The sequence below is a fragment of the Photobacterium sagamiensis genome (assembly GCF_050337085.1).
Taxonomy (GTDB): domain Bacteria; phylum Pseudomonadota; class Gammaproteobacteria; order Enterobacterales; family Vibrionaceae; genus Photobacterium; species Photobacterium sagamiensis.
Genome location: NZ_JAKJSP010000049.1, coordinates 1 through 52,637 on the forward strand (window position 1 = coordinate 1; position 52,637 = coordinate 52,637).

Annotated in this window: 49 protein-coding genes and 1 pseudogene; 32 read left to right on the forward strand and 18 right to left on the reverse strand. The window is 46.9% G+C overall.

Annotated elements, in window-relative coordinates; genetic code table 11:
• Both L4D76_RS21200 and L4D76_RS21205 read left to right on the forward strand, forming a co-directional pair.
• Positions 1 to 190: pseudogene (locus L4D76_RS21200) on the forward strand (IS4 family transposase); the annotation flags it as partial.
• A 410-nt stretch (positions 191 to 600) separates the two neighbouring features.
• On the forward strand, positions 601 to 2,160 hold the full coding sequence (locus L4D76_RS21205) for an AbgT family transporter (RefSeq protein WP_428442866.1): 1,560 nt from the start codon (positions 601 to 603) through the stop codon (positions 2,158 to 2,160).
• A gap of 72 nt (positions 2,161 to 2,232) precedes the next feature.
• Here L4D76_RS21205 and fghA read toward each other — a convergent pair whose 3' ends face one another.
• Together fghA and L4D76_RS21215 are read right to left on the reverse strand one after the other, a co-directional pair.
• On the reverse strand, positions 2,233 to 3,078 hold the full coding sequence (fghA, locus tag L4D76_RS21210) for an S-formylglutathione hydrolase (protein WP_428442867.1): 846 nt from the start codon (positions 3,076 to 3,078) through the stop codon (positions 2,233 to 2,235).
• An 85-nt stretch (positions 3,079 to 3,163) separates the two neighbouring features.
• Positions 3,164 to 4,294: an S-(hydroxymethyl)glutathione dehydrogenase/class III alcohol dehydrogenase gene (locus L4D76_RS21215; protein ID WP_428442868.1), complete on the reverse strand. Its 1,131-nt coding sequence runs from the start codon at positions 4,292 to 4,294 to the stop codon at positions 3,164 to 3,166.
• A gap of 221 nt (positions 4,295 to 4,515) precedes the next feature.
• Between L4D76_RS21215 and L4D76_RS21220 the strand changes: the two genes are divergently transcribed.
• The gene (locus L4D76_RS21220; RefSeq protein WP_428442869.1) at positions 4,516 to 5,385 is read left to right on the forward strand and encodes a LysR family transcriptional regulator; all 870 of its coding nucleotides are present in this window, start codon (positions 4,516 to 4,518) and stop codon (positions 5,383 to 5,385) included.
• Positions 5,386 to 5,489: 104 nt separating this feature from the next.
• On the forward strand, positions 5,490 to 6,050 hold the full coding sequence (gene tadA, locus L4D76_RS21225; protein ID WP_428442870.1) for a tRNA adenosine(34) deaminase TadA: 561 nt from the start codon (positions 5,490 to 5,492) through the stop codon (positions 6,048 to 6,050).
• 65 nt (positions 6,051 to 6,115) lie between these two features.
• On the opposite strand, the gene L4D76_RS21230 is transcribed toward tadA, so the two are convergent.
• Together L4D76_RS21230 and mltF are read right to left on the reverse strand one after the other, a co-directional pair.
• Entirely contained in the window at positions 6,116 to 6,268 is a 153-nt protein-coding gene (locus L4D76_RS21230) for a hypothetical protein (RefSeq protein ID WP_428442871.1), read from the reverse strand.
• Positions 6,269 to 6,482: 214 nt separating this feature from the next.
• Entirely contained in the window at positions 6,483 to 7,997 is a 1,515-nt protein-coding gene (gene mltF, locus L4D76_RS21235) for a membrane-bound lytic murein transglycosylase MltF (protein WP_428442872.1), read from the reverse strand.
• 350 nt (positions 7,998 to 8,347) lie between these two features.
• On the opposite strand from mltF, the gene purL reads away from it, so the two are divergent.
• The 4 genes from purL (at position 8,348) to glnB (ending at position 14,222) form a co-directional block, all read left to right on the forward strand.
• Positions 8,348 to 12,283 carry a phosphoribosylformylglycinamidine synthase gene (gene purL, locus L4D76_RS21240; protein WP_428442873.1) on the forward strand — a complete coding sequence of 1,312 codons (3,936 nt, stop codon included), beginning with the start codon at positions 8,348 to 8,350 and terminating at the stop codon, positions 12,281 to 12,283.
• 194 nt (positions 12,284 to 12,477) lie between these two features.
• Positions 12,478 to 13,167, forward strand: a complete 690-nt coding sequence (locus L4D76_RS21245; RefSeq protein ID WP_428442874.1) for an HAD family hydrolase — start codon at positions 12,478 to 12,480, stop codon at positions 13,165 to 13,167.
• A 143-nt stretch (positions 13,168 to 13,310) separates the two neighbouring features.
• Complete coding sequence (locus L4D76_RS21250) at positions 13,311 to 13,751, forward strand: hypothetical protein (RefSeq protein ID WP_428442875.1); 441 nt, start codon at positions 13,311 to 13,313, stop codon at positions 13,749 to 13,751.
• A 132-nt stretch (positions 13,752 to 13,883) separates the two neighbouring features.
• Entirely contained in the window at positions 13,884 to 14,222 is a 339-nt protein-coding gene (glnB, locus tag L4D76_RS21255) for a nitrogen regulatory protein P-II (protein WP_428442876.1), read from the forward strand.
• Positions 14,223 to 14,411: 189 nt separating this feature from the next.
• On the opposite strand, the gene L4D76_RS21260 is transcribed toward glnB, so the two are convergent.
• Positions 14,412 to 15,026 (reverse strand): YitT family protein, encoded by a 615-nt coding sequence (locus L4D76_RS21260; RefSeq protein ID WP_428442877.1) that lies wholly within the window; start codon positions 15,024 to 15,026, stop codon positions 14,412 to 14,414.
• Between the two features lie 389 nt (positions 15,027 to 15,415).
• On the opposite strand from L4D76_RS21260, the gene glyA reads away from it, so the two are divergent.
• Entirely contained in the window at positions 15,416 to 16,666 is a 1,251-nt protein-coding gene (gene glyA / locus L4D76_RS21265; protein WP_428442878.1) for a serine hydroxymethyltransferase, read from the forward strand.
• Positions 16,667 to 16,888: 222 nt separating this feature from the next.
• Here glyA and L4D76_RS21270 read toward each other — a convergent pair whose 3' ends face one another.
• The gene (locus L4D76_RS21270) at positions 16,889 to 17,635 is read right to left on the reverse strand and encodes a MipA/OmpV family protein (RefSeq protein ID WP_428442879.1); all 747 of its coding nucleotides are present in this window, start codon (positions 17,633 to 17,635) and stop codon (positions 16,889 to 16,891) included.
• A 230-nt stretch (positions 17,636 to 17,865) separates the two neighbouring features.
• Between L4D76_RS21270 and nrdR the strand changes: the two genes are divergently transcribed.
• From nrdR to L4D76_RS21315, 9 genes are all read left to right on the forward strand, one after another.
• Positions 17,866 to 18,315 carry a transcriptional regulator NrdR gene (gene nrdR / locus L4D76_RS21275; RefSeq protein WP_428442913.1) on the forward strand — a complete coding sequence of 150 codons (450 nt, stop codon included), beginning with the start codon at positions 17,866 to 17,868 and terminating at the stop codon, positions 18,313 to 18,315.
• Positions 18,316 to 18,394: 79 nt separating this feature from the next.
• Positions 18,395 to 19,510: a bifunctional diaminohydroxyphosphoribosylaminopyrimidine deaminase/5-amino-6-(5-phosphoribosylamino)uracil reductase RibD gene (gene ribD / locus L4D76_RS21280; RefSeq protein WP_428442914.1), complete on the forward strand. Its 1,116-nt coding sequence runs from the start codon at positions 18,395 to 18,397 to the stop codon at positions 19,508 to 19,510.
• Between the two features lie 30 nt (positions 19,511 to 19,540).
• Complete coding sequence (locus L4D76_RS21285; RefSeq protein ID WP_428442880.1) at positions 19,541 to 20,197, forward strand: riboflavin synthase; 657 nt, start codon at positions 19,541 to 19,543, stop codon at positions 20,195 to 20,197.
• Positions 20,198 to 20,219: 22 nt separating this feature from the next.
• The gene (ribBA, locus tag L4D76_RS21290) at positions 20,220 to 21,323 is read left to right on the forward strand and encodes a bifunctional 3,4-dihydroxy-2-butanone-4-phosphate synthase/GTP cyclohydrolase II (protein WP_428442881.1); all 1,104 of its coding nucleotides are present in this window, start codon (positions 20,220 to 20,222) and stop codon (positions 21,321 to 21,323) included.
• 195 nt (positions 21,324 to 21,518) lie between these two features.
• Entirely contained in the window at positions 21,519 to 21,989 is a 471-nt protein-coding gene (gene ribH / locus L4D76_RS21295) for a 6,7-dimethyl-8-ribityllumazine synthase (protein ID WP_428442882.1), read from the forward strand.
• Complete coding sequence (gene nusB / locus L4D76_RS21300) at positions 21,989 to 22,459, forward strand: transcription antitermination factor NusB (RefSeq protein ID WP_428442883.1); 471 nt, start codon at positions 21,989 to 21,991, stop codon at positions 22,457 to 22,459. The genes ribH and nusB overlap by 1 nt, the downstream gene beginning before the upstream one ends.
• 80 nt (positions 22,460 to 22,539) lie before the next feature.
• Positions 22,540 to 23,514 carry a thiamine-phosphate kinase gene (gene thiL / locus L4D76_RS21305; RefSeq protein WP_428442884.1) on the forward strand — a complete coding sequence of 325 codons (975 nt, stop codon included), beginning with the start codon at positions 22,540 to 22,542 and terminating at the stop codon, positions 23,512 to 23,514.
• A gap of 3 nt (positions 23,515 to 23,517) precedes the next feature.
• Positions 23,518 to 24,003: a phosphatidylglycerophosphatase A gene (gene pgpA / locus L4D76_RS21310; RefSeq protein ID WP_428442885.1), complete on the forward strand. Its 486-nt coding sequence runs from the start codon at positions 23,518 to 23,520 to the stop codon at positions 24,001 to 24,003.
• A 172-nt stretch (positions 24,004 to 24,175) separates the two neighbouring features.
• Positions 24,176 to 26,218 (forward strand): hypothetical protein, encoded by a 2,043-nt coding sequence (locus L4D76_RS21315; RefSeq protein WP_428442886.1) that lies wholly within the window; start codon positions 24,176 to 24,178, stop codon positions 26,216 to 26,218.
• 226 nt (positions 26,219 to 26,444) lie between these two features.
• On the opposite strand, the gene dxs is transcribed toward L4D76_RS21315, so the two are convergent.
• From dxs to xseB, 3 genes are read right to left on the reverse strand one after another with little or no spacing between them, the layout of a single operon-like run.
• Positions 26,445 to 28,307: a 1-deoxy-D-xylulose-5-phosphate synthase gene (dxs, locus tag L4D76_RS21320; protein ID WP_428442887.1), complete on the reverse strand. Its 1,863-nt coding sequence runs from the start codon at positions 28,305 to 28,307 to the stop codon at positions 26,445 to 26,447.
• Between the two features lie 24 nt (positions 28,308 to 28,331).
• Positions 28,332 to 29,234, reverse strand: a complete 903-nt coding sequence (gene ispA / locus L4D76_RS21325; protein WP_428442888.1) for a (2E,6E)-farnesyl diphosphate synthase — start codon at positions 29,232 to 29,234, stop codon at positions 28,332 to 28,334.
• Positions 29,227 to 29,469 (reverse strand): exodeoxyribonuclease VII small subunit, encoded by a 243-nt coding sequence (gene xseB / locus L4D76_RS21330; protein WP_428442889.1) that lies wholly within the window; start codon positions 29,467 to 29,469, stop codon positions 29,227 to 29,229. Before xseB ends, ispA begins: the two co-directional genes overlap by 8 nt.
• A gap of 222 nt (positions 29,470 to 29,691) precedes the next feature.
• Here xseB and pomA point away from each other — a divergent pair, with 222 nt between their 5' ends.
• The 3 genes from pomA (at position 29,692) to thiI (ending at position 33,019) form a co-directional block, all read left to right on the forward strand.
• Positions 29,692 to 30,456 carry a flagellar motor protein PomA gene (gene pomA / locus L4D76_RS21335; protein WP_428442890.1) on the forward strand — a complete coding sequence of 255 codons (765 nt, stop codon included), beginning with the start codon at positions 29,692 to 29,694 and terminating at the stop codon, positions 30,454 to 30,456.
• Between the two features lie 10 nt (positions 30,457 to 30,466).
• On the forward strand, positions 30,467 to 31,405 hold the full coding sequence (locus L4D76_RS21340) for a flagellar motor protein MotB (protein WP_428442891.1): 939 nt from the start codon (positions 30,467 to 30,469) through the stop codon (positions 31,403 to 31,405).
• Positions 31,406 to 31,570: 165 nt separating this feature from the next.
• Positions 31,571 to 33,019 (forward strand): tRNA uracil 4-sulfurtransferase ThiI, encoded by a 1,449-nt coding sequence (gene thiI, locus L4D76_RS21345; RefSeq protein ID WP_428442892.1) that lies wholly within the window; start codon positions 31,571 to 31,573, stop codon positions 33,017 to 33,019.
• Between the two features lie 106 nt (positions 33,020 to 33,125).
• Here thiI and yajL read toward each other — a convergent pair whose 3' ends face one another.
• The 9 genes from yajL to L4D76_RS21390 all read right to left on the reverse strand — a co-directional run bounded on the left by yajL (position 33,126) and on the right by L4D76_RS21390 (position 41,559).
• Positions 33,126 to 33,737 carry a protein deglycase YajL gene (gene yajL, locus L4D76_RS21350; protein ID WP_428442893.1) on the reverse strand — a complete coding sequence of 204 codons (612 nt, stop codon included), beginning with the start codon at positions 33,735 to 33,737 and terminating at the stop codon, positions 33,126 to 33,128.
• The gene (panE, locus tag L4D76_RS21355) at positions 33,727 to 34,632 is read right to left on the reverse strand and encodes a 2-dehydropantoate 2-reductase (protein ID WP_428442894.1); all 906 of its coding nucleotides are present in this window, start codon (positions 34,630 to 34,632) and stop codon (positions 33,727 to 33,729) included. The genes yajL and panE overlap by 11 nt, the downstream gene beginning before the upstream one ends.
• A gap of 135 nt (positions 34,633 to 34,767) precedes the next feature.
• Entirely contained in the window at positions 34,768 to 35,586 is an 819-nt protein-coding gene (locus tag L4D76_RS21360) for a nucleoside-specific channel-forming Tsx family protein (RefSeq protein WP_428442895.1), read from the reverse strand.
• Positions 35,587 to 35,966: 380 nt separating this feature from the next.
• Entirely contained in the window at positions 35,967 to 36,803 is an 837-nt protein-coding gene (locus L4D76_RS21365; protein WP_428442896.1) for a nucleoside-specific channel-forming Tsx family protein, read from the reverse strand.
• Between the two features lie 360 nt (positions 36,804 to 37,163).
• The gene (locus tag L4D76_RS21370; protein WP_428442897.1) at positions 37,164 to 38,552 is read right to left on the reverse strand and encodes an AmpG family muropeptide MFS transporter; all 1,389 of its coding nucleotides are present in this window, start codon (positions 38,550 to 38,552) and stop codon (positions 37,164 to 37,166) included.
• A 327-nt stretch (positions 38,553 to 38,879) separates the two neighbouring features.
• On the reverse strand, positions 38,880 to 39,242 hold the full coding sequence (locus L4D76_RS21375; RefSeq protein ID WP_428442898.1) for a hypothetical protein: 363 nt from the start codon (positions 39,240 to 39,242) through the stop codon (positions 38,880 to 38,882).
• Between the two features lie 42 nt (positions 39,243 to 39,284).
• Positions 39,285 to 39,839 (reverse strand): peptidylprolyl isomerase, encoded by a 555-nt coding sequence (locus L4D76_RS21380; protein ID WP_428442899.1) that lies wholly within the window; start codon positions 39,837 to 39,839, stop codon positions 39,285 to 39,287.
• Positions 39,839 to 40,408, reverse strand: coding sequence for a YajG family lipoprotein (locus L4D76_RS21385; RefSeq protein ID WP_428442900.1), 570 nt, complete (start codon positions 40,406 to 40,408; stop codon positions 39,839 to 39,841). The genes L4D76_RS21380 and L4D76_RS21385 overlap by 1 nt, the downstream gene beginning before the upstream one ends.
• 26 nt (positions 40,409 to 40,434) lie before the next feature.
• Positions 40,435 to 41,559 carry a methyltransferase gene (locus L4D76_RS21390; RefSeq protein ID WP_428442901.1) on the reverse strand — a complete coding sequence of 375 codons (1,125 nt, stop codon included), beginning with the start codon at positions 41,557 to 41,559 and terminating at the stop codon, positions 40,435 to 40,437.
• 196 nt (positions 41,560 to 41,755) lie between these two features.
• Here L4D76_RS21390 and bolA point away from each other — a divergent pair, with 196 nt between their 5' ends.
• From bolA to dinB, 11 genes are all read left to right on the forward strand, one after another.
• Positions 41,756 to 42,070, forward strand: a complete 315-nt coding sequence (gene bolA / locus L4D76_RS21395) for a transcriptional regulator BolA (RefSeq protein WP_428442902.1) — start codon at positions 41,756 to 41,758, stop codon at positions 42,068 to 42,070.
• Between the two features lie 249 nt (positions 42,071 to 42,319).
• Positions 42,320 to 43,405 carry a TRAP transporter substrate-binding protein gene (locus L4D76_RS21400; RefSeq protein ID WP_428442903.1) on the forward strand — a complete coding sequence of 362 codons (1,086 nt, stop codon included), beginning with the start codon at positions 42,320 to 42,322 and terminating at the stop codon, positions 43,403 to 43,405.
• 410 nt (positions 43,406 to 43,815) lie between these two features.
• On the forward strand, positions 43,816 to 45,156 hold the full coding sequence (locus tag L4D76_RS21405) for a Na(+)-translocating NADH-quinone reductase subunit A (protein ID WP_428442904.1): 1,341 nt from the start codon (positions 43,816 to 43,818) through the stop codon (positions 45,154 to 45,156).
• A 3-nt stretch (positions 45,157 to 45,159) separates the two neighbouring features.
• Positions 45,160 to 46,404, forward strand: coding sequence for an NADH:ubiquinone reductase (Na(+)-transporting) subunit B (locus L4D76_RS21410; RefSeq protein WP_428442905.1), 1,245 nt, complete (start codon positions 45,160 to 45,162; stop codon positions 46,402 to 46,404).
• Positions 46,394 to 47,188 (forward strand): Na(+)-translocating NADH-quinone reductase subunit C, encoded by a 795-nt coding sequence (locus tag L4D76_RS21415; protein WP_428442906.1) that lies wholly within the window; start codon positions 46,394 to 46,396, stop codon positions 47,186 to 47,188. Before L4D76_RS21410 ends, L4D76_RS21415 begins: the two co-directional genes overlap by 11 nt.
• Entirely contained in the window at positions 47,181 to 47,813 is a 633-nt protein-coding gene (locus L4D76_RS21420) for an NADH:ubiquinone reductase (Na(+)-transporting) subunit D (RefSeq protein ID WP_428442907.1), read from the forward strand. The genes L4D76_RS21415 and L4D76_RS21420 overlap by 8 nt, the downstream gene beginning before the upstream one ends.
• Positions 47,814 to 47,820: 7 nt before the next feature.
• A complete protein-coding gene (gene nqrE, locus L4D76_RS21425; protein ID WP_428442908.1) occupies positions 47,821 to 48,417 on the forward strand; it encodes an NADH:ubiquinone reductase (Na(+)-transporting) subunit E in 597 nt (198 codons plus the stop codon).
• Positions 48,418 to 48,439: 22 nt separating this feature from the next.
• On the forward strand, positions 48,440 to 49,663 hold the full coding sequence (gene nqrF, locus L4D76_RS21430; protein WP_428442909.1) for an NADH:ubiquinone reductase (Na(+)-transporting) subunit F: 1,224 nt from the start codon (positions 48,440 to 48,442) through the stop codon (positions 49,661 to 49,663).
• A gap of 157 nt (positions 49,664 to 49,820) precedes the next feature.
• Positions 49,821 to 50,843 (forward strand): FAD:protein FMN transferase, encoded by a 1,023-nt coding sequence (locus tag L4D76_RS21435; RefSeq protein WP_428442910.1) that lies wholly within the window; start codon positions 49,821 to 49,823, stop codon positions 50,841 to 50,843.
• Positions 50,844 to 50,852: 9 nt separating this feature from the next.
• A complete protein-coding gene (gene nqrM, locus L4D76_RS21440) occupies positions 50,853 to 51,074 on the forward strand; it encodes a (Na+)-NQR maturation NqrM (protein WP_428442911.1) in 222 nt (73 codons plus the stop codon).
• 206 nt (positions 51,075 to 51,280) lie between these two features.
• A complete protein-coding gene (dinB, locus tag L4D76_RS21445) occupies positions 51,281 to 52,408 on the forward strand; it encodes a DNA polymerase IV (RefSeq protein ID WP_428442912.1) in 1,128 nt (375 codons plus the stop codon).
• Positions 52,409 to 52,637 lie beyond the last annotated feature (229 nt).

A 52,637-nucleotide genomic window follows, 5' to 3' on the forward strand; every position in this document is an offset into this window, starting at 1 on the left:
TATTGTTCATGAGTTAACGCAGTTGCCATTTGTGACACCAGGGAACATACCGAAACAAGTAATGGTACTAGAAGAGATCGCGAAGCAGTTTATTTTACCTGCTAGAAGAGAACGAAGTTACCCTAGAGTATTGAAGTGCTCAAAAAACCGATATCCCGTTAGAAAAAACAATGCCGCTCACGTTAAGTGAACGGCATTACACCTTCGGGTGCCTTTTTTGGTTTCGGCTCTGCGATAAGACGACTTCAACCTGCGAAATTCAAAGCTCCCACTGAGAATATTGTTTAAGCGAATTATACCTTAGTCAGCCATTCAGCGATTTTATTGTAACGTCTATTGTTGTGTCTGTGAGGTGCTGTTGTTTGAGAGTTGTTAGGGTTATGTGTGGTGTTAATATTTATTTACAATATAACCTGGCTGGTTTTGATGATTAGTTAGTTTAACGTGCTTTTTTTGTTGTCGTTTTTATTACAATCTGTGAGGGCTTTCTCATACTAAGAAAGCATCAGATTGACTGGCGATAAGAAAAAATACCGGTTGAACCCGATTGGTAAATACACCGCCGCAAATTAACAACATCATCAATAGCATGGAGCTCCCATGAGTAACGAAGCCGTACAAAAAGCACCGGATATGCCTTCCAGTGCAATGGATAAATTTTTAAACGTAATTGAACGAACAGGAAACAGAATTCCGGATCCTGCACTGCTGTTTTTTTGGGGATTAATCATTGTCTGGGTGCTGTCTGCAATATTGTCCCAATTTGATTTTGGTTTTGTTCACCCTGTAACCGGACAGGCTGTTGAAGTGAAAAACCTGTTAACGGGTGAATCATTTGCAAGTTTCTTGGCGAATATGGTGAAGAACTTCACCGGTTTTGCTCCTCTGGGGATTGTATTGGTAGCGATGCTGGGTGTCGGTGTGGCAGAAGCGTCTGGCTTTATCAATACCGGCCTGAAGAAAATGCTTAACTTCACCCCGGCGAAACTGCTAACACCGATGCTGATCCTGGTGGCGATTGTATCGCACACTGCGGCGGATGCGGGTTATGTATTGGTTATCCCGCTAGGTGGTATTATATTCCATGCGGCAGGTCGTCACCCTCTTGCGGGTATCGCTGCGGCATTCGCGGGTGTATCTGGCGGTTTTTCAGCGAACTTTATTCCTTCAGGTATCGATCCTCTTCTTGCTGGTTTTACGCAGTCTGCGGCACAAATTCTCGATCCGGCATACATTGTTAACCCGTTATCTAATTTGCTATTTACTGGTTTATCTTCAGTTTTAGTTGTGGGTATTGGCTGGTATGTTACAGAGAAAATCATTGAACCACGCCTAGCGAATACCGCTATTGATGACGATGCGGAAGAAGCGCCGGATATGGGCTCTTTCACCGAAATCGAAAGCAAAGCATTCACGCGTGCCGGTTGGGCAATGGTTGCAGGTATTGTGGTACTTGTTGCGTCTGTCTACCCGGAAACCTCACCACTGCGTTCACCGGAAGGGCAGATCACCGCGTTCACTGCACCACTGATGCAGTCTATCGTGCCGTTGATCTTCATTCTGTTTGTGATCCCTGGTGTGGTTTATGGCAAAGTGGCTGGTACGTTCAAATCGAGCGACGATGTCATTAAGTCAATGTCAGCGACAATGAGCAGCATGGGCAGCTTCATGGTAATGGCATTCTTCATTGCCCAGTTCCTGGTTGCCTTTACCCAGTCTAACCTGGGTACGCTACTAGCACTTTCTGGTGCAGAGATGCTTCATGCGATGAACCTGCCTGGTCAGATTACGATTGTGGGTATGATTTTGCTTACCGCGGTTGTTAACCTATTGGTAGGTTCTGCATCGGCGAAGTGGGCACTGATTGGTCCAATCCTGGTGCCGATGCTAATGGCGGTGGGTATTTCTCCTGAACTGACTCAGGCAGCTTACCGTGTCGGTGACTCGGTATCGAACATCATCTCACCGATGATGGTCTTCTTCCCATTGGTTGTTGTTTACATGCAGCGCTACGTGAAGAGCTCCGGTATTGGTTCTCTTGCATCGATGATGATGCCTTACTCCATTGCGATGATGGTTGGCTGGACTCTCTTCCTGCTGGCCTACTGGGCACTCGGTATTCCTCTGGGTATCCAGGCTCCGTACACCTACAGCATGTAATATTTACTGAGATATTTTCAGTGAAAAACTTTAAAGCCCGGCATCTTGTCGGGCTTTTTAATGGACGTTGTATTAAGCCCCGAAGTGGCTGGCATGAAAACGCAGGTGATCTTCGATAAAACTCGCCATGAAAAAGTAGCTGTGATCATAACCTTCCTGCATGCGCAGCTCTAACGGGTATTGGCTGGCTTGCGCTGCTGCGATTAACGCTTCAGGTTTTAACTGTTCAGCGAGGAAGCTGTCCTGATCACCCTGATCAACCAAAGCCGGAAGCTTGGTTTCAGCCTGCTTCATTAATTCTGATGCGTCATATTGCTTCCAGCTTTCACTGTCTTGGCCTAAGTACCCCGTAAACGCTTTCTGTCCCCAAGGGCAGTTAATCGGATTCGAGATAGGGCTAAATGCGGATACAGAGCTGTAACGCTGCGGATTGCGCAGGGCGATAGTCAGTGCACCGTGGCCGCCCATCGAGTGACCGCTGATCGCCCGTTGTTGCGTGACCGGAAAGTGCGCTTCAATCAGATCAGGCAGCTCGTTGACCACGTAATCATACATCTGGTAATGGCGGTTCCATGGTGCCTGGGTTGCATTGACGTAGAAGCCAGCCCCTAAACCGAAGTCATAACCGGCATCGGGATCATCCGCGACCCCTTCACCGCGCGGGCTGGTATCTGGTGCGACGATGGCAATGCCAAGCTCTGCGGCAATGCGCTGTGCGCCGGCTTTTTGCATAAAGTTTTCATCGGTGCAGGTCAGCCCCGATAACCAGTAAAGCACGGGTACTTTTTGCCCTTTGCTGATCTGTGGCGGCAGGAAAATGGCAAAGCGCATTTCACAATTTAATACTGCTGAACGATGGGTGTATTGCTTATTCCAGCCACCAAAACTTTTATTGGCGCTGATGTTGTCTAGGATCATGAGGGGCTCTTAATGGCGATCAAAGGTAAACGGCAATGTAAACAACTAGCGCTGCATATGCAGCGCTAAATGGTTGTGGTTACGATTATTTGTCGTAGTGGATCACTGAACGGATGCTCTTACCTTCATGCATCAGATCAAACGCATCATTAATCGCCTCAAGACCCATGGTATGAGTGATGAAGTCATCCAGTTTAAATTCACCCGCCATGTAGCGTTCAACGATTTCAGGCAGTTCAGAGCGGCCTTTAACACCACCGAAAGCAGAACCACGCCATACTCGCCCCGTCACTAGCTGGAATGGGCGGGTTGAAATTTCCTGGCCGGCCCCAGCAACACCAATGATGACCGATTCGCCCCAGCCTTTATGGCAGCACTCAAGTGCAGATCGCATAACATCAACATTACCGATGCACTCGAACGAGAAGTCTACGCCGCCATCAGTCATCTCAACGATCACTTCCTGAATCGGCTTATCAAAGTCTTTCGGATTGATGCAATCTGTTGCGCCCAGTTTTTTCGCCAGTTCGTATTTGCTTTCATTGATATCAACACCGATGATGCGGCTGGCACCTGCCATGGTTGCACCAATGATGGCAGACAGGCCGATACCACCTAAACCAAAGATAGCAACGGTATCGCCTTTTTGAACTTTGGCGGTTTTCAGTACTGCACCCATGCCCGTGGTTACCCCGCAGCCTAACAGGCAAACTTCTTCAAGAGGGGCTTCTTTGCTGACTTTCGCCAGTGAAATTTCAGGCAGTACCGTGTACTCAGAGAATGTCGAACAACCCATGTAATGGAAGATAGGCTGGCCATCTTTATAGAAGCGGGTAGTGCCATCTGGCATTAGACCTTTACCTTGAGTCTCACGAATTTTCTGACACAGGTTGGTTTTACCTGATTTACAGAATTTACACTCACCACATTCTGGCGTGTAAAGTGGGATAACGTGGTCGCCAACTTGTACGCTCGTCACGCCTTCGCCGATTTGCTCAACAATACCGCCACCTTCGTGACCTAAGATTGCAGGGAAGATCCCTTCAGGATCGTCGCCAGAAAGAGTGAAGGCATCAGTATGGCAAACACCTGTAGCGACAATACGTACTAATACTTCACCCGCTTTAGGTAGCATCACATCGACTTCTTCAACCGATAGTGGTTGATTCGGGCCCCAGGCGATGGCGGCTTTGGATTTAATAAATTGTTCAGACATTTTTGTTCTCTCTGTTCAGGCTCTGAGCCTTTGATTGTTATTCCTACCCATACACAGTAGGAGAGAATTCTGGTAACAACGAATAACTTTGCAGTGTTGCGTTGTGTGTTTCGATGGGAGCTATTGTATTTGTTTCCAATTAAATGATAATTAGGTTAAAACGTAAATTACTTTTACCAGTGTGTAATAAAGGCTGAATAACTCAGCAGGCAGGTCGTGCAATGTTTCTATGGGAAGGGGTAACCGAATTTGTGGCCGTGGCGGAGACCGATAGCTTTACGGCGGCATCGAAGCGGCTTGGTATTTCCACCGCACAAGTAAGCCGGCAAATCAGTGCGCTGGAGAACAGGCTAAGTACTAAGCTGTTTTACCGCACGACCCGCAAGGTGTCATTGACCGAAGAGGGAACGGTGTATTACCGCCACTGCCGTCAGATCATGGATGGACTGGAAGAGGCAGAGAGGGCTATCAGTAATCTGCGTGATACTCCGCAAGGAATCGTGAAGCTGACAGCCCCAGTGACGTATGGCGAAAAGTACATTATGCCGTTAGTGAGTAATTTTATGCTGAGTTATCCTGAGGTTGAGGTGGTCGTCGATCTCACCAACCGGCAAGTTGATTTGGTTGAAGGCGGGTTTGATCTAGCAATTCGTTTGGGTAAGTTATCCAGCTCTACCATGATGGCGAAACGTCTCACCAACCGGACTCAATTTGTCTGCGCCGCGCCTGAATATCTGGAAAAGTATGGCGTTCCTCACTCTTTATCCGAGCTTCGCCACCATAATTGTTTATTAGGTAATCACGATTACTGGCGTTTTCAGGAAGCGGGCAAAGAAAAGAGTGTGCGGGTTTGTGGAACGTTGATCTGTAATAGCGGCTATGGCTTACTCGATGCGGCGTTAAAAGGGATCGGGCTGGTGCAGCTACCTGATTACTATGTTGACCAGGAACTTAAAGCCGGCAACCTGGTATCGGTGCTGGATAATTATCAGGAGCCGAAAGAAGGGATATGGGCCCTCTACCCCCATAACCGCCACTTATCTCCTAAAGTGCGGATGCTGGTGGATTATCTGGCGGAACAATTGCCATAGAGGTTAACGTAATCGTCAGCGCGATAGTGATGCATGGGTTGGAGTGGAGGGTGGCTTGGCTTATAATCGGCCGCCCAGGTAAATGACCGTATTTGAGAAAGCTCGTGACAGATCAGAACACCGACGTAAACCAAGATGAACTGTATATGCGCCGTGCGATTGAGCTGGCGTCTCTGGCAGAAGCGGAAGGGGAAGTGCCGGTTGGCGCAGTGGTCGTGTATAACGGTCAGGTTGTTGGTGAAGGCTGGAACCGTTCGATTGGTCAGCATGATGCGACAGCGCATGCAGAAATAATGGCGTTGCGTCAGGCCGGGAAAGTGGTGCAGAACTACCGCTTGATTGATGCCACACTGTACGTGACGTTAGAGCCGTGCCCGATGTGTGCGGCGGCGATGGTGCACAGCCGGATAGGCAAAGTGGTATTTGGTGCCCATGATCTGAAAACCGGTGCCGCAGGCAGTCTGATGAACTTGCTGAGTTATGATCAGGTGAATCACCATGTCGGTTGCCAGTCGGGAATATTGGCCGAGGAATGCCGCGTACAACTACAGGCCTTTTTTAAGCGTCGCCGGGCTGAAAAAAAAGCGGAGAAAAAAGACAGGCAGCGCAAGCTAAGCTGTAGGATAGAAATAAAAAGCTCGGAAATACCTGTAAACAGGAAATGACCGAGCTCTATTCTTTAGTATCTGAAACCAGTAGTCTCTGAAAGCAGTTCTGTCAGTCAGCGGTATTAGCTGGCAATGTTAGCGGCAACAATATAAGTACGCTGGCGCCAGAGTGTTTTACGATGAGTATTGATACTTAAGCGTTTACGGCGGGTTGCTGCCGATGTGAGGCGTTGCCTTAAACGCTTAATTGCCGAATGTTGTTTCGAGAATCTCATTGTTTTCTCTTCCGAAAAGATGTGACAGCCAAACACTGATCACAGTAAGCATCATTGCTTGGATTGTGACTTAATTATATAAAATTGAGAATGATCCAGGTCTCATCTTGATCCTAATCTCTGTAAAATCAGCCCGTCTATTTGTGATCTCAAAAAAACACAGCCCTACATCAAGTAGGGCTGTGAGTATTAGCTTGAACCAATCGGGATAAGGCTACCGGCTGATTTCGTTCGTCGCTTCTGCGTTACTGTTCACAGTCTGATTACTGACCTGTTTGGCCGGTAAGATTGAGGTGATGGTTTTTAAACCATCAATCACCTGAATTTCTTCGCTCTGCGGCTCACGGTTATGCGCTTGTTCGTAACCAATAATGCTCTGGTAGTAACGGCGGATATTTTCTACATAGTTGAGCGCTTCATCCCCCCGGGCATAACCGTAGCGAGTCTGTTTGTAGTACTTCTGCTGACGTAACAATGGCAGACGTTGTTTAACATCACTCCAGGCATCAGGGTTTCCGCCTTGTTGTTTGGTTAATCGGCGAGCGTCCATCAGATGGCCGAAGCCGACGTTATACGATGCCAGGGCGAACCAGACTTTTTCGTGATCTTCGATACTGTCAGGAACACGGCTGATCATCTTGCGCAAGTAATCGCTACCGCCGCGGATACTTTGCTCAGGATCGAGCCGGTTTTTAACACCAACCGATTTTGCGGTGGGTAACGTCAGCATCATCATGCCCCTTACACCGGTTGGTGAAACCGCACGTGGGTTCCAGTGTGACTCCTGATATGACAATGCGGCGATCAGACGCCAGTCAAGTTCATTGGAATACTTCTTAAACAGAGACTCCCACTGAGGTAACTTGCTCTCGATCGCACGTAAAAATGCACGGGTATCAACATAATCAAACTTGTCGACGTGACCAAAGTACTTTTCTTCCAGCTGGGCTAATTCACCGCTCTGCTGCAATTCGCCGAAGAATTCAATTAACAGTGCATAAAGGCTGTCATCGGCTGTGCTATTGACAAACCAGCTGATCGCTTCATCTTCGGTCAGCTCCATCGCCAGCGCAATATCAGGGTGAATACGCTGGATCAGTGCGACATCAACTGAATCTGCAACGGTAAAATCCAGCTTACCCGCGGCAACCATGCGCAGCAGTTCTTCGCTGTCTATATCTTCGACCGATTCCCAGGTAAGTTTCGGATACACAGCTTTCAGCTCTAGCAAGCGTTTTTCATGGCTGGAGCCTTTGACGACGGTTAAGCTACCTTTATTCTTGGCAAGATCGGCCGGAGTACGAGGGCGCCATTGTCCTTTTTTATACACGACTAGCTGGCTGGCATAATAATAAGCCGGTGCCGGATGGAATGAGACTAAGCGATCAGGGATTATCGTCAATCCTGCGGCAATGATATCGACATCGCCACGTTGTAAAGCGGGAAACAGGCCTGACAGGGTAAACATTGGCTGCATTTCCAGTTTGACACCTAATTTACTGGCAAAACGCTGGGCGAGTTCATAATCGAGCCCCGTCGGGCCATCAGTGCCAATGTAATAAGACAGCTGGTTGTTCAGCGTACCAATCCGAAGAACGCCGCTTTCGCGGATCTGCTTAAGATCGCTTTGCGTGCTCTCCTGCCACTTACACCCGGAAAGTAGCATAAACGTCAGGAAGATAATAAAGAGGTATCGAACCTTCGTGATTAACAGATCATTGCTCAACAAAAAATGCTCATCGTTATAATTTGGTGTTCTTTATACCAAAGGTAGGCAATTGAGCAAAGTGACTCTGCCTTGTTCTCGGGAAGAATTACTCTTTTAGACATCTACAGTGGTAAAACGTTGTCTTTTTCCTCATATTTTGCCACGAGCGAAAAAAAACACGCAAACGGTTGCGTCAGGAGTTACGTCACAAAAAAAATTCCTTTATACTACGCTCCATCGTGAGTTACTCGCCTCGATTGATCGGGTCAATTCGGTGAAAAAGGTGGCATTGACGTAATTAGCCCAGTGACTGAACTGGGTGTTAGGCCAATATCACCTTCATTCAACTGCTAATCGAGAGACGTACGCACATGGAAATTTTGCGTGGTTCACCCGCACTGTCTGAGTTTCGCGTTAATAAGCTATTAGAGCGTTGCCGCGAGTTAGATCTGCCTGTGTCAGGCATTTACGCTGAGTTTATGCATTTTGCTGATGTATCGGCTCCCCTGAATGCTGATGAGCAAAGCAAGCTGGCAAGCCTGCTAACCTACGGTCCGACGATTGCTGAGCATGAGCCGACAGGCACAATGCTTCTGGTTATCCCTCGTCCGGGAACAATCTCTCCATGGTCTTCCAAATCGACGGATATCGCCCATAACTGTGCACTACATAACGTCAAGCGCTTAGAGCGTGGTACGGCTTATTATGTCGACACAACGGCTGATCTGACGGATGTACAACTGACTGAGCTCAAAGGTCTGATCCACGACCGTATGATGGAAGTTGTTTTCACTGATTTAAATGCCGCGACTGCACTCTTTACCCAAGCGGAGCCGGCACCGGTTCAGAGCGTTGATATTTTAGCTGACGGCCGAAAAGCGCTGGAAGAGGCGAACCTGAAGCTAGGCCTGGCACTGGCTGAAGATGAAATCGACTACTTAGTTGAAAACTTCACTAAGTTAGGACGCAACCCTAACGACATCGAACTGATGATGTTTGCGCAGGCAAACTCAGAGCACTGTCGTCATAAGATCTTTAACGCTGACTGGACTATCGACGGTGTCGATCAGGAAAAGTCATTGTTCAAAATGATCAAGAACACCTACGAAAAGAACCATGAGCACGTTCTGTCTGCGTACAAAGATAATGCCGCAGTCATGGAAGGCTCTGAAGTCGGCCGTTTCTTCCCCAACCCAGAGTCTCGCCAATATAACTACCATCAGGAAGCGGCACATATCCTGATGAAGGTAGAAACTCATAACCACCCAACTGCAATTTCTCCTTGGCCTGGTGCTTCTACCGGCTCTGGTGGTGAAATTCGTGATGAAGGCGCGACCGGTATCGGCGGTAAGCCAAAAGCAGGTCTGGTGGGCTTCACTGTGTCTAACTTGCGTGTTCCTGGGTTCGAACAGCCATGGGAAACCGACTTCGGTAAGCCGGGCCGTATTGTTAACGCATTAGATATCATGCTCGAAGGCCCGCTAGGTGGCGCTGCATTTAACAACGAATTCGGACGTCCTAACCTGTTAGGTTACTTCCGTACCTACGAAGAAAAAGTGACCTCACACAACGGTGAAGAAATCCGTGGTTACCACAAGCCAATCATGATTGCTGGTGGTATGGGTAACATTCGCGCAGAACACGTACAGAAAAAAGAAATCCCAGTCGGTGCGAAGCTTATCGTACTTGGTGGCCCTGCGATGAACATTGGTTTGGGCGGTGGCGCTGCTTCATCCATGGCATCGGGTCAGTCTGCGGAAGATTTAGATTTTGCGTCGGTACAGCGTGAAAATCCAGAGATGGAACGTCGTTGCCAGGAAGTGATCGACGGTTGCTGGCAGATGGGAGAAAACAACCCAATCGCCTTTATCCACGATGTGGGTGCGGGCGGTATTTCTAATGCATTACCTGAGCTTGTTGATGACGGCGAACGTGGCGGTAAATTCCAGCTGCGTGATGTACCTAATGATGAACCTGGCATGAGCCCGCTGGAGATCTGGTGTAACGAATCGCAAGAACGTTATGTTATGGCAGTTGCGCCAGAAAATATGGCGGCATTTGATGCAATCTGTAAGCGTGAGCGTGCGCCGTACGCAGTCGTGGGTGAAGCAACTGAAGAACGTCACCTAACGCTGGAAGACAGCCATTTTGACAACACGCCAATTGATATGCCGATGGACATCTTGTTGGGCAAAGCGCCGAAGATGCATCGCGATGTTAAGACGCAAAAAGCAGAAGGTCAGGCCATTGATCGCAGCGCGATCAAGTTAGAAGAAGCAACACACCGTGTACTTCGTCTGCCCGCGGTTGCTGAGAAAACCTTCCTGATCACCATTGGTGACCGTACGGTAACAGGTTTGGTTGCGCGTGATCAGATGGTGGGTCCATGGCAGGTTCCGGTTGCTAACTGTGCCGTAACAGCAGCGAGCTATGACACGTATCACGGTGAAGCGATGTCTATGGGTGAGCGTACACCTGTTGCATTGCTTGATTTCGGTGCGTCTGCACGTTTAGCCGTCGGTGAAGCCATCACCAACATCGCAAGTGCTGATATCGGCGACATGAAGCGTATCAATCTGTCAGCGAACTGGATGTCTCCTGCTGGCCACCCAGGCGAAGATGCGGGTCTGTACGAAGCCGTTAAAGCGGTTGGTGAAGAGCTGTGTCCGGCGCTTGGCCTGACCATTCCCGTTGGTAAAGACTCGATGTCGATGAAGACCAAGTGGGAACAAGACGGTGAACAGAAAGAAGTTACCTCTCCGCTATCATTGGTTATTACCGCATTTGGCCGTGTTGAAGACGTACGTAAAACAGTAACGCCTCAGCTACGTACAGATAAAGGCGAATCCAGTCTGGTCTTGATTGATCTCGGCTGTGGTCAAAATCGCCTCGGTGCAACGGCACTGGCACAGGTTTATAAGCAACTGGGGGACAAGCCTGCTGATGTTGATAGCCCTGAGCTACTAAAAGGTTTCTTCTACGCAGTTCAAGCACTGGTTCGTGATGAGAAAGTACTGGCTTACCATGACCGTGGTGATGGTGGTCTGTATGTAACGCTGGCTGAAATGGCATTTGCAGGTCACACCGGTGTTGAAGTGGATATCAACACCACTGAATTTGACGAGTGTGAAGATGTACTGGCAACGCTATTTAACGAAGAGTTAGGTGCGGTATTGCAAGTTCGCACTGAAGATCTCGATACTGTTCAATCGGTACTGGCAGCAAACGGTCTGGAAGCATGTAGCCATATTATCGGTACTGTGATTGATGAAGATGTGGTTCGTATCTGGAATGGTAACGACCGCGTTTTAGAACAGAGCCGTACAGAGCTTCGTACTATCTGGGCTGAAACCACGTATCAGATGCAGGCGATGCGTGATAACCCGGCAGGTGCATTGCAAGAGTTTGAAGCGAAGAAAGACAACAGCGATCCTGGTTTGAACACCAAACTAAGCTTTGATCTTAATAAAGATATTGCCGCACCCTTTATCTCTTCACGAAAAGCAGGGGCTCCTGCTATAAACAAGGGCGCCAAACCGCAAATGGCTATCCTGCGAGAGCAGGGCGTAAACTCCCACGTGGAAATGGCAGCAGCCTTTGATCGTGCAGGGTTTGAAGCGAGAGACGTTCACATGAGTGATATTCTTTCTGGCAACGTGAAGCTGGACGGTTTCAATGGTCTGGTTGCTTGTGGCGGCTTCTCTTACGGTGACGTATTAGGTGCCGGTGAAGGCTGGGCGAAGTCAGTGTTGTTCAACAACATGGCACGTGATCAATTCGAAGCCTTCTTCCATCGCAACGATACACTGGCACTTGGTGTCTGTAACGGTTGTCAGATGATGTCGAACTTGCATGACCTAATTCCCGGCGCCGATCTGTGGCCACGTTTCGTACGTAACGAATCAGAACGTTTTGAAGCACGCTTCAGCCTGGTTGAAGTTCAGAAGAGTGACTCTTTGTTCTTTAATGAGATGACGGGATCTCGTATGCCTATCGCGGTTTCCCACGGTGAAGGTCGTGTGGAAGTGCGTAACGGTGAGCACCTCAATGCGATTGAGCAATCCGGTACGGTGGCTCTGCGTTACCTGGATAACTTCGGTAATGTCACCCAGAATTACCCGGCTAACCCGAACGGTTCGCCAAACGGTATTACGGGCCTGACAACAACGGATGGTCGTGTGACTATCATGATGCCTCACCCTGAGCGAGTGTTCCGCACCGTGGCCAACTCATGGCACCCGGATGACTGGAGCGAAAATAGCCCGTGGATGCGTATGTTCCGTAACGCGCGCGTTAATATCGGTTGATGTAGACCCAAGTGTTTAAGTAGCAAAAAAGCCGCGACCTGATCAGGTCGCGGCTTTTTTAATCACAAAACGCAGAAAAACGGCCAAAAAACAGGCTAAATTAGTCTTTATCAGCACCGATGTTCGATTTTTCTCGCCTTGTAGATAATTTGTTATTAATTTGGGAGAATGGTTGGTGATTGTGAGGAGGCTGTATGATTTTCTTCGATCTTGATAATACGTTACTCGATCATGATGGTGCGGAGCAGGATGCAATCCGTACCTTCGTCTCACGATATCATGACAATGTTATTGCACTGACAGACACGCCAGAAGTGATATGGCGGCAGATTACAGATAAACACCGTGCCCGCTGGCGAGCTGGCGAGCTGAATTTTGAACAGCAGCGCCGGGCTCGTATCAGTGAATTATTTAAGCGCCCGTTAACCTGTAAACAAGCCGATCAACTCTTCACCGAGTATTTTAATATCTATCAACAACACTGGCGTTTGTTTCCGGATGTTGAACCGGCATTGCAACGGTTAAAAGATACCGCACCTCTTGCTGTGATCAGTAATGGTTTTACCTATCAGCAAGAAGCCAAATTGGAGCAAACCGGTATTCGTCACTATTTTCGTTTTGTGATGACATCGGAGCAGGCTGGCGTAGCAAAGCCGGATTTGGGGATTTTTAAGGCGGCATGTCAAAGAGGTAAGGTCAGCCCGGAGCAATGCTGGTATATCGGTAACCACCCCCTGCGCGATGCTCAGGCCGGCCAGTTAGCAGGCATGAAATCGGTATGGTTAAACCGCAAAGCGTTACAGGCTAATCCGAACACCCGGGTTGTTCGTTCATTAGATGGATTTGTTGATCTGGTCCAGTTGACTGCGAATTCATTAATATAATGGTTATACCAATCGGGATAATTGTCCCGATTGGTATTATTTGATTTAGAGATACTAACGCTTTCAGGAAGAAGAGAAGGACTACTATCACGGATTGAATGGATGATCCGACGATTTTTAAAGTGCCATATCAAGGATGAAATATGGAAATGAATATTCCCAAGATGAAGGGAACGGTCTGTGCTGCAAAAGTATTAGCTGTTCTCGTTGTGAGTTGTTTGATCAGACATATCGATACTTTTACCGTCATATTTGACGATAATCCGGTAAGTATCGTCCCCAGTTTTATTGCCGCGCTGGTGTTGTTTTCTGGGCTTGGCGCCTTTGCCGGGTTACTTCAAGGCTACAAGTGGGGGTTTATCCCACTCTATTTTTTCATTCCGGCGGCAACCCTGTTTTTTGATATGAGCCTGCTCCCGTTTTTACCCGATCTGATCCTACCGGCATTTCGTAGTCTTGTTGTTTTAGCCATTAATAGTACGGTGTTGCTGTATGCCGTGTTTTTACTACTGAAAATGATGGACTCTAATGTGATTCTATATCCGGCAGATCAACTCTCTTTGAACCGCTACTCAAAGTTATAAAGACTGAAAAGTCTTAATAGCGCTTAATTTAATCGGTCAGATCGGTGATAATAAAAAAACAGTAAATCAGGTGGCTAGAATAGTATCGAGGTACTAACTGGCAAACCTCTGCTCAGCAAAGGACGATGAAAAATGAAAAAAATTGAAGCCATTATAAAGCCATTTAAGCTTGATGATGTTCGCGAAGCTTTGGCTGAAGTCGGTATCACAGGTATGACGGTATCTGAAGTGAAAGGATTTGGTCGCCAAAAAGGCCACACTGAATTGTACCGTGGTGCTGAATACATGGTCGACTTTCTGCCAAAAGTTAAAATTGAAATCGTAGTGACAGATGAAGTTGCCGAACAATGTATCGATACGATTATCGAAACCGCCCAAACAGGTAAGATTGGTGACGGTAAAATCTTCATGTTTGATGTTGAGCGTGTAGTTCGCATACGAACAGGCGAAGAAGACGAAGACGCTATCTAAATCACTTTAATCTCTTCGTTATTTCGCTCAATAGCTGTATCGGAAGTGCTCACTTATGCTTATAAGCTCCGCGCTTCCTCTTTGCTCTTGAGCTAAATTCCTTCGAGCTAAAATCGATTGTGCTTCGTTTATGGAAACCGAATACAAAAAAGGAAGTGCATTGCACTTCCTTTTTTAATGGGGTTATTGCTACTGGCTGGTTACAGCGTTGGCTTTATAACGACTGGGTTTATGGTTCATAGCCAGAACCAGGTTCAGTACGATGGCACCCAGTACAGATAAGATCAAAATCTCCGGTGTCACGAAGAAGAAAGAACAAATCAGAATACCAATGTCGATGCACATCTGCATTTTGCCCGCCGCGATGCCAAATTTCTCCTGGCAATAGAGAACCAGTACGTTGAATCCACCGAGGCTGGTGCGGTGACGAAAGAGAATTAGCATCCCAAGGCCCATCAGTAACCCACCGATGACAGCACAGTAAATGGGATCAAGTCGGCTAATTTCCAGCACATGGTGGAGATTGTCGGTGATGATCGAGACTAACCCTCCGGAAATAATGCTTGTGATAGCAAATGATCTGCCCATGCGGAACCAGGCCATCAGGTAAAACGGGGTATTCATCAGAAAGTACAGCTTACCGAAAGACACATCAACAAATTGGCTGAGTAATAGCGCCAGTCCCGTTGTTCCTCCGGTCAGCAAGTCAGCTTGCTGGAGAAAAAAAACGCCCTGCGCGACGATAAAGGCGCCGGTAAGGATGGCAATGATATTTTCATTCAAAGAATGCTTGTTACCGCTCAAAAGAAAACTCCTTATGTTTATGAATGCAATGATAATAGCGTTCAGGTTTATAAAGAAGCTCGGGCGGTAAAGGTATAAAACGCACATGTAAATATAATTGTACGGCTTTGTAAAACGTTTTTTTTGAGTTTTTCTTGATATTGCTCTGTTAGAGTGACTAACGGTAAGCTGGTATTGAATAAAGATGAAAAATATTCATATCTGCATCGAAAATAAACATGAAGAAATTGTAATAAAAAGTTATTTTAGGGGTATCTGATTTAGATCAATTTCTGTAAAATACAGCGTTAATTACGGGTAGGACGAGAACGTTTGCGTCCCCGTGGGGCCTAGCTTTGCGAATTTCGTTTTTACCAACAACTTGTGGTTATTTTAGTCAGGAGAGACAGATGCTAAAGCGCGATATGAATATTGCCGACTATGACGCGGAACTTTTTGCAGCAATTCAGGAAGAAACTGCACGTCAGGAAGAGCACATCGAGTTGATTGCTTCTGAAAACTACACGAGCCCACGTGTAATGGAAGCACAAGGCTCTCAGTTGACTAACAAATATGCTGAAGGCTACCCAGGCAAACGCTATTACGGCGGTTGTGAATATGTCGATAAAGCCGAGCAACTGGCCATTGACCGCGCATGTCAGCTGTTTGGTGCTGAGTATGCTAACGTTCAGCCTCACTCGGGCTCTCAGGCGAACAACGCCGTTTACATGGCATTACTAAATCCAGGTGATACCGTTCTAGGTATGAGCCTGGCACACGGCGGTCACTTAACTCACGGTTCTCCGGTAAACTTCTCAGGAAAGCTTTACAACATTATTCCTTACGGTATCGATGAGAATGGTCAGATTGATTACGAAGAGATGGAAGCTCTTGCTTTAGAGCACAAGCCGAAGATGATCATCGGTGGTTTTTCTGCGTATTCTCAAGTTGTTGACTGGAAACGCATGCGTGAAATCGCAGATAAAGTTGACGCCTACTTCTTCGTTGATATGGCCCACGTTGCAGGCCTTATCGCTGCCGGTGTTTATCCTAACCCGGTGCCACATGCACATGTGGTAACAACGACGACGCATAAAACACTGGCCGGCCCACGTGGCGGTCTGATCCTTTCTAATGAAGGTGAAGATCTTTATAAGAAACTGAATTCAGCAGTATTCCCAGGTGGTCAGGGTGGCCCTCTGATGCACGTTATCGCAGCAAAAGCCGTCGCGTTTAAAGAAGCGATGGAACCTGAATTTAAGGTTTACCAGCAGCACGTTGTTGAGAATGCAAAAGTCATGGTGGGTGAGTTCCTTGAGCGTGGCTATAACATCGTTTCTGGCGGTACTGAAAACCACCTGTTCCTTGTTGATCTCATCGACAAAGGCATAACAGGTAAAGAGGCGGATGCAGCATTAGGTGCGGCGAATATTACGGTGAACAAAAACAGTGTACCGAATGATCCTCGCAGCCCGTTTGTTACTTCTGGTATCCGTATTGGTACGCCATCAATCACGCGTCGTGGTTTTACCGCAGAAGACACCAAGCAGCTTGCTGGCTGGATCTGTGATGTACTGGATAACATTGATAAGCCTGAAGTGATTGAAGCGACGAAAGCGAAAGTACTAGAAATCTGTAAGCGTCTGCCCGTCTACTCTTAATCGTGTGGCGAGGACGCTTTGCTCCTAGAATCTAGTACCTAGTACCTAGTACCTAGAACCTAGAACCTAGAACCTAGTACCTAGTACCTAGTACCTAGTACCTAGTACCTAGTAACGCATAACGTTGGATCTGGGAAAACGGCACCGTTATGGTGCCGTTTTTGTTTTCTGGGGGGGATAGGGCCATTCGAAACATCTTATAGCGATTGGTATTAACAGTGATCAGAAAATATAGGCGATACCGAGAGAGCCGGAGTGGGAAACGGATCTTTCGAGAATAGGGCTGCTCGCAATGTCCCCCTCTAAATTACTGTATCGGATACCGGCGGTGATCCTAATGTGTTGCGATAGCATGAAATGCCCATTCATACCGATGAAATACTGGCCATCCCACCCCGCATCAAATTCTGCTAACCCAGATCGAACCGACTCCGCTTCTGATACGCCATACAAGTGGTTATTGATTTTATCGCTGTTGTACGCCAAACCAATTTCAGGAGTAACGCTCCATCTATTCGCTCGAATGGGGAGTCGCCATGCTGCTTCTGCATACAGCCCGTTGTGTTGATTTCCTATATCGGTACCCGCACCAATCTCGAATATCCCAACGGGCGTTATTTGCTGATAACTCACGCCAGCAAGTACAGAACTCTCACGTTCATCAAGCTGCTGAATTTGCAGGTTATCTGAATCTGAGGGTTTTAACGTTCTGGGATCATAGCGCACGCGGAAAATAATATTTTGTGGTGTACCAGCCGGAAATAACCGTGCTCCGGCTGAAAAGCCGCGGAGAAAAACATGCTCACCTTCATAGCCAACCAAAGGGATCACAACCTGGTTAGAATCGGTGTCTTTATACACTGCCGGGGAATACGATGTGATTGCGCCGAGTGACCATTGTCCAGCAATGGCGCTGCTGCTAAATAACGCCGTTGAAATGATCACCCCGATTACTGACTTATTCATCATACTTACTTACACAGAGAAATATTTACGGGGTATTGTACGGTATAGTGGGTTTATTATTCATTAACTAAATGAGTAAATGTGAGTGAAAGTTAATAAATGGTCACGGTCAATAATGATTCCCGAGCCGGTGATTGTATTTTTGTAACCGGATAACCATGAAAAAACACGGTTATACTCTCTTTCCGGCATGGAAATGGGTTACACTGAGTCGACGAAAATTAGGAGGCATGATGCATTGTCCTTTTTGTGGTGCAAATGACACCAAAGTAATCGATTCCCGTCTGGTTGCAGATGGCCATCAAGTCCGCCGTCGTCGTCAATGTTTAGCTTGTAATGAACGTTATACAACGTTTGAAATGGCTGAGTTGGTGATGCCAAGGGTGATAAAAACTAATGGTAATCGTGAACCGTTTAACGAAGATAAACTTCGTGGCGGTATTCAACGCGCGTTAGAAAAACGTCCGGTGAGCGCAGATGATATTGAACGTGCTATTAACACCATTAAATCCCAGTTACGCGCCACGGGTGAACGCGAAGTACCGTCTGATATGATCGGTAACTTAGTGATGGAAGCGTTAAAAGAGCTGGATAAAGTTGCTTATATTCGCTTTGCTTCGGTCTATCGTAGTTTTGAAGATATTCGTGAATTTGGTGAAGAAATCGCCAAGTTAGAAAAATAAAAGTGATTGTTTAGCTCATTGTGTAATGAGTAACGGTGAGCTATTCCACGACCTCTAAGCTGAATGAATGCAAAGTCAGATGTTCTCTCCTATTGATCATGCCATGATGCTACGTGCTATAAAACTGGCAAAACGTGGCCGCTTCACTACAGCCCCGAATCCAAATGTCGGCTGTGTCATCGCTCAGGGTACGACCATTGTTGGTGAAGGCTACCACTATCAGGCCGGGCAACCCCATGCCGAAGTGTTTGCTCTGCGTGCTGCTGGCGATCATGCCGAAGGTGCGACCGCCTATGTGACGCTAGAGCCTTGCTCTCATTTTGGTCGCACCCCTCCTTGCGCCCAGGCGCTGATTAACGCCAAAGTCTCTCGTGTTGTTTGCGCGATGGTTGATCCCAATCCGCAAGTTGGTGGGCGGGGGATTGAAATGCTGCAAGACGCCGGCATTGAGGTTCAGACGGGCTTGCTGGAAGTCGATGCACAAGCATTGAATGCAGGTTTTATTAAGCGAATGAAAACCGGCTTGCCTTATGTACAGCTAAAATTAGCATCAAGTCTTGATGGTTGTACTGCATTGGCCAATGGCGAAAGCAAGTGGATTACCAGCCCGCAGGCCCGTGCTGATGTACAACGTTTCCGCGCTTGCGCCGGGGCGATTTTATCGACCAGTGCGACGGTACTGGCTGATGATCCGTCATTGAATGTGCGGTGGGATGAACTGGGTGAGCAGATCCAGACCGAATACCCACAACAGTCACTGCGCCAGCCATCGAGGGTGATTATCGATAGCCAGAATCGTGTGACCCCTGAGCATCAGTTATTCAGTTTACCGGGGCACTCTTATCTGGCGCGGGCAGAGGCCGGGCTGGAAGTATGGCCTGATTCAGTGACTCAATTGCTCATTCCCTGTCAGCCTGATTCTGAACAGTTGGATCTGTCACGGCTAATGGCTGAGCTGGTAAAGCAAGATATTAACCATATCTGGGTGGAAGCGGGGGCCGGATTGGCTGGTGCGTTACTGTCTGCAGGATTGGTTGATGAGCTGATCATTTACCAGGCACCTAAACTGATGGGTAGCGATAGCCGCGGGTTAATTGATTTACAAGGGCTGACTGCGATGTCTCAAGTACCTCAACTTGAGATAACCGACGTTCGCATGGTGGGCTCTGATTTACGTATTATTGCTCGCGTTTAACGCGTAGAGCGAATCAAGGAATTTTTAGATATGTTTACTGGCATTATTGAAGCTGTAGGCACCATTACTGCGCTGACGCCAAAAGGCGCAGACATTTCTGTTACGGTTGATTCAGGCAAGCTTGATCTATCAGATGTCAAACTGGGTGACAGTATTGCAACCAATGGCGTTTGCCTGACGGTGGTTGAACTGACCGGCAAAGGGTATGTGGCTGATTTATCCCTAGAGACATTGAAGCGAACAGCGTTTACTGATTATAAGTCTGGTCAGAAAGTGAACCTGGAAAAAGCCATGTTGCCAACGACCCGCTTTGGTGGTCACATGGTCTCTGGTCATGTAGATGAAGTCGGTGAAATTATTGAGCGTACCCACACTGGCCGTGCGATTGAGTTTTGGCTAAAAGCCCCTGACCATCTGGCTAAGTACATTTCTGAAAAAGGATCCGTGTCTATTGATGGTATCAGCCTGACGGTAAATGCAATTCGTGGCAATGAGTTTAAATTGACTATCGTACCGCATACTGCCGCAGAGACAACAATGGAGTCATTCCAGGCGGGCCGTAAAGTGAATTTAGAAGTGGATGTGATTGCCCGCTATTTAGAGCGTTTGATGTTAGGTGAAAAAGCAGCTGATAAAAAATCAGAAGTGACCATGGACTTATTAGCTAAAACTGGGTTTTTAGGATAAAGGTTAGAATAAGGGTATTGTTATGGCTTTAAGCAGTGCAAAAGAAATTATCGATGATATTCGTCAGGGTAAGATGGTTATCTTAATGGATGATGAAGATCGTGAAAATGAAGGCGATCTGATCATTGCTGCCGAAAAAATCAGCCCTGAAGCGATTAACTTTATGGCGATGCATGGCCGTGGACTGATTTGTTTAACACTAACCCATGCACGTTGTAAGCAGCTGAACCTGCCATTGATGGTACAAGATAATACCGAGCAGTTCAGCACCAACTTTACTATTTCGATTGAAGCGGCAGAGGGTGTTACAACCGGTATTTCTGCTGCCGATCGCGCACGTACCGTACAGGCGGCAGTAGCACCGAATGCAAGCTTTGCTGATATTGTGATGCCGGGCCATATTTTTCCGTTGATGGCACAGGAAGGTGGGGTATTAACTCGCGCCGGCCATACCGAAGCAGGCTGTGATATTGCACGTTTAGCCGGTTTGGAACCATCCAGCGTGATCGTTGAGATCCTTAACGAAGATGGCACCATGGCTCGTCGCCCGCAGCTGGAAGTGTTTGCTGAAAAGCACGACCTGAAACTGGGTACGATTGCCGATCTTATCGAGTACCGGAATAACAACGAAACCACCATTGAACGCATTGCTGAGTGTCGTTTGCCAACCGAATATGGTGAGTTCGATATGATCACCTACCGTGATACCATTGATAACGAGATCCACTATGCACTGCGTAATGGTGAAGTTAAAGATGGGCAGGACACGCTGGTGCGTGTTCACCTGCAAGATACGTTTAAAGATATTCTGCACTCGGGGGCATCTCAATGGACGTTACCTGCCGCGATGAAGCGTATTGCCGAAGAAGGTGGTGTGCTGGTGGTGCTGAGCAAGCAGGAAAGCCATGACACGATTATCACAAAGGTGAAAAATTTGTCGGCTCAGGCCAGCGGACAACCGAAAGTGAAATTGAATCCGAAGGATCAATCGCGTCAGGTCGGTGTCGGTTCGCAAATTCTGGCTGATTTAGGTGTGTCTGATATGCGCTTGTTATCATCCAGCACTCAGCGTTACCACTCATTGTCAGGTTTTGGCCTGAACATTGTTGAGTACGTTTGTGAATAATCCTTTTTAACTGGCAAAGGCCCGTTGAAGCAGGATTCGCTAATTCTATACATCCCTGTGCATAATGATTGCGGCATAGGGATATAAATTTAACTAATCGGGTGAAACCGCTGGTTGTCCGTAGCGACACTTGCATAAAGTGTGATAGACTCCCGCGGTTTCTCAAACCGGAAAGACATAGTCACAGGAAGGCCCATGAAGGTAATTGAAGGCGCCATCGCGGCACCAAACGCAAAAGTTGCTATCGTAATCGCACGCTTCAACAGCTTTATTAATGAAAGCTTACTTTCAGGTGCACTAGATGCGCTGAAACGTCAAGGTCAGGTAAGCGATGACAATATCACTGTTGTTCGTTGTCCTGGTGCTTACGAGCTACCGTTAGTTGCACAGCAGGTTGCTAAAAGCGATCGCTATGATGCTATCGTTGCTCTAGGTTCTGTGATTCGTGGTGGAACCCCCCACTTCGATTATGTTGCCGGTGAGTGTAATAAAGGTCTGGCTCAGGTCGCACTAGAGTTTAATACTCCAGTCGCGTTCGGTGTTCTGACTGTCGATTCTATCGAACAAGCCATTGAGCGTGCCGGTACCAAGGCTGGTAATAAAGGTGCAGAGGCTGCACTAAGCGCGCTTGAAATGGTTAATGTTCTGTCCCAAATTGAATCCTAATGGGGGTTAATGTGAAACCAGCCGCACGTCGTAATGCACGTCAGTTTGCTGTCCAAGCTATTTATGCTTGGCAGATCACGAAAGGTAATGTTGCTGATATTGAACAACATTTCTTAACTGATCATAAATTTGAAGAAGAAGAGCATCAAGCAGAAGCTCCTGTTCTTGCTGCACCATATACAGACGTAAGCTACTTTAGCGATCTGTTAACGGGTGTCGTACTTAACCATCAGGAATTGGATAGCAAAATGCGTCCATACCTGTCTCGTCCGCTACAAGATCTGGACCAGATGGAACTTGCGTTACTTCGCTTAGCGATGTACGAAATGGTTAAGCGTGAAGACGTTCCTTATAAAGTTGTTATCAACGAAGCAATCGAGCTAGCAAAACTATTCGGTGCAGAAGATAGCCACAAATTTGTGAATGGCGTGCTAGATAAAGCAGCACCAACACTTCGCAAAAAGAAATAATCGGAAACGACGTTATGGGGCCAGCTTTGCTGGCCTTTTTTCTGTGTCCAATAAACAAAACTACCTAATAAATAAGAATTATGGCTAGTAACGAATTTGACCTCATCGCTCGTTATTTTGAGCATCAAAATGTCAATCGTCGTGATGTTGTCTTGGCTATTGGTGATGATTGTGCGTTGCTCAATGTCCCTGCTGGCAGCCATCTGGCGGTTAGTACCGATTCTCTGGTTGCCGGAACCCATTTTCTTGCCGATGCCGATCCTGCACTGGTGGCACACAAAGCATTAGCGTCTAACCTGAGTGATCTTGCGGCAATGGGGGCGATGCCTGCCTGGGTGTCTCTGGCCCTCACCATGCCGACTCCAGACGAAGCTTGGCTCAGCCGTTTTTGTGACGGTTTCTTTGCATTAGCGGAATATTTCAATGTCCAGCTGATTGGTGGCGATACCACAAAAGGACCGCTCAGCATTACCTTAACGGTGCAGGGTTTTGTTCCTGAAGGGCAAGCACTCACCCGCAGTGGTGCCAATTCTGGTGACTGGATTTATGTAACCGGTCAGTTAGGTGATAGTGCCGCAGGCTTAGCAGTGCTATTGGGGCAAGCAACTGTGGCAGATGAAGCCCTGAAAGCGACCTTGGTTGAACGCCATTATAAAGCTCAACCCCGTATCCTTGCGGGTCAGGCTCTGCGCGGTATTGCTTCCTCTGCCCTGGACATCTCAGATGGTTTGATTTCGGATCTCGGTCATATACTGAAACGTTCACAGCTTGCTGCAACCATTGATGTTGATAAATTACCTTTGTCAGCAGAACTGTTAGCCTTTGAGCCTGAGTTGGATAAAGCTCAGCAATTGGCGCTGGTCAGTGGCGAAGAGTACGAGTTATGCTTTACGGTTCCAGAACAGAATCGTGGTGCGCTTGACACCGCTTTGGCTCATACCGGAGTGAAAGCGACCTGTATTGGTCAGCTACGAACCGGAACGGGTATTAAGCTGATGCGACGTGATGAGTTGCTGGAGTGGCAATTACATGGTTATGACCATTTTTCGGAGTAATGTGTGAGTAATCCCAAAGATTTAATCAACCTGAAAAATCCCTGGCACCTGTTAGCAACGGGGTTTGGCAGTGGCTTGTCGCCAATCGTACCGGGAACCATGGGTACCCTTGCTTCGATCCCATTTTATTTGCTGATGGTCCAGCTGCCTTTTGCTGCTTATCTTCTGATCACGATTATCGCTGCGATTATTGGTATCACTATATGTCAGAAAACCTCTGATGATATGGGGGTACATGATCACGGCAGTATCGTATGGGATGAGTTTGTCGGTTTCTGGATCACTATGGCAATAGCCCCGGTACTGAGCTGGCAATGGGTGCTTACTGGTTTTATTCTGTTCCGTTTCTTTGATATGGTCAAACCATGGCCTATCAGTTGGCTGGATAAGCATGTCCATGGTGGCTTTGGCATCATGATTGACGACATTCTCGCAGGCTTTATGGCGATGATCACCCTGTGGGGTGTGGGTTACTGGCTGGGCTGGTAACCACGACAAACTGAACAAGCTCCTAGAGCAGAGTAAACAAGTCTTAATCAGCCGTGCAACTGCGCGGCTTCTTTTTACCACGCCTAAAAATATTCCCGCTTCAGAATCAACACTATATAGCTTCTTCGTCTAGTCTTTATTAAGACCGGATTGATAATAACAGTGGTGACATATGTCTTGGTTACGCCTGACAGGGATTATCGGTATATTCCTCGCAACCCATGCCATGGCTCAGATCTATCCGTCGACGGCAACAGGCTGGGTGTTGCCTGGCGGGTGGGAAGAGCCGTTAGCCACATCGAACTTTAATTCGGCCCGAGGAGTTAAAGAGTGGGAGGTGCAACATGCAGATGTGGTGTTTGGCAGCTTGCAGCATGCGGCTCTTAATCAGCAGACGATTGCGATGGGCTATATGTATGCGCATAAGCTTAATTGTAAGCCCGGTAAACAGACGGCCTGGCTGAACAAGCAAGCACACCAACAAGGGATAGATATCGAAGATGCCTACCTGCATTTTATCGAAGATACCCGTTTGTCAGTGCCCTCGGTTAGCCGGGCAATGGATTATTTGCTGCAAGGGCAGCCGCTACATTTACTGCTGATTCGAGATGGTAATTTTGCTACAGCAAGGTTGCCGCTATCGTTAAAGCCGTCAGATGAACTGATCCTTTTCTCATCTTATCCATTTACTCAGCTAAACGTCACTTCAGAGATTGCGCCGAAAGTAGCACGTAGCCTTGCAAGCGAACAGGGTGATATCGCTCAATGGCAGCCAACAGAGACCGAATGGTTAAAGATTAAAGGGCAGTGGCAAGGCGATTTAGATATCAAATTCCCCTGGCTTTCAGCCTTCCCGGCTTATCAGCAGCGCGAACTCGCTCAGGGCAATAAGGCACTGGCAAGCGGATTGAAAATATGGGCTTTGAAACTAAGCTGGCCGGTAGGTGGCAAATTAACCGCTGTTAATCTTAAGCCCTGGCTGGAGCTACGTAATGAAGAGCTGACCATTCCCGGCTGGGATGCGCGTAATGATAAAAATGGCGATGGTTATATCAATGATTTGGAATACCGTTCGCGCACTTCTATCACAGCAAGTGCTCGCTTCCGTCATCAGTCGCGCCTGATCCCTGCCGGAAAAATGAGGGCCGGCAGTTGCTGGTATCGAACTGATTTTAGTGATCAGGCGGTTAATGAGCTTCATGCCCGCTGGTATGCCTATGACTGGCAGCGGCAAGGGCTCAGTGGTGCTTACAATGATGACATGACCAAGTTGCTGGGAGAAAATCAATTTAAGGTGGTGTCAGGAGGGGGGATTGCGGAAATCTTGCAGACCGCCGGTACCGCCGATGCGGAAAACGTCTATGCCGGGCAGATGGCGCAGTTTTTACTGCAGGTGAAAAACATTACCCAGACAGGCTGGTTGGCAGCGAACATTTCAGATCTTAATTTATGGGAGTATTCGGCCTGGCCCCAACAATTACGAGAAGCTGTGGATGTTTGGCTACGAGAGCATTACTTAAGCCCGGCAATGGGGCTGAAGAAAATGCAGCGTTCATGGGACAGCTTCGCCTTAGCTTATCTAGGCGATAAAAGCCTGATTATGTCGACCACTCGCGGTGGACGCAGTGAACTGCAACCGGCCTCGATGACAGCCTGGCATAAAGATCTCGAAACCGGACTGGCCTTGTATTATTTCTTTAATATCCCCGGATTGACCTATTATCACAGCTGGAACCAGACTGTTGTGTATGGCAGCGGGAATACCACCACCGCAAACTGGTATCGTCAGGGCGTGCCAAAAAATTGGGTATATCAGCCGAGCAATATGTTAGAGGTGGATATTGGTCGTCCGGTAAAAGCTCCTAAGGGCTATAAAGCGGTGTATTGGCAGAGTCTGGGAAACAAAGCGAAAAGCAGCGCGACCGAGCTGTCTGGTATCGAATTACGTGCAGCAAACTGGTTCTGGCTGTATCGGTCGGGTTGGTTTGGGGATTTCCCCGGCGAAGGGGTGATGGCAAGACAGTACAGCGATGGCTTGGTTATTTATCGTGCCGTCAAAAGACCTGACGAAAAAGACTTTTTTCAGGCAAAACCGATGCGGGTTTCCTTACCGGGGGTATATCAGCGGGTGAATATTGACGGAAGCTTAAGTGCGCCGATACGTTATATCGAGATTGGCGGGTATGAGGGAGCGGTACTGAAAAAAGCGAGGTAAGGGGGCTAGGAAAAGGAAGGGATAGGGTAAGAGCGGCCCTTGGCCCTAGGGAAGAGCAAAAGCAGAGTAAAAGTTATAGACATTGTAGTCACTCATACTCACTATTCATGCCTAGTGCCTAGTGCCTAGTGCCTAGTGCCTAGTGCCTAGTGCCTAGTGCCTAGTGCCTAGAAATCAGAAGCGAGTTACTGGATCCCAGCAACTCGCCCCTCGAAACGCGTTAACGCTACTTCAAATAGTCTCGAATTTGTTTCTCGATACCTGGGCCATCAATCCCCAGTGACGCGTGCAACTCTGCCTGTGTGCCCGGTTCAATAAAACGGTCAGGCAGGCCGATATTCAGTACGGGTTTCAAGCATTTTGCCTTCATCATAAACTCAACGACACCGCTGCCAGCACCACCGGCAATGGCATTTTCTTCTACCGTTACCAGTACATCGTGAGTTGCCGCCAACTCTTGGATTAATGCTTCATCAAGTGGTTTAACAAAACGCATATCAGCCACCGTTGCATTGAGGTTTTCTGCGGCTTCCAGTGCGTAGGACAACATCGTTCCAAAGCTCAGAATTGCGATTTTTTCGCCCTGACGACGAACGATGCCTTTGCCGATTTCCAGCTCAGTCATTTGGTATTGGATTTCAGTGCCCATACCGGTACCTCGAGGGTAACGAACCGCACTTGGTCCCTGGTGCTTATGGCCGGTATAAAGCATCTGACGGCATTCATTCTCGTCACTTGGTGCCATGATCACCATATTGGGAATACAGCGCATGAAACTCAAGTCAAATGATCCCTGATGCGTCTGACCATCTGCGCCGACCAGGCCGCCACGGTCAATAGCAAACATTACGGGCAGATCCATGATAGCGATATCATGGATTAACTGATCGTAGCCACGCTGCAGGAAGGTCGAGTAGATCGCGACAACCGGATGGTAACCACCAATAGCCATACCGCTTGCCAGAGTAACGGCATGCTGCTCTGCGATGGCAACATCAAAGTACTGGCCCGGGTGCTCTTTCGAGAAACGTACCATGCCAGAGCCTTCACGCATCGCCGGCGTGATTGCCATCAGCTTTTCATCTTCAACGGCCATATCGCACAGCCAGTCACCGAAGATCTTAGAGAAAGTAGGTTTAGCATCTTTCGCTTTCGGTAGCGGGTTCTGGCTCAGATCGAATTTTGGTACCGCATGGTAGTTAATCGGATCGGCTTCTGCCGGTGCGTAACCTTTTCCTTTTTTGGTCATAATATGAAGAAATTGCGGCCCTTTCAGGTTGCGCATATTTTTCAGTGTTTTGACCAGCTCTGCGACATCGTGGCCATCGACAGGGCCGATGTAGTTAAAGCCAAGCTCTTCAAACATGGTGCCAGGTACCACCATGCCCTTTATATGTTCTTCTGCGCGTTTAACCAGCTCTTTGATGGGGGGCGCACCAGACAACACTTTTTTTCCACCTTCGCGAATGGTGGTATAAAGGCTGCCGGATAGCAGACGTGCTAAGTGATTATTCAAGGCGCCGACATTCTCAGAGATAGACATCTCATTGTCATTTAAGATCACTAACATGTCGGAGTGAACATCACCGGCATGGTTCATGGCTTCAAAAGCCATACCCGCCGTAATGGCACCATCGCCGATGACACTGACGACTTTACGGCCCAGCCCCTCTTTTTCAGACGCAATCGCCATGCCCAGGCCTGCGCTGATCGAGGTTGAAGAGTGGCCAACGGAAAGTACGTCGTACTCGCTTTCTTCACGCCATGGGAACGGATGAAGACCGTTTTTCTGGCGTATAGTCGGCATTTGATCCCGGCGACCGGTGAGGATTTTATGCGGGTATGCCTGGTGGCCAACATCCCAGATCAGATGATCAAACGGGGTGTTGTACACATAATGCAAGGCAACAGTCAGCTCAACAGCACCGAGGCCGGAGGCAAAGTGCCCGCTTGACTGGCTGACGGAGTTGAGTAAGTACGTGCGTAACTCATCACATACCGTTGACAGACTTTCAAGCGGCAGTAATCGTAACTCATCTGGGGTGTTTACCAGAGCCAGATGGGGGTATTTTGAGATATCCAGAGTCATAACATTTCGGCGCTTTTACTGATTTTAGTTATTGCGCTCGATGATGTATCGGGCGAAAACTTCTAATTGGTGTGTATTGTAGGGTATTGCATCCAATGCTTGTAGCGCTTCTTGATAAAGTTGCTGAGCTTTCTCTTTTGCTCCCTCTAATCCGAGTAAAGCCGGATAGGTGCTTTTTTCCAGAGCAAGATCTGAACCCTGAGGTTTACCCAGAGTTTCGGTATCACTGGTTACATCGAGAATATCATCCTGAACCTGAAAGGCCAGGCCAATCGCTTCAGCATACTGATCAAGCTGGGGTAATACATCTACACTTTTGGGTCCTGCTGCCAATGCTCCTAAACGAACAGCACAGCGGATCAGGGCCCCGGTTTTATGCTTATGAATCGACTTAAGTTGTTGTAAATCGACATGTCTACCTTCTGCTTCTAAATCCAGCACTTGACCCATGCACATACCTGCCGCACCGGATGCCTGAGCGAGTTCCTTTATCATCGGCACTCGTCTGGCATTCCCTTCTGGGCTCAGTGGGCCATCAGCAAGAATTTCAAATGCCAGGGTTTGCAGCGCATCGCCGGCTAAAATGGCGGTGGCCTCGTCAAAGGCAATATGGCAGGTTGGCTGACCACGGCGAAGTTCGTCGTCATCCATCGCTGGCAGATCATCATGAATTAACGAATAAGCATGAATACATTCGATTGCCGCAGCCGGGGTATCCAGATCAGCACAGTCTGCCCCTAACATTTGCCCGGTGGCATAGGTCAGAAATGGGCGAACGCGTTTACCGCCAAGCAGAGTACCATGCTTCATGGCTTCTATCAGCGCATGGCCGGCAAAAGGTTGAGCCGCAATCCATTGAGCTAACTGCTGGTTACTGCGCTCTTGGTAGTATTTTAGAGACTGTGATAAAGATGGGGTGTTATTCATTATTAGCATCAAATTCAGTCAGAGGTGCTTCATCGTCCGCTTGCAGCAGAATTTCTACACGTTGCTCAGCTTGGGTGAGTTTTTGTTGGCTGCTACGTGCCAGTGCAATACCACGCTCGAACTTTTTCAGCGCGTCTTCTAGCGCAATGTCACCCGATTCCAGCTCATTGACAATCGTATCGAGCTCATCAAGTGCGGCTTCAAACGCCATATTTTCTGGTTTTTTAGCTGCCATAACGTGCTCACTATTTTGAAAGTGCAGGAAAAATAACGTAGAGATTATTCTGGGTCAAATTATGTCACAATATTCTGTGCTGCAGACAGTAATTTTCGTCTTTTGAAGCAAGAAAGCTAAATCAAAAACGAAAGGTGCCGATATACTACGAGTTCTGTAAAATAAAGCCGTATAAAATAGGTACTCTTTGGTATCTTGCGAGTCGCAAAAGGGGAACGCTTCGTGGATTTGGCTACGTTAATAGGTTTAATTGGTGGTTTTGCCTTCGTGATCATGGCAATGGTGCTCGGTGGCAGCATTACTATGTTCATAGATGTGGTTTCCATCCTGATTGTAGTCGGTGGTTCAACCTTCGTTGTATTGATGAAATTCACCATGGGGCAATTTTTCGGTGCCAGTAAAATTGCGGGCAAAGCTTTCATGTTTAAATGTGATGAGCCAGTCGACTTGATTGCTAAAGTCGTCGAGATGGCCGATGCCTCACGTAAAGGCGGGTTTCTTGCCCTTGAAGAAATGGATATTACCAATAGTTTTATGCAAAAAGGCATCGACTTATTGGTCGATGGCCATGATGCAGACGTGGTAAGAGAGACGCTGAATAAAGACATTGCATTGACTGATGAGCGTCATGAGAAAGGCTCCGGGGTGTTTCGTGCTTTTGGTGACGTAGCGCCCGCCATGGGAATGATCGGTACGTTGGTTGGTTTGGTTGCGATGCTTTCAAATATGGATGATCCGAAATCTATCGGCCCGGCCATGGCAGTGGCACTTCTGACCACACTATACGGTGCCGTTTTGTCGAACATGGTGTTTTTCCCCATCGCTGACAAACTATCTCTGCGTCGCGAGCAAGAGAAGCTTAACCGTCGTTTGATCATGGATGGGGTACTGGCCATTCAAGACGGTCAGAATCCACGAGTGATTGATAGCTACCTGAGGAACTACCTCAATGAGAAGAGACGAATTTTTGATGTAGATTCAAATTAATGGGAGCTTAATGATGGAAGAAGAAAGCTGCAAGTGTCCACCACCGGGTTTGCCGTTGTGGATGGGTACTTTTGCGGACTTAATGTCATTACTGATGTGCTTTTTCGTTCTGCTGCTGTCGTTTTCTGAGATGGATGTGATGAAGTTTAAGCAGATTGCCGGCTCAATGAAATTTGCTTTTGGCGTTCAGAATATGCTGGATGTTAAAGATATTCCGAAAGGAACAAGTGTCATCGCCCAGGAGTTTCGGCCGGGGCGGCCTGAACCGACGCCGATTGAAGTGATCATGCAGCAGACCATCAATATGACCCAGCGAACGTTAGATTTCCATGATGGGGAGTCCGATCGGGCCGGCGGTACCCAGCGTGAAGCGGGTAAACTGAACGGGGGGAAAAGTGCTGATATTGCCACTGAACTCAATCAGAACAATCAATCTGAAATGTCTGAGTCACAAGCGGAATTGCTTGAAATGTTACAAAAAGCACTGGATCGCGAGATTGAAGATGGCGCACTTGAAGTAGAAAACTTCGGCCAACAGGTAGTGATTCGGATAAAAGAGAAAGGTGCATTTCCTGCGGGATCCGCTTTTTTACAGCCTAAATTCCGACCTTTAGTTCGCCAGATTGCCGATTTAGTAAAAGAGGTACCGGGAGAGATCAGAATTACCGGTCATACAGATAATCAAAAACTTGATTCTGAATTATACCGTTCCAACTGGGATCTTTCGGCCCAGCGCGCTGTTTCGGTTGCCCAGGAAATGGAGCAGGTAGAGGGTTTTGACAATAAGCGCCTGCGCGTTGTTGGCCTGGCTGGTACCGCACCATTGAATAGCAATAAAACGGAGCAACAACGCAGGGCAAATCGGCGGGTTGAGATTTCGATCATGCAAGGCAAACCGCATTATTCAGACGAAGTCATCAGTTCTGACACGCAGAATAATCCCGGCTAGCTATTATTAGTGGTACAAGGAGATGCATTGCCTTGTATATCCAAACCATCTCAAGATGGAGAGTTCGTCTCTTGTGGTGGTTTGGGCATATATCTTTGTTTCAGCAACAGCTAGCTTGTTGTATAATCCGCGCCTTTAGTTTGGCCCTGTGTAGCGAAGCGTGTTATGAAATTTATCGTAAAACCCCATCCAGAGATTTTTGTAAAGAGTGAATCTATTCGTAAGCGCTTTACCAAAATCCTAGACAGCAATATTCGCATTATTCTTCAGCGTTTGTCTGATTCTGTGTCGGTCGTCAACCGCCGTACTTACATTGAAGTAACGGTGAAAGATGAGACTATTCGTGAGCAGGTAGTGGCTGCATTAACACAAACATCGGGTATCCATCATGTGCTTGAAGTTAATCAAACAGACTTCACTGATATGCATGATATCTATGAGAAAACACTGGATCTCGTACGTGATGATATTGTAGGTAAAACATTCTGTGTACGTGCGAAACGTGTTGGTAAGCATGATTTCACCTCGATTGAACTTGAACGTTATGTCGGTGGTGGTTTGAACCAAGCTGTCGAATCAGCCAAGGTTAAGCTGAAAAAACCTGACGTAACGGTAAATATTGAAGTCGAGAACGGTATTTTGAATCAGGTGTTGGCGCGCCATAAAGGTCTTGGCGGCTTCCCTCTAGGCACACAAGAAGACGTGCTTAGCTTGATTTCAGGCGGTTTTGATTCAGGTGTTTCGAGCTACTTGCACATTAAGCGCGGCAGTAAAGTGCATTATTGCTTCTTTAACTTAGGTGGTCCGGCTCACGAGATTGGTGTGAAGCAAGTATCACACTTCTTATGGAAGAAATACGGCTCGTCGGCAAAAGTGAAATTCATTTCGATAGATTTCGAGCCCGTAGTCGCTGAAATTTTAGAGAAAGTAGAAAACGGCCAGATGGGCGTAGTGCTTAAACGTATGTTCATGCGTGCTGCAGGTCAGGTTGCTGAACGTTTTGGTATCCAAGCTTTGGTAACGGGTGAAGCATTAGGTCAGGTGTCGAGCCAGACTCTGACGAATCTACGCATGATCGATAACGTGACGGATAGCTTGATCCTTCGTCCCTTAATCAATTGGGACAAAGAAGATATTATCAACGTTGCGCGTGAGATTGGTACCGAAGAATTCGCAAAAACCATGCCTGAATTCTGTGGTGTGATTTCGAAGAACCCAACAGTCAAAGCGGTGAAAGAGAAGCTTGAGACAGAAGAAGCCAAGTTTGATTTTGCTATTCTTGATCGTGTGATTGAAGAAGCTCGAGTGATGGATATTCGCGATATCGAGAAGCAAAGCCAGGAAGAAGCCCCTGAAATTGAAATGGTTGATCAAATTGACAGCAATGCCATCGTGCTGGATATCCGTAGCCCGGATGAAGAAGATGAAAGCCCGCTTATCATCGACGGTGTGGATGTTAAGCATTTACCGTTTTATAAGCTGGCTACTCAGTTTGGCGATCTCGATCAGAGTAAAGAGTACCTGCTGTACTGTGATCGTGGCGTAATGAGCCGTTTGCAGGCGTTATACCTGAAAGAAAATGGCTTTGGTAACGTGAAAGTTTATCGGCCGTAACAGCCGGGGCGAGATCCTAGAAACGAATTTCTAGCAAAAAGCGAGAGCCAAGGCTCTCGCTTTTTTTATATTCTTCTGCTCGAACCTCGAACCTCGAACCTCGAACCTATTGCCTTGGCAACACGTCATAATGCATATTCGGCCATACCACCATCGGTGCAGCCACTTCAGCGGCTTTTTCTTTACCGGCTAAATGCACAATGATTTCTAAAGCGAACTCTTGTGAAGTGCCGGGCCCCTGGCTGGTTAGCAAGTTGTTGTTGATATCAAAGACAACACGTTTTACGCGGCGGCGAGTGTCGGGGATCTGGTCCTGAAAGGCGGGATGCGCCGTCATAAGTGCGGTCGGAAACATCTTGTGATGTTCCAGAACCACCGCAGGGGCGGCGCAGATCGCCGCAATCAACTTACCATCATGTTTGTGCTGGGCAACAAATTCAATCAGCAGCGGGCTGTCACGGAAACACTCAGCTCCCCCTAGACCACCAGGAAGCACCACGCAATCAAAGGGTTCGTCTGCCACTTCAACCAATGCAACATCAGCAACCAGCTTAATACCGCGAGAACCTTCAACAACCAAGGCACCATCAGAAGCGACACTGGCTGTGGTAACAGCAAAACCAGCCCGAATTAAAATATCAATGGTATTGATGGCTTCCATTTCTTCAGTGCCAGGGGCGATACAAACGGCCACTTTGATTTGAGTGTCATTCGTCATTGTACTCTTGCTCCAGTTGTTTAATGTGTTGCCATAGCTGGGTATTGATGGGGACAGGAATATCATGCGCCTTCGCCCGAGCTATCAGGTAGCCCGTAATATAGTCGATCTCGGTTGGCCTTTGCTGGCAAATATCCTGGTTCATCGAAGAAAAGTTTGTCGCCGTTGCTTTTATCACCCGATCAACTTGCTGCCTTAATTCACAGGCTGTCACCCGAAAACCTTCCGCGTTCATTACCGCTGCCACTTCTTGACAGATTTGACTGAGTAAGTCGTTAAACTCGGGCCGGGCAAGTTTGCCATTCTGGCATTGATATTTAGCGGTTAACGGGTTGATTGCGCAGTTGATTGCCAGCTTCTGCCATAAGGGCTGCGCAATATCCTGATGCCACTGACATGGCGCTAGCGCCTGATTGAATATATCCGCAAGGAAGACGTAATTATTGCCAGCCTTGTTTTCAGCACCCATCCAGGTTTGCCCGATACCGGTATGATTCACTTGAGACTGGTTGGGTTTGAAGGCTGCCTGTGAGGTGGTGGCGTAGAGTATCGGGTTGTTGGGTAGCAGCTGTTGTACTTTTTGCTGACTTCCCATTCCATTATGCATAATGATAACAGGGGCGGTTGAACCAATATAAGGTTGTAAATCATATATTGCTTGCTCTACCTGGAATGCTTTAACGGTGATAAATATGCAGTCACTCTCGGTGACAGCGGCTTTATCATTACAATGAAAGGTAAACAGATCCGTTTCGGCTTGGTTTAATCCTTTAAATGTCAGGTTGATTGCTTTGGCGTCATCGCGAGTCCATAAGTGAAGATTATGTCCCTGTTTTGCTAGCTGGCAACTCCATAGACCGCCAATAGCACCTGCGCCCAAAAGTGTTATTTTCACGTGCAAATTCCAATTCATTCTCTCTGGAAAATCATAACACTGTCTGAGGTACACAGATACATTTGCGCGAGTCGACAATAAGCATTCAGAGCACTGCAAGGTACTCTGAATATTATGGTGATCTAAAACTAAAGCTTAGAATTTATAGGTTACAGCGACATAGTGGCTAATGCCCGTTGATTCGAAGTCATTAGTATCCTCTATCAGATACGCATCATTATACAGTTTAAAGCCATAGCCGACGGAATAACGGTCAGAGTGCCAATAGAGACCGTTAAACATGACCCCGCCGTGTTCAGCCTGAGAATTTCCTTTGAAGGTATCATCTGCGCCAAACTGATAATCAATATAACCTTGATAGGCCACAAAGCTGCCGTTTTCTAAGGTATAGAAAGGTTTAAACCAGTTCGTTGAAATCTGGAAGCCGTTCCAGTCTTTGGCTGTAATGTTATAATAACCGTAGAGATTAAGCCCGACCTTACCGAACCACGGCACGTTGACATCAGAGCCAAGGCCCCAGAAAGAATTATTGGGTTCGAAATCGGCTTCCGTTCCGCCTCCCCAGTTAAACAGTGTGGCGAAGTAAAGTTCCTGAACCGCGCCAAATGACAGATCTTTGCCGGTCACTGCATCTAATGATACGCGCGGGGCAAATTTCATGAATATTTTTGGTTTGCCGTTTTTATCACTAGCATCATGCTCTGTCAGGTCGAAGATATCAACGTAGCCATACAGGTCAAAGATACCGGAACGGCCACCGAATTCCATCTCTAGATAGTCATGGCCTGTGTGTGCATCTGGGCTACGGGGAAGTTCTTCATAAGCGTACATTAGGTTGAATTGCATCCACTTATAGTCATTTTTGTGGATATCATCGGAATAATCGACAGCATATACTGCGCCCGACAGTGCCAGAGCCGAGCTGACACTGAGAGCTGTGAGTGTTTTGTTCATGGGGATTCTCGCTAACCGTTGCCATTGCTGTATTCAACATGCCCTTAGTCATATCACACTCTGTCACAGTGCTGTTGAACGTGAAGACGAAAGAGCGTTCAGTTGGAGCACGAGGGTGATGGAAGTGAATGTTGAACTCCTACAGCAAAGGTTAGTTTTATTTCTTACCTTTTTTTTTCTCTCTTACAGATAAGGCGTCATTCGCCGTTAAGACAGGGAGTGTGATGGGAAATCTGCTAACGAAATGAAGCACAAAGGTGTGATGTATTGGAAGTAATAACCGTCTTATTTCTGAGAAACGGCAGGGCCGGTCTGATTTTCAGCAATAAAAAAAGGTGCCAGAGGCACCTTTTTAACATTTGTATAGCAAAGAGTATTGCTTAGAACTTGTAAGTTACGTCGAAGTAGTGACCGATACCTGAAGTTTCGCCAGCAAAGCCGCCGTCTTCCAGTAGAGCCATATCTTCATATACTTTCAGACCGTAACCCACAGCCCACTGGTCTGAGTGCCAGTAGAAGCCGTTGAACCACTCTAGAGATGTATCACTGCGGCCAGCTTGGTCAGAGATTTCGTCTGCGCCGAATTTGTAGTCTAGGTAACCCTGGTAAGCAATGAATGAACCGTTATCGAAGTTAACAAACGGCTTGAACCAGTTTGTTGAAACCATGAAGCCATCCCATTTGCCTTCGTTGTCCGCATTGAAGTTTTCACGAACGTAACGGGCATAGGTGTTCAGGCCGATTTTACCTAACCAAGGAACCATAACGTCAGAACCAAGACCGATGTAGTGGTCAAACAGAGCGTTGTCACCCACGTTAGTTACCGTTGAGATATATAGCTCTTGTACCGGGCCGAAAGATAGATCTTGACCAGTCATACCGTCGAGAGAGAAACGAGGGGCAAATTTCAAGAAGAAGTTATCTTCGAAATCACCGCCTTTAGCCTTATGTCGGTCAGAGCTGCTTGAGTTGAAGATATCGAAAACATCAAGGTAGCCGTACAGGTCTACGACACCAGAGCGACCACCAAATTCCATTTCGAAGTAGGTATCATCCTGATTACCAAATGGAATTTTGTTGTCGACACTCTGCATGATGTTGAATTGCAGCCATTTGTAATCATTTTTGTGGATGTCGTCAGAATAGTCTGCCGCACTTACCACTGCTGGTAGAGCAGTCGCAGCTAGAACGCTTAGTGCTACTAGTGTTTTGCGCATGGTTTAGTACTCGCTAATTGTGTTGATATGATCAGGCTTATTTTTTGGCTGCCTGAATTTATGCGAGTATTCTATTGCTTTATGTCACGGTTGTGAATGTAACGATTACGCAATCCTTTGCAGGGTGTGATCATGATCGTATGTAATCGATTACAGATCATTTGTTTACGTGATCTAAACCGGGTTTTTTGGCGATTTTATTGAACTTTTTCAGAACTAAGTGAGAAATGAAACGTTACAAGGCTGCAATTAAGGCCGGATTTAGCAATGAAATCTGGTTGTAAAAAAAGAGTGGTATTCCGTATCAACAGAATACCACTCAGATTTAAGCCGAAGACATATAACAACGAGCGAAAATCACTATGAAGTTAGCGATTCGCTGACGTTACCCTGATTTTTTGACTTTGTTGCAACTAAATAAATGAGCAGCAGAACAGGCAGTCCTATCAGGGCCGTGGTAAAGAAGAAGGTGTTATAACCAAAGGTATCAACATACACGCCAGAGAACCCGGCAATAAATTTAGGGAACAGCAGCATGATAGAGCTGAACAGGGCGTATTGAGTGGCCGAGAACGCGATGTTGGTCAAACTCGACATGTAGGTAATAAATGCCGCGGTGGCAATGCCGGCACTTAAGTTGTCAGCAGAGATAACGATAGTCAGCATCGGCAGGCTATTGCCGATATAGGTAAAGAGCATAAAGAGTAAATTAGTACAGGCGGCCAGAACGGCACCTAATGCCAGAATACGCAGGGTTCCCCACTTACTGACCATGATCCCTCCCAGGCCGGCGCCAACTAATGTCATGATGACACCGTATACCTTCGAGACCGAGGCGACTTCCGTTTTACTGAAGCCCATATCGACATAAAAGGCATTGGCCATGACACCCATCACCACATCGGAAATGCGGTAGCAACCAATGAGCGCCAAAATGAGTAACGCATTACGACCGTAACGAGAGAAAAAATCCTGAAAAGGCATCAGAGCTGCGGTATAGAACCAAGCTGCCAGCCTTGCTTGTCGTGCCCCCATGCCTTTATTGAGTAATTGCTGGCGGTATTCACGCTCAGTATTATCAATTGCACTGCTATCTATATTGGGTTCATTAATACACAGCGCTGTCACGATCCCCACCAGCATAAAACCCGCCATGATGAAGTAAGCGGCTTTCCAGCCTGTCACATCATAACCGGTGTCAGAGCCAAACCAGGCGGCAAAGGCAAGTGCGCCAGCGCCTGCCATGATCATCGCTAAGCGATAGCCGGTCATGTAAGCGGCAGCGAGGGCAGCCTGTAAGCGTTCTGTTGCCAGTTCAATACGATAAGCATCAATGACAATGTCTTGAGACGCAGAGGCAAAGGCGACAATAACGGCAAAAATAGCCAGTTGAACAAGATCAACCAGCGGGTTACTGATTGCCATGCCACATAAAGAGAGGATGATCAGAATTTGCGAGAATAGCATCCAGCCTCGGCGGCGCCCGAATAGATGCGAAAAGATAGGGATGGGAAAACGATCAATCAGTGGTGACCATATCCACTTAAAGCCGTAAGCCAATGCGACCCAACTAAAGAAGCCGATATCGGTTCGACTGATTTCAGCTTCCCGAAGCCAGAATGACAGGGTACCAAAGACTAATAAGATCGGTAATCCGGAAGAAAACCCGAGGGCAAGCATGATCAGTACTTTTTTTTCTAAGTACACACGCCAACCCTGTTTGTTATTACCCTCTATCGATTGCTCCATTATTTCCTCTAAATCTTGATAGCGTCGCCGCGGTGTCCATCGATTATAAAGGTAAGGTAACAGAGTCAGGTAGTTTTCTTGTCAGGTAATTAGAAGTAGTACTACATCACAGAAGTTTTGACGAGTTCAGTCACACGGAATCTAAGGAGCACGCGGTTAGAACTGGATCCCTGATAACCGCCAGATGAGTATTGAGCAAGTTTGTAAGTCTATTGTCTGGCGGTTTCTGGGATGACGACTGTTTGGCCTCATCGATAAAGAACTAATCTGCCTAAACATAATTAATGAGTCTAGATTCTAGGGACTCGCCACTCGCTCCTAGATACCTTAAGGCCTGATACCTTGCATTTTTTCTGGGGCAGGGCCGATCCCAAGAAGAAACTGCGCGCAGCTGGTGACTTTGAACTGAACAAAGCTGTTGCCGAGCAACTGATAGTCTTCCAGAGTTTCTAATAGCTGCAATAAATACCAGTATACTGATTCATATTTACCGTTTGGTGTGCCTGCCGCAACAGACAGCTTCCACCATTCATGCAAGTGTTCGGTACAGGTGTGTTTAAGAGATGTACAACTGACATCGCCACTTATTGTGCCTAATGCACTTAAAGCGAGCGCTGGCGCATGGTCGGCAATATGTTGGCTGACTATTTCAGTGGGAACATCTGGCTGTGATGAAATTAGAGTTAGCATAATAGTCACCTGATCGTAAGAAAACGGCCAGGTGACGTTGTCTTACTGGTTAATAATTTTAATAGCCTTAATAACTATAGGCTGCTGAGGGACATCTTTCATACCCATAGACCGTATAGTTGTTGTAGGTATAGAAGCCATTTTTTCAATAATTGGGAAGCCCTTCACAACTTTTCCGAACACGGCATAACCCGGTCGACTGCCTTGCGCATTCAGGAAGCTGTTATTTTCATAGTTGATGTAGAACTGACGTGTTGCGGAATCAGGCTCAGTAGTACGGGCCATTGCGACCGTTGCGCGCATATTTTCCAGCCCGTTGCCAGATTCATTTTTAATGGGTTCATAAGAAGAGCGGCGCTTCAGTTCTTGGTCAAATCCACCCCCTTGGGCCATAAATCCCGGGATCACACGGTGGAAAATGGTGTCGACATAGCTACCATCGTTAACGTAGCGAAGAAAGTTGGCACTGGATATCGGTGCTTTTTCTTCATCCAGTTGAATGGTGAACTCACCCAGACTAGTCGTCACTAATACCTGGGTTGCGGCGCTGACTGGCAGGGCTAACAGTAAGCAGATAGTGATAAAATAGCGATGCATTACAGGTTCTCCTGCAAGTAACGGTTTAATTCAGTATCGGCATTAATATCTTTTAGTACCGCCGTCATCAGGTTATTGATGCTCAGCTCCATATCTTCAACAGACGCACTCATTGTGCCAGTCTTGTCAGACTTGCCTGAGTAACGTTTTACAAACTTGCCATTTGGTGTCTCAACGACAAGCTGAAGCTGTAGTTTACTGCTTAGATCATGACTCATTACACTGTGCTTCACATTGACCATCGCTTCCAGAATATCCAGGCGTACTTTGCCTTCGGACTCTTCTGTGATGAGGTAGCCCTGCGAACGAAGCTGGCGAGATAATGCATCTTCTAATGTGACACGTAGGTTCTGGTTTGCATGTAATGGCTGTACATTTTTGCGTCCGCTATCTACGACAGCGATAAACTGTGCAGTACGCAGGTCACGGCTTTCAAGGCTCATAGACTGGCCATTGGCTGTAGCCTGACTCGCAATAACCGGAGTTGGGGCCAGAGACAGCTGCGGATCAGATGGTGCCGAACAAGCGGTGAGAGCCAAAACTGATGCAGCTAAAAGAAACTTCTTCATGGTAATTTGTATCCTTAACTGAGGCGTTACTTGCCTGACTGATAAATAATAAATTTGTCGTTTTGCGCAATGATATCGACATTACCAAATAATCGCTTGAGTTTTTCATCGTATCCCAGCTGACGATTGCCAATCACGATTAATTGACCTTTAGGTCTCAGAACTTGCTTTGCGTCACAGAACATTTGCCAGGCAATATGATCGGTAATGGTGGTTTGCTGGTGGAACGGCGGGTTACATAGGATCAGATCGGCACTGTTATTTTGAATGGTGTCTAAACAGTTAGTCACAACTGTTTTAATTTGCTCGGGTACTTTCAGGTTCAATCTGGCATTAGCTTCACAAGATGCCACTGCCATGAAGCTTTCATCGACGCAAGTGATGTTGGCCTGTGGATTAAGTTGTGCGGCTTTAATTCCGATCACACCATTACCACAACCTAAATCGATAATATCAGTGTATTTTGATTTCTGAGGAATATGTTTAAGCAGCAAGCGAGCGCCAATATCTAAGCTTTCGCCAGAAAAAACATTAGCGTGGTTGGTTAATGTTATACCGTGTTCAGGTACATCCCACTTCTTAGGTGCCGGCATTGGCTGCGCAAGTGCCGGATTTGGTTTGATGAATGCTAATCGTGCTTTCTTCACGGCTAAAGAGGTTCTGGTTTCGCCTAAATATTTTTCACATAACTTCAGTGTTGATGTGTGAATTTCTTTAACTTTAGCAGCACCAATTACGACGCAATCTTCTGGAAGGTGGTTACACAGTTGCTGTAACTGCCAGGAAAGCAACCTGTGGTTTTTTGGTAGTTTAATCAAAACCAATTGTGGGTTCTCAGGCAATTCAGCCAGACAATCGATAATATTGATGTGTGGAAGCTGGTTAGCTTTTAAGTTGGCAATACAACCTTGTTTTGCAATAAATGAGTCAGTAACGCTAGTGACGTTCCCTTGATTAGAAAACCAGCAACTTAGTGCACCAAAACTGTCATTGAAGATCAGAATAGGGCGCTGTGGATCGAGTTCCATGCCGTGAGCATGGTTAATAAGATACTCATCTGCAGCATCCCATGCTTGCAGTGTTTCAATTTTACGTACCGGAAAACGTGTCAGGTTTAACGTACGCTCGTACAGAGTTAGCGCTGGTTTCATTAGAGATAACTTTCAGGTATGTTTGCAAATAAGTGATCTATTTTCGCAGAACCACCGTGTACTGCAAACCCAATATCGGAATTTACTGCTTTTTATCTGCTATTGATTGAATCAGGGGCGATTTAAATAATCAGCTGCTGGAGTCATACAATAAGAATTCCGATGAACGTATTTAGCCGCCCCGTGAGTAAGAGTTATGATTCAGGAACGCATCAAAGAAAAATTACAGGAAGCATTATCACCTACCCATTTAGAGGTGATCAATGAGAGCTACATGCATAACGTGCCTGAAGGCTCTGAAAGCCATTTCAAAGTCATAGTGGTTAGTGAACAGTTTGAAGGCCTGCGCTTAATTGGTCGTCACCGTGCGGTGAATGCTGTGCTGGCGCAAGAGCTTGCGAATGACATTCACGCTTTGGCAATACATACTTACACGCAAACTGAATGGCAAAAGTTATTGGATGGTGCGCCCGTATCACCTTCATGCCAAGGCGGGTCAAAAAGCGATTAAGCTCCCCTCAGTTACCTTTCGTTATAAAAAACCGCACTTGTTGCGGTTTTTTTCGGCGTAATATTTGAATTACAAAGCAACATTGATGTTTTGGTTGTCGTATTATGACTCAGCTTTCTCCAGGGAACAGGGGAGCAAGTAGGGATCAGAATGGCTGGCTATACTTGTGAAAAGCTTGGCGTGTTGAAATCGAGTCGATGATGATCCCGAACGATATTACAGGGTGCCAAAGAGTAAAAGGAGTGGTAAATGATAGAAGCTGGTGTTCGAGCGGTTGTTTTACTTTTGGCATCTATGCTGATGGTTGCCTGTGGCGGGCAGGATGAAGAGAACAGTGCTGAGCAAGCGGCTGTGATTGAATGGAAGCTGGTTACCTCATGGCCGAAAGGGTTTCCAGGACTTGGGGTTGCGCCTGAACGTTTTGCGGAAAAAATCAAACTGTTGAGTCAGGGGCGGTTAAAGATTGAGGTGTATGGTGCTGGTGAACTGATACCAAGCTTTGATGTGTTTAATGCGGTTTCTAAAGGAACCGCGCAAATGGGGCATTCGGCAGCCTTTTATTGGCAGAAAAAAATCCCGGCAGCACCCTTTTTTACTTCTGTTCCTTTTGGCATGACTGCACAGGAAATGAATGCCTGGCTACATTACGGTGGCGGGCTTGAACTGTGGCAAGAATTGTATGCACCTTATGGTGTTATGCCAATGGCCGGGGGGAACACCGGCGCGCAAATGGGGGGGTGGTTTAATAAAGAAATTAAATCTATTGCCGATCTGAAAGGATTAAAAATGCGATTGCCTGGTTTTGGCGCGGATGTGCTGAAGCGTGCGGGGGGGATCCCTGTAAGCTTGCCTGGTGGTGAGCTATTTACGGCATTAGAAACCGGTGCTATCGACGCGACGGAGTGGGTGGGGCCTTATAATGATCTGGCGTTTGGTTTACATAATGCAGCCAGATACTACTATTATCCGGGGTGGCAAGAGCCGAGTACGACGCTGGAGTTCTTGATCAATAAGAATGCGTTTCAAGCATTACCTGATGATTTAAAACAGATTGTCGAAGTTGCTGCCCGTGCTATAAATCAAGATATGCTTGATGAGTATACAGTGAAAAATGTCCAGGCTCTGGATATCTTAGTCAGTGAACATAATGTGGTGCTCAAAGCTTTTCCTGAGGACGTATTAGCTCAGCTCAAGCAGCTGACATCGGATTTGATGCAAGAGATGAGTCAAACCGAACCGTCAGTACAAAAAGTGTATGACTCTTACCGTCGTTTTTTAATCGATGTCAGGCGGTATGGGCGAATTTCTGATAATGCCGATGTAAATATTGATTAACATCGAGACAAATCTGAAACAAACACAATAGGGGCTTTGTTGCCCCGTTGTTTTGGGTGTTTTGATTGTGTTTGTTTTTTGTTAAGGATGTTATTCAGGTGAGAGTGTTTTGATAATTGATGATATTTTCACATTTGTGCGTCAGGTCAAAATTATAAACTAACGAATGTATTGTCTTTAAGATGTTCGCTGGTTTTCACCCCGATTAGCGTGGTTCGGCATGGTAACAACGAGTACATTAATGCTAGAATGTCGGCCTTAAAATTACTCGTTATCAAATGTTGTAACGAGCTAGTTAATAGGGTGTTGCGGTTTCGGTGGCGTAAATGGACCGGCTTCGGATGACGGAAAGTCGAGTCTTGATTGCGCAATAGAAAATTCTTTTTCCCGTTAATGTAGTGCAAGTGCGTATGATTACAATAAAAAAAGGGCTGGATATCCCAATTTCAGGGACTCCTACCCAGGCGATAAATGATGGTAATTCCATCACACGAGTCGCCTTGCTTGGCGAAGAATATGTTGGTATGCGTCCTACAATGCATACCCGTGTTGGGGAAGTAGTAAAAAAAGGTCAGGTTCTTTTTGAAGATAAGAAGAATCCTGGCGTTAAGTTTACTGCTCCAGCCAGTGGCAAGGTAGCGGAAATCAACCGTGGTGCTAAGCGTGTTCTGCAATCAGTTGTTATTGATGTAGAAGGCAATGAGCAAGTCACTTTTAACCGCTATGAGGCGGATCAATTAGCACAACTAGATCGCTCTGCGATTGTTGAGCAATTGGTTGGATCTGGCATGTGGACAGCGCTTCGTACGCGTCCATTTAGCAAGGTTGCCCCAATCGATTCTGAAACAAAGGCAATCTTTGTAACAGCTATCGATAGCAATCCTCTGGCAGCTAATCCAGAAATTATCATTAATGAGCAAAGCGACGCTTTTGTTGCCGGTTTGACGCTACTATCGCGTCTGACTAGCGGAAAAGTTTTTGTTTGTAAATCAGGTGCAAGTCTACCTCGTAGTACTGAAGCAAATGTTGAAGAACATGTATTTAACGGTCCACACCCTGCTGGTATCGTTGGTACTCACATTCACATGCTATTCGGTGCTGACGTTGCAAACGTTGCATGGCACATCAACTATCAAGATGTTATTGCGTTCGGTAAGCTTTTCCAAACGGGTGAGCTATATACTGATCGCGTTGTAGCGGTTGCTGGTCCTGTTGTGAATAACCCTCGTTTGGTTCGCACTCAGATCGGTGCTTCAATCGGGCAGCTAACCGACTCTGAAATGATGCCTGGCGAAATTCGAGTGCTTTCAGGTTCTGTTCTCAACGGTGTTCATGCGGTCGGTCCACATGCTTACCTTGGTCGTTACCATCTGCAAGTGTCAGCACTTCGTGAAGGCTATGAGAAAGAATTCTTAGGCTGGATTGTACCTGGTAAAAACAAGTTCTCAGTTACTCGTTCTTTCCTTAGTCACCTCTTCTCTGGTCAGTTGTTCAACATGACAACAACGACGAACGGTAGTGAGCGTGCCATGGTGCCAATCGGTAGCTATGAAAAAGTGATGCCACTGGATATTGAACCTACACTGCTTCTTCGTGATCTGTGTGCGGGTGATAGTGACAGTGCGCAGCTGCTGGGTGCGTTAGAGCTTGATGAAGAAGATCTGGCTCTGTGTACGTTTGTATGCCCAGGTAAGTATGAGTTTGGTCCACTGCTACGTGAGTGCCTGGACAAAATTGAGAAGGAAGGGTAATTCATGGGTCTCAAGAATTTACTCGAGCAGGTTGAACATCACTTTGAGCCTGGTGGTAAGCACGAGAGATGGTTTGCGCTGTATGAAGCGTTTGCAACTCTTATGTATACACCCGGTACAGTGACTCGCACGGGTTCACACGTTCGTGATAGCGTTGATTTAAAACGCCTAATGATCATGGTGTGGTTTGCAGTATTCCCAGCAATGTTCTGGGGTATGTATAACTCCGGTCACCAAGCGGTTTCTGCTCTTAACCACATGTATGTGGGTGATCAGCTGGCTGCTATTATCGGTGGCGATTGGCATTACTGGCTAACAGAAATGTTAGGTGGCACTTTATCAGCCGATGCTGGCTGGGGTAGCAAAATGCTACTGGGTGCGACTTACTTCCTTCCTATCTACGCGGTTGTATTTGCAGTAGGTGGTTTCTGGGAAGTTCTTTTCTGTATGGTGCGTAAGCATGAAGTTAACGAAGGTTTCTTTGTTACTTCTATTCTTTTTGCGCTTATCGTCCCAGCAACATTACCACTTTGGCAAGCGGCACTGGGTATTACCTTTGGTGTTGTTGTCGCGAAAGAAATCTTTGGTGGTACTGGCCGTAACTTCCTTAACCCTGCACTAGCAGGCCGTGCATTCCTGTTCTTCGCATACCCAGCTCAAATCTCTGGTGATGCAGTATGGACAGCTGCCGACGGCTTCACTGGTGCGACGGCGCTAAGCCAATGGGCACAAGGTGGTGATGCGAACCTGATCAACGTAGTGACTGGCGAAGCAATCAGCTGGATGGATGCATTTATTGGTCGTATTCCTGGTTCTATCGGTGAAGTTTCTACACTGTTCATCATCCTTGGTGGTGCAATGATCGTGTACATGGGCATTGCTTCATGGCGCATCATCGCGGGTACCATGCTTGGTATGATCGTGATGGCAACCCTGTTTAACATCATGGGTTCTGATACCAATGCAATGTTCAGCATGCCTTGGCACTGGCACCTGGTTCTGGGTGGCTTTGCGTTTGGTATGATGTTCATGGCGACCGATCCGGTGTCTGCTGCCTTTACCAATAAAGGTAAGTGGTGGTACGGCGCGCTCATCGGTGCAATGGCAGTCATGGTTCGTGTGGTTAACCCTGCGTACCCTGAAGGTATGATGCTGGCGATTCTATTCGCAAACCTATTCGCACCTCTCTTTGACAACCTAGTGGTTCAGGGCAACATCAAGCGGAGACTAGCACGTCATGTCAAGTAATAACGATAGCATTAAGAAAACGCTGATTGTTGTTATCGCATTGAGCTTAGTGTGCTCTATCGTGGTATCAACTGCTGCGGTTGTTCTGCGTCCATTGCAGCAGGCCAATGCGGTTCTTGACGTTCAGCGCAATATCCTTTCAGTTTCCGGCCTGTTACAAGACGGCACCAACGTCACTGAAGCTTACGAGCAGTTCATCGAGCCTAAACTGGTTGATCTTAAAACTGGTGAGTTCGTTGCACAGACCGAAGTTGGTCAAACTGCCGCTCAATACAAACAGCGTGCTGCAGCGAAAGATCCAAGCCAGTCTATTAAGCTAGAGGCTGATAAAGATCCTGGTAAAATCATTCGCCGTGCAAATGTTGCGACTGTTTACCTGGTGAAAGACGCGAATGACAATGTTGAGAAGCTAATCTTACCGGTTCACGGTAATGGTCTGTGGTCAATGATGTACGCATTTGTTGCGGTTGAAACTGACGGTAACACTGTTTCAGGTATCACTTACTACGAGCAGGGTGAAACACCTGGGCTAGGTGGTGAAGTTGAAAATCCGAAATGGCGTGGTCAGTTTGTTGGCAAGCAATTGCTTGACGACAACAACAAGCCAGCAATTCGCGTGGTTAAAGGTGGCGCTCCTCAAGGTGATCTTCATAGTGTAGATGGCCTGTCAGGTGCAACCTTAACGGGTAATGGTGTGCAGCACACCTTCGATTTCTGGTTAGGTGAGATGGGCTTCGGTCCTTTCCTGACTAAGGTTCGTGCGGGAGGCCTGAATAATGGCTGATACTAAAGAAATGAAAAAGATCCTGTTTGCGCCGTTTGTTGATAACAACCCAATCGCGCTTCAGGTTCTTGGTGTATGTTCTGCACTTGCGGTAACAACTAAATTAGAAACGGCGTTTGTAATGACGCTGGCGGTAACTTTTGTTACTGCATTTTCTAACCTTTTTGTATCGCTGATCCGTCATCATATTCCTAACAGTGTTCGTATCATTGTGCAGATGGCAATCATTGCATCATTGGTAATCGTGGTTGACCAGACACTGAAAGCCTATGTTTATGAGATTTCTAAACAGCTTTCTGTATTCGTTGGTCTGATCATTACTAACTGTATCGTAATGGGTCGTGCAGAAGCGTACGCAATGAAGTCTGCGCCGCTACCTTCATTTATTGATGGTATCGGTAACGGTCTGGGTTACGGCTTTGTACTGGTTACTGTTGGCTTCTTCCGTGAACTATTAGGCTCAGGCAAGCTATTCGGTGTTGAGGTTCTACCTCTGGTTTCAGACGGTGGCTGGTATCAGCCGAATGGTCTGATGCTATTAGCACCATCTGCTTTCTTCCTGATTGGTTTCATGATCTGGGCTATTCGTATTATCCGTCCAGAACAAGTAGAAGCGAAGGAGTAAGGGGAACATGGAACATTATCTAAGCCTTTTAGTTCGTTCGATTTTTATCGAGAACATGGCACTTTCGTTCTTCTTGGGTATGTGTACATTCCTTGCCGTATCTAAGAAAGTAAAAACCTCTTTCGGTCTGGGTGTTGCGGTAATCGTTGTACTGACGATTGCGTTACCGGTAAACAACCTTGTTTACAACCTGCTACTGAAAGATGGTGCTATCGTTCAAGGAGTTGACCTGAGCTTCCTGAACTTTATCACGTTCATCGGTGTTATTGCGGCACTGGTACAGATCCTGGAAATGGTTCTGGACCGATTCTTCCCGCCGCTATACAACGCGTTAGGTATTTTCCTTCCGTTGATCACAGTAAACTGTGCCATCTTCGGTGGTGTATCTTTCATGGTACAGCGTGACTACAACTTTGCTGAATCTGTTGTCTATGGCTTCGGTTCTGGTGTGGGTTGGATGCTGGCAATCGTGGCACTTGCGGGTATCCGCGAGAAGATGAAGTACTCTGATGTACCTCCGGGTCTGCGTGGTCTGGGTATTACTTTCATCACTGTTGGTCTAATGGCGTTGGGCTTCATGTCCTTCTCCGGTGTACAGCTGTAATCAGGATAATAAGGAATAGTCAATGGATATTATTCTTGGCGTAGTTATGTTCACCTTGATTATCCTGGCTCTAGTTTTAGTGATCCTATTCGCTAAATCTAAGCTGGTACCATCAGGCGACATTACTATCTCAGTAAACAACGATCCGGAAAAAGCGATTATAACCGCTGCCGGTGGCAAACTACTTAACGCACTATCAGCAAATGGAATTTTCGTTTCATCTGCATGTGGTGGTGGTGGTTCTTGTGGTCAGTGCCGTGTAAAAGTGAAATCAGGCGGTGGTGATATTCTGCCGACAGAGCTTGATCACGTTACTAAAGGTGAAGCACGAGAAGGCGAACGTCTGGCTTGTCAGGTTAACGTTAAGTCTGACATGCAGATCGAACTTCCGGAAGAAATCTTCGGCGTGAAGAAGTGGGAATGTGAAGTTCTTTCGAATGATAACGAAGCAACCTTCATTAAAGAGTTGGTTCTTAAAATCCCTGAAGGCGAGGAAGTACCTTTCCGTGCAGGTGGTTACATTCAAATTGAAGCTGAACCTCATCACATTAAATACGCTGACTTCGATGTACCGGAAGAGTACCGCGAAGACTGGGATAAGTTTAACTTGTTCCGTTACGAGTCAATCGTGAAAGAGCATTCAATCCGAGCTTACTCTATGGCTTCATACCCAGATGAGAAAGGCCTGATCAAACTGAATGTTCGTATCGCGACACCGCCGCCAAATAACCCAGATGTACCACCTGGCATTATGTCATCGTATATCTGGTCACTGAAAGCAGGTGATACCTGTACTATTTCTGGTCCGTTTGGTGAGTTCTTCGCTAAAGAGACCGATAATGAAATGGTCTTCATCGGTGGTGGTGCTGGTATGGCGCCAATGCGCTCACATATCTTCGATCAGCTTCAGCGTCTGCAGTCTACCCGTAAGATGACTTACTGGTATGGTGCACGTTCTAAGCGTGAAATGTTCTACGTAGAAGATTTCGATAAGCTAGCGGCTGAGAACGAGAACTTCCAATGGCATGTAGCATTGTCTGATCCATCTCCGGAAGATAACTGGGATGGTTATACAGGCTTCATCCATAACGTGATTTATGAGAACTACTTAAAAGATCACGATGCACCGGAAGATTGTGAATACTACATGTGTGGTCCACCAATGATGAATGCAGCTGTTATCGGTATGCTGAAAGACCTTGGTGTTGAAGACGAAAACATCCTGTTGGATGACTTCGGTGGCTAATTAGCCCTTCACACATAATTAAAATGGCTGATCCGACAGGGTCAGCCATTTTTCGTACCAGCATAAGAATAATACTCTTTCTATTGTGGTTATTGCCTGACAGCTGTTTTAGCTACCCAGTAAAAGAGAGTCCCTCTACCTTTTAAGGAGTGGTTGTATGAAGACGTTCCTTACCCGAGCAGCAATGCTGCTTGCTATGGCCATAACACTGGTTGGCTGCGGTGATCAACGAGAGTTAATCCATTTAAGCGGCTCTACAATGGGCACCTACTATTCCGTTAAGTTGATTAAGCAGGAAGGCTTACCGAGTGCCACTGATATTCAGGCCGAGATTGATCGTCGTTTAGAGCAAGTAAACGATCAGATGTCGACTTATCGTAAGCATTCCGAGCTCAGCCAATTTAACCAGCAGACCACGAATAAGCCATTCGCTGTCTCTGCAGATACCGCGAAAGTGGTGAAAGAAGCGATTCGTTTATCTAAACTTACTGATGGTGCCTTAGATGTCACTGTTGGCCCAGTGGTGAATCTGTGGAGCTTTGGTCCGGAAGCGCGTCCCGAAGTGATCCCAACAGATGAAGAGTTAGCTGCTCGCCGTAAAATTGTCGGTATTGATCACCTGTCTGTTGATGGCAATACACTGACGAAGAATATCCCAGAACTCTATGTAGACTTGTCGTCTATCGCGAAAGGTTTTGGTGTTGATGTTGTTGCTGACTATTTTAATGAGCTTAATGTTCTTGATTACCTGGTTGAGATTGGTGGTGAATTACGTCTGAAAGGGGTAAATCTCGAAGGTGTGCCATGGCGTATTGCGATAGAGAAACCAACCGATGATGGTAGCCGTGCTGTGCAGGAAATCATTGAACCTGGTGACATGGCTGTGGCAACATCGGGTGATTATCGTAATTACTTTGAAGAAGACGGTGTTCGCTATTCGCACCTGATTGATCCAAAAACGTGTAAGCCGATCGCCAATCACGTCGTATCGGTGACTGTACTGCATCCATCCAGTATGACGGCCGATGCGTTAGCGACAGCTTTCTCTGTGATGGGAGAAGAAAAAGCGCTGGCGTTAGCGAAAACTGAAAATTTACCTGTTCTGTTGGTGGTAAAAACGGAACAAGGTTTTAAGGAATATGCATCAGAAGCATTTGCTCCTTATCTACAAAAGAAATAGAGAGTTATCATGACAATATATCTAACAACCTTTGCGGTCTTTCTGCTGGTTATCATCGCGATGGCCGTCGGTTATATCTTTCAGCGTAAAGCAGTAAGCGGAAGCTGTGGTGGTTTGGACGGCATCGGTATTGCGAAGGAATGTAATTGTCCCGAACCTTGTGATGCACGTAAAAAGCGTGAAGCACGGGCTGCAAAGCAAGCTGAGTGGAAGAAGAATCAGATCGTTTAGTCGATGATCGTTTAATGTATTGTTTTTTCTTCTGCTAACAGCGTCGAAATAAATAGCCTCGATTGGTCAAAAAGCCTGAGTTTTCTCAGGCTTTTTTATATTTAGCATTCTCTCTGGATCTCGCATCTTGAGGTGGTTTGGGTATATAATGACCACTGTATATAAAGACAGTTATCAGGGGCTTTTTATCTTTCAATATTGCAGTTATGTTGAAAGGTAAACAGACCCTAATTGTGGTCTCTTTGCTGAGAGGAATTGTGCCAGATACCTACCCTGTGCAACGGAAAATTGTACACGTTGATATGGACTGTTTTTTCGCTGCGGTCGAAATGCGTGACAACCCGGAGTTGCAAAATATCCCCATCGCAATAGGCGGTCGCTCCGAGCAGAGAGGGGTTATTAGCACCTGCAACTATCTTGCCCGTAAATATGGGGTACGCTCTGCCATGCCGACGGCTCAGGCGATGAAATTGTGTCCGCATTTAACCTTGGTGCCGGGGCGTATGGGGGTTTATAAAGAAGCCTCACAGCAGATCCGCGCTATTTTTCAGCGCTATACCGATAAGATTGAACCCCTGTCACTAGACGAAGCCTACCTTGATGTCACCGAGTGTGAGTTATTTCATGGTTCGGCGACTCTGATTGCACAAGACATTCGGCGAGCAATAGAAGAGGAGCTTCATCTTACGGCTTCTGCCGGTATCGCCCCGGTTAAATTTATCGCCAAAGTTGCTTCGGATCTCAACAAGCCGAACGGACAATATGTGGTGACGCCTGACGATGTGGGGGAATTTGTTGCCAACCTGAAGTTAGAAAAAATACCAGGCGTTGGCAAAGTAACGATTCAGAAGCTGCATGAAAAAGGCTTGTATGTCGGGCAAGATGTACAGGCTTATGATCGTCATTTATTGTTGCAGCAGTTTGGCAAATTCGGTCAGTCGCTATGGTCGCGGTCGCATGGGATTGATGACCGTGAAGTGGTGGTTGAGCGGCAACGTAAATCGGTTGGTGTCGAGCGCACTTTTTATCGTAATATCAGTGACTACGAGCAATGCTGGCAAGTCGTGGAAGCCTTATACCCGGAACTGGAAAAGCGCCTGAAACGGGTACGTCCGACGATGAATATTGCCAAGCAAAGCATCAAAGTGAAGTTTGCCGACTTTCAGCAAACAACGGTTGAGCATAGTCTGCCACTGTTAGATAAATCTCAGTTTGTTGGCTTGTTAAAAGAAGCGCTCACTCGGCAAAAAGGACGAGAGATCAGATTGATAGGCATTGGTGTCGGCTTAGAATATGGCATGAAAGCGCAACAGCTATCGTTTGAGGGGTTTTAGCTTTAAGAGCGGTGCTATGGCCCTGAGGCCCTATGGAGAAGCAGTGTTGAGTTCCTAGGTTCGAGTTTCGAGAAAGAGCCAAAACTTGACTTCTTTTCGAGGCTCGGAGAGGCTGCTTGCAGGACCACAGGACCACAGGACCACAGGACCACAGGACCACAGGACCACAGGACCACAGGACCACAGGACCACAGGACCACAGGACCACAGGACCACAGGACCACAGGAC

Excerpts from the sequence above, each read along its gene's own strand:
- L4D76_RS21205 (WP_428442866.1), top strand. The coding sequence starts at position 601 with ATGAGTAACGAAGCCGTACAAAAAGCACCGGATATGCCTTCCAGTGCA.
- fghA (WP_428442867.1), bottom strand. The coding sequence starts at position 3,078 with ATGATCCTAGACAACATCAGCGCCAATAAAAGTTTTGGTGGCTGGAAT.
- L4D76_RS21215 (WP_428442868.1), bottom strand. The coding sequence starts at position 4,294 with ATGTCTGAACAATTTATTAAATCCAAAGCCGCCATCGCCTGGGGCCCG.
- L4D76_RS21220 (WP_428442869.1), top strand. The coding sequence starts at position 4,516 with ATGTTTCTATGGGAAGGGGTAACCGAATTTGTGGCCGTGGCGGAGACC.
- L4D76_RS21230 (WP_428442871.1), bottom strand. The coding sequence starts at position 6,268 with ATGAGATTCTCGAAACAACATTCGGCAATTAAGCGTTTAAGGCAACGC.
- purL (WP_428442873.1), top strand. The coding sequence starts at position 8,348 with ATGGAAATTTTGCGTGGTTCACCCGCACTGTCTGAGTTTCGCGTTAAT.
- L4D76_RS21245 (WP_428442874.1), top strand. The coding sequence starts at position 12,478 with ATGATTTTCTTCGATCTTGATAATACGTTACTCGATCATGATGGTGCG.
- L4D76_RS21250 (WP_428442875.1), top strand. The coding sequence starts at position 13,311 with ATGGAAATGAATATTCCCAAGATGAAGGGAACGGTCTGTGCTGCAAAA.
- glnB (WP_428442876.1), top strand. The coding sequence starts at position 13,884 with ATGAAAAAAATTGAAGCCATTATAAAGCCATTTAAGCTTGATGATGTT.
- glyA (WP_428442878.1), top strand. The coding sequence starts at position 15,416 with ATGCTAAAGCGCGATATGAATATTGCCGACTATGACGCGGAACTTTTT.
- L4D76_RS21270 (WP_428442879.1), bottom strand. The coding sequence starts at position 17,635 with ATGATGAATAAGTCAGTAATCGGGGTGATCATTTCAACGGCGTTATTT.
- nrdR (WP_428442913.1), top strand. The coding sequence starts at position 17,866 with ATGCATTGTCCTTTTTGTGGTGCAAATGACACCAAAGTAATCGATTCC.
- ribD (WP_428442914.1), top strand. The coding sequence starts at position 18,395 with ATGTTCTCTCCTATTGATCATGCCATGATGCTACGTGCTATAAAACTG.
- L4D76_RS21285 (WP_428442880.1), top strand. The coding sequence starts at position 19,541 with ATGTTTACTGGCATTATTGAAGCTGTAGGCACCATTACTGCGCTGACG.
- ribBA (WP_428442881.1), top strand. The coding sequence starts at position 20,220 with ATGGCTTTAAGCAGTGCAAAAGAAATTATCGATGATATTCGTCAGGGT.
- ribH (WP_428442882.1), top strand. The coding sequence starts at position 21,519 with ATGAAGGTAATTGAAGGCGCCATCGCGGCACCAAACGCAAAAGTTGCT.
- nusB (WP_428442883.1), top strand. The coding sequence starts at position 21,989 with ATGGGGGTTAATGTGAAACCAGCCGCACGTCGTAATGCACGTCAGTTT.
- thiL (WP_428442884.1), top strand. The coding sequence starts at position 22,540 with ATGGCTAGTAACGAATTTGACCTCATCGCTCGTTATTTTGAGCATCAA.
- L4D76_RS21315 (WP_428442886.1), top strand. The coding sequence starts at position 24,176 with ATGTCTTGGTTACGCCTGACAGGGATTATCGGTATATTCCTCGCAACC.
- dxs (WP_428442887.1), bottom strand. The coding sequence starts at position 28,307 with ATGACTCTGGATATCTCAAAATACCCCCATCTGGCTCTGGTAAACACC.
- ispA (WP_428442888.1), bottom strand. The coding sequence starts at position 29,234 with ATGAATAACACCCCATCTTTATCACAGTCTCTAAAATACTACCAAGAG.
- xseB (WP_428442889.1), bottom strand. The coding sequence starts at position 29,469 with ATGGCAGCTAAAAAACCAGAAAATATGGCGTTTGAAGCCGCACTTGAT.
- L4D76_RS21340 (WP_428442891.1), top strand. The coding sequence starts at position 30,467 with ATGATGGAAGAAGAAAGCTGCAAGTGTCCACCACCGGGTTTGCCGTTG.
- thiI (WP_428442892.1), top strand. The coding sequence starts at position 31,571 with ATGAAATTTATCGTAAAACCCCATCCAGAGATTTTTGTAAAGAGTGAA.
- yajL (WP_428442893.1), bottom strand. The coding sequence starts at position 33,737 with ATGACGAATGACACTCAAATCAAAGTGGCCGTTTGTATCGCCCCTGGC.
- L4D76_RS21360 (WP_428442895.1), bottom strand. The coding sequence starts at position 35,586 with ATGAACAAAACACTCACAGCTCTCAGTGTCAGCTCGGCTCTGGCACTG.
- L4D76_RS21365 (WP_428442896.1), bottom strand. The coding sequence starts at position 36,803 with ATGCGCAAAACACTAGTAGCACTAAGCGTTCTAGCTGCGACTGCTCTA.
- L4D76_RS21370 (WP_428442897.1), bottom strand. The coding sequence starts at position 38,552 with ATGGAGCAATCGATAGAGGGTAATAACAAACAGGGTTGGCGTGTGTAC.
- L4D76_RS21375 (WP_428442898.1), bottom strand. The coding sequence starts at position 39,242 with ATGCTAACTCTAATTTCATCACAGCCAGATGTTCCCACTGAAATAGTC.
- L4D76_RS21380 (WP_428442899.1), bottom strand. The coding sequence starts at position 39,839 with ATGCATCGCTATTTTATCACTATCTGCTTACTGTTAGCCCTGCCAGTC.
- L4D76_RS21385 (WP_428442900.1), bottom strand. The coding sequence starts at position 40,408 with ATGAAGAAGTTTCTTTTAGCTGCATCAGTTTTGGCTCTCACCGCTTGT.
- L4D76_RS21390 (WP_428442901.1), bottom strand. The coding sequence starts at position 41,559 with ATGAAACCAGCGCTAACTCTGTACGAGCGTACGTTAAACCTGACACGT.
- bolA (WP_428442902.1), top strand. The coding sequence starts at position 41,756 with ATGATTCAGGAACGCATCAAAGAAAAATTACAGGAAGCATTATCACCT.
- L4D76_RS21400 (WP_428442903.1), top strand. The coding sequence starts at position 42,320 with ATGATAGAAGCTGGTGTTCGAGCGGTTGTTTTACTTTTGGCATCTATG.
- L4D76_RS21405 (WP_428442904.1), top strand. The coding sequence starts at position 43,816 with ATGATTACAATAAAAAAAGGGCTGGATATCCCAATTTCAGGGACTCCT.
- L4D76_RS21410 (WP_428442905.1), top strand. The coding sequence starts at position 45,160 with ATGGGTCTCAAGAATTTACTCGAGCAGGTTGAACATCACTTTGAGCCT.
- L4D76_RS21415 (WP_428442906.1), top strand. The coding sequence starts at position 46,394 with ATGTCAAGTAATAACGATAGCATTAAGAAAACGCTGATTGTTGTTATC.
- L4D76_RS21420 (WP_428442907.1), top strand. The coding sequence starts at position 47,181 with ATGGCTGATACTAAAGAAATGAAAAAGATCCTGTTTGCGCCGTTTGTT.
- nqrE (WP_428442908.1), top strand. The coding sequence starts at position 47,821 with ATGGAACATTATCTAAGCCTTTTAGTTCGTTCGATTTTTATCGAGAAC.
- nqrF (WP_428442909.1), top strand. The coding sequence starts at position 48,440 with ATGGATATTATTCTTGGCGTAGTTATGTTCACCTTGATTATCCTGGCT.
- L4D76_RS21435 (WP_428442910.1), top strand. The coding sequence starts at position 49,821 with ATGAAGACGTTCCTTACCCGAGCAGCAATGCTGCTTGCTATGGCCATA.
- nqrM (WP_428442911.1), top strand. The coding sequence starts at position 50,853 with ATGACAATATATCTAACAACCTTTGCGGTCTTTCTGCTGGTTATCATC.
- dinB (WP_428442912.1), top strand. The coding sequence starts at position 51,281 with ATGTTGAAAGGTAAACAGACCCTAATTGTGGTCTCTTTGCTGAGAGGA.